The sequence below is a fragment of the Pseudooceanicola nitratireducens genome, assembly GCF_900109195.1.
In the GTDB taxonomy this organism is placed as follows: domain Bacteria; phylum Pseudomonadota; class Alphaproteobacteria; order Rhodobacterales; family Rhodobacteraceae; genus Pseudooceanicola; species Pseudooceanicola nitratireducens.
Window position 1 is genome coordinate 279999 of sequence record NZ_FNZG01000001.1, and the last position, 57671, is coordinate 337669.

Genomic DNA, 57671 nt, shown 5'->3' on the forward strand with positions numbered 1-57671 from the left:
CGCGGCCATGACGTGGTGATTGTGAACGGAGGCGTGTCCGGCGACACCACGCGGGGTGGGTTGGCGCGGGTCGACTGGTCCCTGACCGAGGACATCGACGCGATCATCGTCACCCTTGGCGGCAACGATGTGCTGCGCGGTCTGGACCCCGAGGAAACGCGCCGGAACCTGGATGGCATCCTGAAGGCCGGGCAGGCCAAGGGGGTCGAGATTCTGGTGATCGGCCTGCAGGCCTCGGGCAATTACGGGCCGGAGTACAAGGCGGCCTTTGACGCGGTGCACCCCGATCTGGCCAAGGCCTATGGTGCGCTATACGTGCCGAATTTCTTTGCTGGCCTGATGGGCGAGGGCGCGGACCCCTCGGAGGCGCTTGGCCTGATGCAGGCGGACGGGATCCATCCCTCGGGCGAAGGCGTGGCGCGGATCGTCGAGGAGCTGGGCCCGAAGGTCGAAGAGCTGATCGGCCGGGTCGAGGCGGGTGAGGGGAGTTGATTTCTTCCGCCGTGATTGGCGGTCAATGATATGTCCCTCCGGGCGGCCCGCCGGGCAGCGGCCCGTTGCCCGGCAGGCCAGTGCGTCTATTAGCTGAGAGGGTGGGCTCACTCAGGTTCTGTCGCCATAGCCCTACGCGATTTCCAATCCTGAGCCGGTTCTCTTTGCGGCTGACGAAGTGCCGCGGCGGATATGCGGTCCACCTGAGCCCCATCCTGACTGCCGACGGTTCAACAGATGTCCCGCCCGGCGGCACGCCGGGCAGCGGCCGTCCGCCCCCCTGGGCGGCCGCTTCGCAGCCACCCGCGGACGACCGCTGCCCGGGGTCTGTTTGCTTGATCAAACGAAACCGGTTTGGCGTTGGCACGAGAAAGTCGATGGACACGCCCCGGCGTCTCTCCGCAGGAATGATCCGCGGCCCAAACCCAACTCAGTCCCTACCGCCCCGTCACGCTCCGCATGACAAACCCCGGTACCTTCTTGAAGGTGGCCCAGGCCAGGGCGGGGTATTCGATCTCTCCGGCCATCAGGCGCAGGTACTGGTGGCGCACCGTGCCCGACCCCTTGAAGGCGCGATAGAAGGCCCCCCGGAAGGCGCGGCCAAAGATGATCTCGCGGATCCAGTTGGCGTGGAACATGGCGCTATGGATCGGCCGCAGCTTCTGCTTGTAAAGCGTCAGGGCGCGGGGCGGGTGGTTGGCGGCGATCGCCTCGGCCGCGGCGGCCCCGGCGAAGGCCCCCGATTGCATGGCATAGGCGATGCCCTCTCCGGTGATGGGATCGACCAGCCCGGCGGCATCCCCGGCCAGCAGCACCTCGCGCCGGCCCGGCCAGCGGCGCACATCGCCAAACGGCAAAAACGCGCCCTTGACCCTGTAGCCCTCGCCCAGGCCAAAGATCTCCTGATACGCCTGCATCTTGGCCTTCATGTCCGGGTTGCGCCCGTGCACGCCGCCGATGCCGATGGTCGCCGACCCGGCCTTTGGGAAGTTCCAGCCATAGCCCCAGTCGGCGGCACCGAAGTCGATCCGCACCGGCGCGTCGGGCGCGGGCACCGGGCCTTCGATCTCTAGCCCGAAACCGATGCGGTCGTGATCAAACGCCTGCCCGTACAGCGCCCGCGCCACGCCGGAATTCGCCCCGTCCGCGCCGATCAGCACGCGATAGCCGATCTGCACCCCGTCCTTCAGGGTGACGACCTGCGAGTCCAGATCCAGCGCCTCGCAGCCGGTGCCGGTCAGATCCTCGGCCCCCGAGGCCAGCGCATGCGCCACGCACGACGCATCCAGATCCCGGCGCATGGTCATGTGGATGGGGGGGATATCCTCGATCCGGGCCAGCTCCTGCCCCTCGGCATGGAATTCCACCGCGCGCTTGGTGATGATGATGTCACCCGCGATCGGCGCGCCGAAGATCTGTTCGTAATACTGGTAGCTGCGCCCGGTGAACCCGCCGCCACACAGCTTTTCACGCGGAAACTTGTGCTTGTCGACCAGCGCCACCCGCAGACCGGCCCGTGCGGCCACATGGGCGGCGGCCGCCCCGGCGGGGCCTCCGCCGACAACGATCACGTCAAAAATATCCATCTGCCGCCAGCCCTGCGTCTACAGCCCGAAAAAGTCCCTTACGTCATCGAAAAGATGCGGTTCTGTGACGAACAGCAGATGACCCTGGCCCTCATACAGGCGGAAGGCGTCAGCCTGCAACCGCCTGGCGTAGCGGCGGGTCAGACCGGGCGAGAAGACGGAATCCTCGGCCCCGTGGAAAAAGCCGATGCGCATGTCGGCCACGTCCTCGGGATGTTCGAACCGCCAGGTCAGAAGATCGGCGGTATGGGCCATGGTCATGCCCTTGGGCGGCGTGGTGATCTGCCCCCGCTGCAGCGCGGCCAGCTGGCGGCTTTGCTCGGCCAGTTCGTCCTGGTCAAAGTGGCGGCGGCCATAAAGCAGGGTGCGGTAATTCTCGACCCAGGTTTCATCCAGTCCCGGCTGTTTCGCCCGCAACGCCGCCTTCAGCACGTCCCAGGCCCCCCGGACCGAGGCGATCGAGGCCGCCGGGCTGTCGCTGGCCGAGGAGATCAGCGCGATCTGCACCTCCTTTGCCTTTAGCCGCCGCGCGGTTTCCAGCGCGATCGGCCCGCCTGTGGAATAGCCGATCAGATAAACCTCATCGACCTTGAGGCGGTTCAGGGCACGGGCGATCATCGCGCCGCTGTCGACGATATCCACCCGGTGATCCAGGTCCAGCCCGTCGATGCCCGGAAAGCGGTAGGCGATCACCGTGCTGTCGGGCACCTGCCAAGACATCACCGGCGCAAACAGCTGGACCGAAGCATGCGCCCCGGGGATCAGCACCACCGCGCGTTTCACCCCGACCTCTGCCTTGCCGTCATGCACGATCGGCTGCACGCCCGCACGCTGCGGCGGCGGCAGGTTGGAACAGGCCCCAAGCGCGGCAAGGGCCGTCAGGGCTAGGATCAGCAGGAAACGATGCGCCATGGGCAGGGGGGACCGGGGGAAGATGTCGATTGAGGCTCAACATAGCCTTGCGCCGGGGAATGGCCAGATGCCATGCGGGGCGGGGCCTTTTCCTTGCGGGAAGGCGCACATATATCGGTTTGCGAATGTGGATCCGGCCAGGGCCGGGACCCGAGATCTGGAAAGGGCCTGAAGATGAGCGGCAAGAAACTGACCTGCCTGGACTGCGGCCAGGTGAACCGCGTGCCGGCCGAAAGGCTGGCGCAATCCCCCAAGTGCGGCACCTGCGCCGCAAAGCTGATGTCGGCCAAGGCGGTCGAGGTTGATTTCGACACGCTGCAGAAGGCCGCGCGCACCGATGATGTGCCGCTGATCGTGGATTTCTGGGCCCCCTGGTGCGGCCCCTGCCGGATGATGGCGCCCGAGTTCTCGAAGGCGGCGCAGGTGCTGTCGGGGCAGGCGCGGCTGGTCAAGCTGAACACCGAGGCGCACCAGAAGGCCGGCACCGCCTATGGCATCCGTGGCATTCCCACCATGGTCGCCTTTGCTGGCGGTCGCGAACGCAAGCGGCAGTCCGGTGCCATGCCCGCCCAGGCCATCGTGGACTGGGCCAGGGGATAACGGGGCAAAGGGCTGAACGGGCCAAGCGTCCCGCCAAAAGAAAACCGCCCGGGGACTGATCGCCCCGGGCGGTTTTTATACATTTCAGGCGGTTACTGAAGAACCGTCACCTTGGTGCCCAGATCGACCCGGTTATACAGGTCGATCACATGGTCATTGATCATCCGGAAACAGCCCGAGGACGCCATCCGCCCGATCGACTTCGGCGCGACCGTGCCGTGGATGCGGATATAGGTGTCGCGGTTGCCCTCATACAGATACATCGCCCGCGCCCCCAGGGGGTTGCCGGGGCCACCGGCCATGCGGTCCTGGTTGCCCTCGAACTTGCCATAGGCGGCGGGGTCGCGCTTGATCATCTCGGCCGTGGGGCGCCAGGTCGGCCATTCGACCTTGCGCTTGATGGTCGCAGTGCCGGTATAGCCCAGCCCCGGCTTGGCCACGGCGATGCCATAGCGGATCGCCTCGTTCGGGGCGGTGACGTAATACAGATAGTAGGCCCGCGGCAGGATCACGATTTCGCCCGGCTGATAGCGGGCGGCGATCCGCACATTCGTCGGCTGCAGGTTCTTCGGCGGCGTATAGGCCAGCGCAGGCAGCGGCAGGGCCGAGGAGGCCGCGGCTGCTGCGGCGGCGGTCAGAAAGGTGCGACGTGCGATCATGGGGCAGCCTCTGTTGGAACGGGGAACGCCTGACAGTCTGCCATGGGGCGTTTGATTCGTAACGGCTGGAAAACCCGACTTGTTCCGGCCCCACCCCCGATCTGTGTCCCTTTGGTCACGCCTTGGCGGTCACAAAAGGGTGAAGCTTCAGGCATTTGCGCAAAGGAAAACGCCCGCAGGGGTCCCACGGGCGTTTAAAATCCATGTGCGGGGCCGGGCCATCGGCGCATGCCGGGCCCGAACCACCTGACCTGCGATCAGAGCAGGGCCAGATCCACGGCGCTTTCGCGGCCGTCACGGCCTGCCTGCAGCTCGTAGCTGACTTTTGCGTTGTCCTGCAGACCGGTCAGACCGGAACGCTCGACCGCAGAGATGTGGACGAAGATGTCCTTGCCGCCGTCTTCGGGTGCGATAAAGCCGTAGCCTTTGGTGGTGTTGAACCATTTCACGGTGCCAGTGGCCATGTCCGTGTACTCCTGTTTGATGCCGCCCGCGTTGGTGCGACGGCCCGGCCGTCCTTAGTCTAGCGAGGGACTGTTGCCGGGTATCAGCGAAACAGGAAGTCGGTAGAGGTCGTAAAGCAGCCCGAGTCTGACAGGATTCGCGTGTCCTGCATAGGAAATTCGCAAGTCCCCTTTTGCCGTGTCGCATTTTCGCCGATCCTTTGGACCGTCGGCACCCGCAGGGGGGCTGCATCGGCAGTGGCATCCGGGCCGGACGCCGGGGCAGGGGAAGGCCGGGGCAGGGTCACAAGAACACCCGTTTCCCCGGCAAAACCGGCCCGGCCACCCAAGGGGCGGCCGGGCGAGATCTTAGCGCGTGAACTTCTTGTGCTTCAGGCGCTTGGGTTCCAGCGCATCGGGGCCAAGGCGACGTTTCTTGTCTTCCTCGTATTCCTCGAAGTTGCCTTCAAACCACTCCACATGCGCATCGCCTTCAAAGGCCAGGATGTGGGTACAGATCCGGTCGAGGAAGAACCGGTCGTGCGAGATCACCACCGCGCAGCCGGCGAATTCGGTCAGCGCGTCTTCGAGGGCACGCAGGGTTTCCACGTCCAGGTCGTTGGTCGGTTCGTCAAGCAGCAGCACGTTGCCGCCGGACTTCAGCAGCCGCGCCATGTGGACCCGGTTGCGTTCACCGCCCGACAGAAGGTTGACCTTCTTCTGCTGGTCGCCGCCCTTGAAGTTGAAGGACGAACAATAGGCCCGGCTGTTCACCTGCGCATCGCCCAGCTCGATGATCTCGGCCCCGCCGGTGATTGCCTCCCAGACGGTGTCGCCATCGCTCAGATCGTCGCGCGACTGGTCGACATAGGACAGCTGCACGGTATCGCCCAGTTCGATCTTGCCCTCGTCGGGCTGTTCCTGGCCGGTCAGCATCTTGAACAGCGTCGATTTACCCGCGCCGTTCGGGCCGATCACGCCGACGATGCCGCCCGGCGGCAGCGAGAAGGACAGATCCTCGATCAGCAGCTTGTCACCCATGGCCTTCTTGAGGTTCTCGACCTCGATCACCTTGCCGCCCAGGCGCTGGCCGGCGGGGATGACGATCTGGGCGCGGGTGATCTTCTCGCGCTCGGACTGGTTGGCCAGGTCGTTATAGGCCTGGATCCGCGCCTTGGATTTCGCCTGACGCGCCTTGGCCCCCTGCCGCATCCAGTCAAGTTCGCGCTGCAGGGTCTTCTGCTTGGCCTTGTCTTCCTTGGCCTCATGCTCCAGCCGCTTGGCCTTCTGTTCCAGCCACGAGGAATAATTGCCCTCGTAGGGGATGCCGCGGCCACGATCGAGTTCCAGGATCCATCCGGTGATGTCATCCAGGAAGTAGCGGTCGTGGGTGACGATCAGGATCGTGCCCTTGTAGTCGATCAGGTGCTGTTGCAGCCAGGCGATGGTTTCCGCGTCCAGGTGGTTGGTCGGTTCGTCAAGCAGCAGCATGTCGGGCTGTTCCAGCAGCAGCTTGCACAGCGCAACGCGGCGTTTCTCACCGCCCGACAGGGTGGTCACATCGGCATCATCGGGCGGGCAGCGCAGCGCCTCCATCGAGATGTCGATCTGCGCGTCCAGATCCCACAGGTTCTGGCTGTCGATCTCGTCCTGAAGCTTGGCCATCTCTTCCGCGGTCTCGTCGGAATAGTTCATCGCCAGTTCATTGTACTTGTCCAGGATCGCCTTCTTCTCGGCGACACCCAGCATCACGTTGCCGCGCACGTCCAGGCTCGGGTCCAGTTCCGGCTCCTGCGGGAGGTAGCCGACCTTGGCGCCTTCGGCATGCCAGGCCTCGCCCGAGAACTCTTTGTCCCAGCCGGCCATGATCTTCAGCAGGGTCGACTTACCCGCGCCGTTGACGCCGACGACGCCGATCTTCACGCCGGGCAGGAAGTTCAGGTTGATGTTTTCAAAGCACTTCTTGCCGCCCGGATAGGTCTTGGAGACGCCGGACATGTGGTAAACGTACTGATAGGCGGCCATGGTCTGCTCCGTCTGTGGGGTGTCTGTGGGATGTGCACTTCAATTCGGTCCCGCCCCCAATACCCAAAGGGCCGGGGCGTAGCAATCACCCGTGGCAGTGATGCGGCCGCATGGACCGGGGCAGGGGGCGGTTACGTTTCAGGGGAAACCCGGCCCGACAGCCCCCGACAGCCCGCCCCTGGGTCACAATCCCGATGATCGGCCCCGATGACCGCCCCCCACGATCGACCCCTGTCATTTCGAAAACCGGGAACCGCCGCGCCGAGGACCGCGTTGACAGCGAAACGAAAGGGATCCCCGCCTTGGTCGACGCTCCGCCCGCGCCCCAGCCTTCCGCCAAAGGGGCAGCCCCAGATGCGCCACCTTCCGCACAGGACGACCACCTCGCCCTGCTGCGCCGCATCCAGTATCTTCTGGGCGGTCTTCTGGTGCTGTTTGTCCTGTGGTCGATTTCTCTGGCCAAGGTCGTCATCCTGCCGATTGTCCTGGGGGTCCTGATTGCCCTGACCCTGTCGCCGCTGGTCCGCTGGCTGGCCAAGCGCGGAGTGCCGCGCGGAATTGCGGCGGTGCTGCTGATCGCGCTGATCGGCTTTACCTCGGCTTTCGGGCTTTACATGCTGAGCGGGCCCGCCAGTCGCCTGGTCGAAACGCTGCCCCAGGTCCAGGCCGAGGCCGAGACCAAGCTGGCCAGCGTCAAGGACAAACTGCGCCAGGTCCGCGAGGCCGAGGAGCAGGTGCAGGAAATGACCGAACCCGATCCGTCCCCCGCCGACGGCCCCGAGGACGTGACCCGCGTGCTGGTCGACGAACCCGGCATGATCGAGACCGCGCTTGCCTCTCTTGCCGGGACGGGCACGGCGCTGGTCATCGCGCTGATCCTGTCGATGTTCCTGCTGGCCTCGGGCGACATGTTCCAGACCAAGCTGGTGCGCGCTTTCCCGAAGCTGCGGGACAAGAAGCGCGCGCTGAAGATCAGCCACGATATCGAACGCCAGATCTCGCGCTATCTGGGGGCGATCACGGTGATCAACGCGGGCCTTGGCCTGGCCGTCGGGCTGACGCTGCACGGGCTGGGCATGCCCTATGCCTATGTCTGGGGCGTTGCCGCCTTTCTGCTGAACTACCTGCCCTACCTGGGGGCGATGATCGGCGTGGTGGCCGTGGCCGCCGTGTCGGTCGTGACCTACGACACCCTTGGCGCGATGCTTGTGCCGCCGGCGCTTTACCTGGTCCTGACCTCGATCGAGGGGCAGATGATCACCCCCGTCCTGGTCGGCCGCCACCTGAGCCTGAACGCGGCGGCGGTCTTTGTCGCGGTGATCTTCTGGGCCTGGCTCTGGGGTGCGGCTGGGGCGCTGATGGCCGTGCCCTTCCTGGTCTTCGTCAAGGTGGTCTGCGACAACGTCCCCGGCCTGGGCTTCATCGGGTTGTTCCTGGGCGGCGATGATCGGGCAACGTCCAGACGGCGAAGCTAGGGTCGGTCATGACCACCTGCGGCCCCTATCGGTAACCGCTTCTTTTCGGGCGAAAAGTCGGATAAGTCCCGGTCATGCGCAATGGATTGACCTGCGACTTACCCCCGGCCGCGCCGGGCCAAGTGATCGGATTGCTGGGCGGGTCCTTCGACCCGGCCCACGATGGTCATGCGCATATCACCCGTGAAGCCCTGCGCCGTTTTGGCCTGACCCACGCCTGGTGGCTGGTCAGCCCCGGCAACCCGCTGAAGGCGCGCCAGCCTGCGCCCGTGGCCGACCGTATCGCGCGGGCGCAGCAGGTCATGGACCACCCCCGCGTCACCATCACCGATATCGAGGCCCGGATCGGCACCCGCTATACCGCCGAGACGCTGGCGAAGCTGACGGCGCTTTATCCCCGGACGCGGTTCGTCTGGCTGATGGGCGCGGATAACCTGGCGCAGTTCGACCAGTGGCAGGACTGGCAATGGATCATGGAAAACGTGCCCGTCGGCATCCTGGCCCGCCCCGGCGATCGGATTTCGGCCCGGACGTCCAAGGCCGCGCGGCTTTACGCGCGCTACCGGCTGTCGGCCCGCGCTTCGATCCTGCTGGGCCGGTCGGATGCCCCCTGCTGGTGCTTCGTCAACGTGCCCATGCGCTCGGTCTCGTCGACGCTGCTGCGCCGCTCGGGCGGGTGGGGGGCTTCGGGCGGCCAGCAAGGGGCGGACCCGGTGCCGCAGGGCTGACCCCCGTTCACCCGATTGCGACCCGCCACAGCCCCAAGACCCCTTGAGCCCCGCGCCGCGCCCTGATTAACCTGTCGCCATGAAACCGCATTTCAGCCGGCGCAATTTCCTGTCCACCCTGGCCGCTGCCAGCCTCGCCCCCTCGGGCGTTCTGGCGCTGGCCCCCTCGACCTCTCTGCGGCCCCAGGCGCGGCCCGGATCGGCCAAGCCGCTGGCCCAGACCGCCGACCGCATCATCGACGATGCCGGGCTGAGTGGCGAGGTCTCATTCGCCGTCTTCGACCTGAACACCGGCCGCCCGCTTGAGGCCCGCAACCCGACCAAACCCATGCCCCCCGCCAGCGTCGCCAAGGCGCTGACCGCGCTATACGCGCTGGACGTGCTGGGCCTCGATCACCGCTTTGAAACCCGCGTGCTGGCAGCCGGAGACATCCGTGGCGGCACGCTGCACGGCGATCTGATCCTGGCCGGGGGCGGCGATCCGACCCTGCAGACCGACGACCTGGCCGCGCTGGCGGCAAAGGTGAAGGACACCGGGCTTCAGTCCGTCACCGGGCGCTTCCTGATCTGGGGCGGGGCGCTGCCCTTTGCCCCGGTGATCGACGATCTTCAGCCCGCCCATGTGGGGTACAACCCCGCGATCTCGGGGCTGGCGCTGAATTTCAACCGGGTGCATTTCGAATGGAAGCGGGCGAACGGCAAATGGGGCGTGACCATGGACGCCCGGTCCGAACGCTACCGCCCCGCCGTGGCCATGGCCCGGATGCGCATCGTCGACCGGGCCGCGCCGGTCTATACCTACGATGACATCGGCAGTCGCGACGACTGGACCGTGGCGCTTTCGGCCCTGGGCAAGGGCGGATCGCGCTGGCTGCCCGTCCGCAAGCCCGAGCTTTACGCCGGTGAGGTCTTCCAGACCATGATGAGCGCCCATGGCGTCGCCCTGAAGACCCCCGAGGTCACCGAGATCCTGCCCGCCGGCGTGACCCTGTCGCGACTGGAAAGCGCGCCGCTGACGGTGATCCTGAAGGACATGCTGAAGTATTCCACCAACATCACGGCCGAGATGGTGGGCATGTCGGCCTCGTCCCGGCGGCTGGGCCGCCCCGAGACGCTGGTGAATTCCGCCGCCGCCATGTCCGACTGGGCGCGCGAGGTGCTGGACCTGCGCGACACGCAGATGGTCGACCATTCCGGGCTTGGCGATGCCTCGCGCACCACCACGGGGGACCTGACCCGCGCCATGGCCAGCCCTCTGGGCCGCACGGCGCTGCGCCCGCTGCTCAAGGACATTCCGATCCGGGATGAGAAATATCGCCAGCTGCGCGATCACCCGCTGGAGGTGGTGGCCAAGACCGGCACTCTGAACTTTGTCTCGACGCTGTCGGGGTTTGCCCAGCAATCCGATGGCAGCGACCTGGCCTTTGCCATCCTGACCTCGGACCTGCCGCGCCGCGACGCGCTAAGCGAGGCCGAGCGTGAACGCCCCCCCGGCGGGCGGGCCTGGAATCGTCGGTCGAAACTGTTGCAGCAGGCCCTGCTTCAACGCTGGAGCCTGATCCACGCAAGCTGAGGCGCGCGCTACTGGCCGCGCGGCGCCTGACCTGTCGCGTCTGACCTGTCGCCCTTAGTACTGGGTCACCATCGGACCCGCCGCCGGGGCCGACAGCCGCACGGTGCGGTCATGGCTGGGGGCGGCATCGTGAAGGGTGCCCAGAATGGGCATGGCGACAAGAAATAGGACGCCCAAAGCAGCAAGAGAATAACGGTTCATGGTACTGATCCAAATACATGTAGAATGCATGGATCGTCTCACGCGGGCCGGGTTCGGTCAATTCACACGGGCGTGACGCGGCGGAAACGGCGGCTTTGCGCCCGTTTTGCCGCCCGATCCCGGCTCAAAAGCCGGGCATCGGGAAACCGTTTGGCCCGACAGGCCAGATTGTTCAGCACCGCAAGAACGCCGATCCGCCCCGGCCAAATCGGTCTTTGCGGTCCGGGGCGGGGGTGGTCAGCTTCGGGATCGACCGTTCAGATCGTCATATGCCGCGCCCGGGCCCCGCGTTCGATCGCGCCCGCATGCAGCCGGTCGATGTCCAGCTCATCCCGGATTTCTTCCAGCAGACGCAGCTCTCCGACGCGGATGGTGCCGTCGGCGGCCGCCACGTCACAGCACAGGGCATAGGCGGTTTCGTTCAGCTTTTCCGGCATGTTGTCCCGCACCAGCCCGAACAGCGCGTCCAGCCCGTCCTCTTCCGCGAACAGGTCATAGACCGTGTTGGCCAGCTGCGGCAGCCGGTCGATGTCGAAGGTCCCGAAGATCGGCAGGGTGTTCACCTGGTTCTCGATCTTGATCAGTTCCGAGGTGCGCACCGTCTGGTCCGAGACGGAAACGGCGATCATCAGCATCACAAGACAGTCTTGCGGGGACAGGGCGTGTTCGATGGTTTCGTTCATCTCGGGCTCCGATAAGTCGTGTTGCAGTGCAGAATATTGACCCTTCACCGCCGTAGCAATAGAGAGAGCCGACCGCCGGACGGACCCGGCGACAGATTAGGAGAGCACTATGAGCGATCTGCGCGACGCTGGCATGAATTCCAAGGCCTGGCCCTTCGAAGAAGCGCGCCGTCTGCTCAAACGCTACGAAAAGGCCCCGCCCGAGAAGGGGTTCGTCCTGTTCGAGACCGGCTATGGCCCCTCGGGCCTGCCGCATATCGGCACCTTCGGTGAGGTCCTGCGCACCACGATGATCCGCCGCGCCTTCGAGGTGATTTCGGACATCCCGACCCGGCTGATCTGTTTCTCGGACGACATGGACGGCATGCGCAAGGTGCCCGGCAACGTGCCCAACCAGGACCGCCTGCGCGAAGACCTGCAGCGCCCGCTGACCGCCGTCTACGACCCCTTCGAGACGCACGAAAGCTTTGGCCACCACAACAACGCCATGCTGCGCCGGTTCCTGGACACCTTCGGCTTCGACTACGAATTCTACTCGGCCACGGAATTTTACAAGTCCGGTCAATTCGATGCGGTGCTGAAGCGCGCGGTCGAAAAATACGACGACATCATGAAGGTGATGCTGAAATCGCTGCGCGACGAACGGGCACAGACCTATTCGATCTTCCTGCCGATCCACCCCGAAACCGGCCGCGTCCTCTATGTGCCGATGAAATCGGTGAACAAGGACGACTATACGATCACCTTCGACGATCCCGATGGTCGCGAATGGACCCTGCCGGTCACCGGCGGCCAGGTGAAGCTGCAGTGGAAGCCCGACTTCGGCGCCCGCTGGGCCGCGCTGGACGTCGATTTCGAGATGTACGGCAAGGACCATTCCACCAACACGCCGATCTACGACCGCATCTGCGAGATCCTTGGCGGCAAGAAGCCCGAGCATTTCACCTATGAGCTGTTCCTGGATGACAAGGGGCAGAAGATCTCGAAATCCTCCGGCAACGGGATCTCGATCGACGAATGGCTGACCTATGCCAGCACCGAATCGCTGTCTTATTTCATGTTCCAGAAGCCCAAGACCGCGAAGCGTCTGTTCTTTGACGTGATCCCGCGGGCGATGGACGAATACCACCAGCAGCTGCGCGCCTATCCCGGCCAGACGCCGGAACAACAGGTGGCGAACCCGGTCTTCCACATCCACAACGGCGATGTGCCGGCCTCGGACATGGTTGTGCCCTTCTCGATGCTGCTGAACCTGGCCTCCGTTGCCGGTGCGGAAGAGAAAGAGCAGCTTTGGGGCTTTATCCGCCGCTATGCGCCGGACGCCACGCCAGAGGCCAACCCCCAGCTGGACGCCGCCGCCGGTTACGCGGTGCGCTATTACAACGACTTCGTGAAGCCCGAGAAAGTCTATCGCGCGCCCACGGACGTGGAGCGCGAGGCGCTGTTGGAGTTGAAGAACAAATTAACTATTTTTCAATCTCATGAACTTCCAGTTGATGGTGATGCGCTGCAACAGATCATCTTTGACGTCGGACGCGACCGGTTCGACCCGATGCGCGACTGGTTCAAGGCGCTGTACGAGGTGCTTCTGGGCGCGTCCCAGGGCCCGCGGTTCGGCGGCTTCATCGCGCTTTATGGCGTGGCTGAAACCGTTGATCTGATTGAAAAAGGCCTGGCCGGAGAGCTGGGTTAAGCCATTGACGGCCCCCACGGGGGCCGTTGCCTTCGGCAAGAGTATTTCCGGCAAGATGAAACCGGATGCCCGCGGGCACCGTATCTCTTGGGTAGCCAAACGGAGGTGCCCGAGATGTCTGTTTCAATGCCTTTTTCGTTGCGCGGCCTGGCGATCTGTCTGGTCCTTGCCTTTTCCGCGCTGCCGGTGGCCGCGCAGGACAGCGGGCCGGGCGATGTGATCACTCGCCAGTTCGAGGCCTTCCGACAAGGCGACATGGAGGCGGCCTTTTCCCACGCCAGCCCCACGCTGAAACGGATTTTCGGCAGTTCCCAGACCTTCGGCACCATGGTGCGCCAGGGCTATCCCATGGTGCTGAACCCCGATCAGATGCGCATTCTTGATCTGCGGGAAGAGGGCGCGCGCCTGGTCCAGCGGGTCGAGGTGATCGACCGCAAGGGCGTTGTGCATCTTCTGGATTACGACATGGTCGAGACCGAAATGGGCTGGAAGATCAACGGCGTCCGTTTCGTGCAGGCGCCGCCTGTTGCGGCCTGAGGGGGCGGCGCGCGCGGTTCTGGAAGGTTTGATTAACCCTGTCTGAGTACCCCTTTCCGAAACGCCCCAGGTGGGGCCGGGACAAGGGGAATTGCGATGAACAAGGCGGTCACGGACGGCATCACCTTCATGCCCACGGGGTTCGCGGCGGGGCTGGACGTCTGGTCCAGTGGTGACGGCACGGCCGGATCTGACAGCTACGACGGATCGCCGGATGCTGCCTTTGTGCCGGCGGATCAGGATTTCGCGGGATGCCTGGAAATTCTGAAAACACAGACGGTTCAGAAATTACGCTACATGGGGCGGACGCCGATCCTGCCTGGGTGCTATCTGCGGGTGACGATCCGGATCAAGGCTGTGGCCGGTGCCTTGCCCAATGTGCGGATCGCAGGCTGGGCCGGGACAGGCAATGACACCCATGTGCCGGGCCTGGTCGAGGTGGGGCCAGAGGTTACGCTGACGTCTTATGGCGAGGTTGTTGAACTGTCCGCCATCGTCGGATCCGGCAACCGGGGCGGCGTCGACATGGTCTGGGGGCAGGGGCCCGAGTATGGCTATTTCGGCCTGGACCTTACGGGTCCGAACGGCGGCACCGTGCGCATCGACGACGTGGTGATCGAAGATGCGACGAACGTCTTCCTGCGCGACATGATGGCATGGGTCGACGTGCGCGATTATGGGGCCGTAGGCGATGGCGTCACCGACGACCTGGCCGCCTTTGAGGCGGCCGATGACGCGGCCGCCGGGCGCATGGTCATGGTCCCCGCGGGTAGCTATTTTCTGGGCGACAGCCTGTCGATGGACAGCCGCGTGACCTTTGAAGGCACGCTGGTTATGGCGACGGACAAGGTGCTGTCGCTGCGAAAGAATTTCGATCTTCCCGGCTATATCGACGCCTTCGGAGACGAGGAGCTGGCCTTTCGCAAGGCGTTTCAGGCGCTGCTGAACAACACCGACCACGAAAGCCTGGATCTGGGCGGGCGGCGCATTGGCGTGACCGCCCCGATCGACATGCAGGCGGCGGTGCCGAACAAGGACAGCTATGCCACCCGGCGGCTGATCCGCAACGGCCAGTTCGAATGCGTCGCGGGACCGGCCTGGGATACGGTGACGGTGACGTCTCAGGCCAGCTATTCGGCCAGCGATCCGCTGAAGCTGACGGCGGTGCAGAACGCCGCGAACGTGCCCGTCGGAAGCCTTGTGACCGCCAACGGGGTGGGGCGCGAGGTCTATGTGAAAGAGGTCAATATCGGCGCGCAGGAGATCACGCTGTCCAAGCCGCTGTATGATGCCGAGGGCACGCAGACATACACGTTTCAGAGATTTCAGTATTTACTTGACTTTTCGGGATTCTCGAAACTCGACAAGTTCGAGATGTCGGATATCGAGTTTCAGTGCTGGGGCGATTGCTCGGCCATCCTGCTTGCGCCCTCGGGGTCCGTCTTCCGGCTGCGCGATTGTTTCATCACCCGTCCGAAGGATCGCGGCGTGACCTCGCACGGGGCGGGGTGCCAGGGCATGATGATCGACCGGTGTCAGTTCCTCTCGGACGAGAGCGCGAAGCTGGGCCAGGACCGCGTGTCGATCGGCTTCAACGCCAACGCCAACGACGTGAAGATCCGCGACAACCGCGCCATGCACCTGCGCCATTTCTGCGTGATCGGCGGGGCGAACACGATCTTCACCGGCAACCATTTCTTCCAGGGCGACAGCGCTGAAAACGCGATCCGGACGGCGGGCATCGTGGTGACCGAGATTTCGGCCCGGATGACCTTTGTCGGGAATTACGTCGACAATTGTCACATCGAATGGGCCAACGAACACGATCAGGCCCCGGATTTTGCGTCCGAGCTTAGCTTTTCGGCAATGAATATCAGCGACAATGTCTTCCTGGCCAGCTACGTCGCCCCCTGGTTCACCTTCCTGACGGTGCGCCCGCATGGGGCGGGGCATTTCATCAACGGGTTGTCGGTGACCGGCAACCTATTCCGTGCCGTGGGCGGGAATATCGACCGGGTCGAACAGATCGACACCAGTCTCGCCGGCATGGACATGAGCCGGATGAAGAACATCGCCTTCCGCGACAATGCCTTCAACCTGGTGAACACGGGGACAAGCAATCCGCTGGTGCTGGAGCATAACGAAAACACCCCCGCCCTGGTGTGGAGCGTCGATTGCGCGCCCAAGCTGCCCTTTGGCGGCTGGGCGCAGACGGTGGAATCGCTGATGCCGAAGAACGCGATCACCAATGGGTCGAACGTCCGGCAGTTCTATTTGCCCTATGTCACGACCGAACAGGGCGCGAACAAGGATCAGATCGACCTAAGGTGGGAATCCGAGGTCAAGGGAACCGTCGTCATGCGGGTCCGGATGGACAATCCGCTGTAACCGCGCTCCCCGTGATCACAAAGCTTCGGGCGGCTTCAGGTCCGCGGGAGTCAGGTGAAAGGCGCGGCCGAAACCGCCGTTCAGGAAGGCGCGTGTGACGTGAAAACGGACCAGGTAGAAATCGCCAAAGTCGATGAAAAGCTTCGATTTCGGCTTTTTCAGAAGATAGTGGTCGCGCAGGGCCGGGAACTCTGGGGCGTCGCGATGGATTTCCTCTGCCCGGGCCTGAAGCGTCAGGCGCGGGTGCGTCAGGGCATCGCCCTTTGCCCCGGGGACTCCGACCAGAAGCGACACCATCGAAGACGCCGCCATCGCCTTGGAATGTGCCGAAAGCGATGAGACAAGCGTTAACGGCCGGCCCTCAGGGTCGCAGGTTAGCGCGATCCGCGTCACCATTGGTGCGCCGCTTTCGGGTTCCAACACGCCAAGTGTGCAATGGTCTGCATCGTCGAGGAGGGCGCGCGCCAGGGAACGCGCTTCGTCATCGGTTGGTCGGATCGGATCGGTCATGCGCGCCTTTTATCCCGTCCGGACCGTGGCTTCCATCCCGACAGCAAATCGCCCGCCGGGAGAGAGCCAGCGGGCGATCGCGGAGGGCGAGCCTGATCACAAGGGTCAGGCCGCGTTTGGCAAAACCTCGCTCGGTCGGGCCGACAGTCGATACCCTTGGGAAAAGGACGTGCTGATCAGATCTTCGGTCGCACCAGCTGCGGCCAGCTTGGCGCGGATCCGGCAAATATAGACATCAATGATCTTGGCATCGGGTTCGTCCTGCCAAGCATAAAGCTGCAGCATGATTTCGTCGCGCGTGATCAGCGCCCCGCGGCGCAGAGCCATGGTTTCGATCAACTCGTATTCCAGACGTGTCAGCCGGATCGGCATGTCGCCCAAGTGCACGGACTGAGCCGCAAGATCGATCTGCAGATCGCCGATGCGCAGCACAGGGGACCCGAAGCCCGCTGCCCGCCGAACGAAGGACTGAAGCCGGGCCGACATTTCCGGCATTGTGATATCGGCATCAAAGACATCGTCCGCCCCGGCCGCCAGCATCGCGATGCGATCGACATCGCGGCGGGTATGCACGCAGATCGGAGTCCTTCCCTTCAGGCTGCGCAATTGCCGCAGGATGACCCTTGCGTCGGCCTGCGGCAGATCCGGGTCGATCAGGATCCCGTCCTGTTCGCCAGTCTGCGCGAATTCCAACAACTCGGACACGTCGCCGGCCTCGGTCACGAAGAAACCGGCGTCCCGCAGGGATTTGGCGACGATCGCCATGTGCCAGGTCATGTCGGTCAGAAGAATTCGCATCGGTCAGGCCTTTCATCTGGGACGAAGGGGCCTGTTGCCGCGACAGAGCGGGAGCAAGCGGCCCACACCGTCGGTTGTGCTGAGAAGTTTTCTGGCGACTGTTCTGCCGCCGATGCCATCTGTATATCGGTCCTTGGCTGGGGTGTGACCTATCCGAAAGTCGATATGGCCGGTGTTTCAGTATCTATAGTTAATGCCTCGCCTTCCCGTGGGTGTGTCGCGCCTTTTTGCATCCAGGCATGAAAGAGGTTTCGAAATGATGAACTTAGGTCAGATTTTTTTCTGCCCGCGTTCACGGTTTGGAAAGAATCCGGGGGCTAATCTGCACGCACAAAGGCCGCCAGAAGGACCCCGAACCAGACCGAAAAATCACTCGCAAGCGATACCATCGCCGTCGCGCTCCAGTTTGTAGATGTCGCGCCCCACGACACGAACCGGCCCGCGCACATAGGCTGGCCCATTCCCCGAGCCTCCGGCGCAGTCCACGTCAGACGCGATCGGGACACAAGCCCCGGCATAGTTCGGGTCACACGCCTGCGCCGTCTGAACGTTTCAGCCCGCCGATTGGGCAAGGCCTGCCGTCGGCAAGGAAGTGAGAGCAATGGCAAATGGCACCGCTGCCGTGGCAAATACGCCGCAAGAAAGGAGTTTCAAAAGTGATCCAATATCAAATGTTAACCAAGGCTGACATCAGATTGGATCAGGCCGGGATCAACCGAAGAAAGCGCGAGTAGCGGAAACAACGGGTTTCCGCCCAATATGTTAACGCCGCTTGCGCCGCTGCACGTTGCCCCCGCGCTGTCCGGGCCGCCCGGCTGTTGATCGGCCGCGAGATTTCACCGCCTCGTCCGAGGCGCGTTCGACCGCCTGTTGCCGCGCCATGGGATCATCCGCCACGGCCAGATCGACCGCCTCCAGCCGCTTGACCTCGTCCCGCAGTCTCGCGGCCTCTTCGAACTCGAGGTTTTCGGCAGCCTTGCGCATGTCTTCCCGGAGACCATCCAGGTGCGCTTGCAGGTTTGCCCCCGCCATGGGCTTGTCGACCTGAGCAGTCACGCGGTTCATGTCGACGTCGCCCTTGTACAGCCCGGCGAGGATGTCATCGACGTTCTTCTTCACGGTGGCCGGCGTAATGCCGTGTTCTTCGTTATAGGCGATCTGCTTCTCACGCCGGCGCTCTGTCTCGGCCAGCGCGCGCTCCATCGACCCAGTGATGGAATCCGCATACATGATGACCCGGCCGTCGGCATTCCGCGCTGCCCGGCCGATGGTCTGGATCAGTGAAGTCTCGGACCGCAGGAACCCTTCCTTGTCCGCATCCAGGATCGCCACCAACCCGCATTCGGGAATATCCAGCCCCTCGCGCAGCAGGTTGATCCCGATCAGCACGTCGAAGGCTCCAAGCCGCAGATCCCGAAGGATTTCAATGCGTTCGATCGTATCGATGTCCGAATGCATGTAACGGACCTTGATCCCCTGCTCATGCAGATATTCCGTCAGATCCTCGGCCATCCGCTTGGTCAGCGTGGTGACCAGCGTCCGGTATCCATCCGCCGTAACGCGCCGGATCTCATCCAGCAGATCGTCGACCTGCATCTTCACCGGCCGGATCTCGACCTGCGGATCCAGAAGGCCGGTCGGGCGGATGACCTGTTCGGTAAAGACGCCGCCGGTCTGCTCCATCTCCCAATTGCCGGGGGTGGCCGAGACATAGATCGACTGCGGACGCATCGCGTCCCATTCCTCGAACTTCAGCGGGCGGTTGTCCATGCAGGACGGCAGGCGGAACCCATGTTCGGCCAGGGTGAACTTGCGCCGATAGTCGCCCCGGTACATGCCGCCGATCTGGGGAATGGACACATGGGATTCATCAGCAAAAACAATGGCATTGTCGGGGATGAACTCGAACAGCGTCGGCGGAGGCTCCCCCGGTGCGCGCCCGGTCAGATAGCGCGAATAATTCTCGATCCCGTTGCAGACGCCAGTGGCCTCCAGCATCTCGATGTCGAAATTCGTCCGCTGCTCCAGTCGCTGCGCCTCCAGCAGCTTGCCCTCGTTCACCAGCTGGGCCAGCCGTTCCTTCAGCTCTTTCTTGATGGACACAACCGCCTGCTGCATCGTCGGCTTTGGCGTCACGTAATGCGAATTCGCATAGACCCGGATCTGGTCGAAACTGTCCGTTTTTGACCCCGTCAGCGGATCGAATTCCTGAATGCCTTCCAGCTCTTCGCCAAAGAAGGACAGCCGCCAGGCCCGATCCTCAAGGTGCGCCGGCCAGATCTCAAGACTGTCGCCCCGCACCCGGAAAGACCCACGCTGGAACCCCGCATCGTTGCGCCGGTACTGCTGCGCCACCAGATCGGCAATCACCTGCCGCTGGTCATACATCCCCCCGGCCTTCAGATCCTGGGTCATCGCGCCATAGGTCTCGACCGAGCCGATACCGTAGATGCAGGACACCGACGCGACGATCACCACATCGTCCCGTTCCAACAGCGCCCGGGTGGCCGAGTGGCGCATCCGGTCGATCTGTTCGTTGATCTGGCTTTCCTTCTCGATATAGGTGTCCGACCGCGGCACATAGGCCTCGGGCTGATAGTAATCGTAGTAGCTTACGAAATACTCAACCGCGTTCTCGGGGAAGAACCCCTTGAATTCGCCATACAATTGCGCGGCCAGCGTCTTGTTCGGGGCCAGGATGATCGCCGGGCGCTGAGTCTCTTCGATGATCTTGGCCATGGTGAATGTCTTGCCAGTCCCGGTCGCGCCCAGCAGCACCTGGTCCCGCTCTCCTTCGCGCACGCCGCCCGACAGTTCGGCGATGGCGGTCGGCTGGTCGCCCGCAGGCTCGAACCCGGTGTGCATGACAAGCCGCTTGCCCCCTTCAAGCTTGGGGCGCGCGCGCACCTCTTCAAGCGTCTCTGGCATGGCGGTCGTGGTGGTCATGGGCGATTCTCCGGCTGTGCGTCAGATTTGTCCCCAAATCCCCGCCTTTCAACCCCGCATCCCCCGGGCGTCCTGACAGGATCTGTCAGCAGGATGCATAAAATGCACATTATTCAGCGCCACAACCCCGCCTTTTCGCAAATCGCGAAGAAGGCGCATCTCCAATGTATCAAAGGAAAACCCCGCAAACGCCTGATCCATCACCACTTTCGCAGGCTTGCCCCGCGCACCGACCCATGGGACGCTTTCCCCGACGCCATGGATCCCCGGCCAGGGTGCAGCCGCATCCTACCCTTACCCTTCGCTCCTGCGGTTTCGCTGGTCCGGCCTGCCATGGCGTCAGCCTGCCGCACCGGCTTTGCTCTTGCCCGGATGGGCCCCATATTCCATAAGCAAAGCGAACCATCCCGGAGTAGGCCATGTCCGCACGTATCTACCGCCCCGCCCGCAACGCCATGCAGTCCGGCACGGCCAAGACGCGTGACTGGGTGTTGGAACATGTCTCGGACACGGCGCGTGACATCGATCCGCTGATGGGCTGGACCTCGAATGAGGACACCCAGGCCCAGGTCCGCCTGCGCTTCCCCACGAAAGAAGCCGCGCTCGCCTACGCCAAGGATAAAGGCATCGACGCCGTCGTGGTCGAACCGCACAGCCGCAAGGCCAACGTCCGCCCCGGCGGCTACGGCGACAACTTCGCGACCAACCGCCGCCAGGTCTGGACCCACTGACCCCATCCTCTTGCCGGAAATATCCCGGGGGTGCGGGGGCTGGCCCCCGCTGGTCCGGCGCTTGCCAAAGCGGCGGAAATACCCGAAAAGCGCTGCAGCGGTCCCTTAGCTCAACTGGATAGAGCAGCTGACTTCTAATCAGCAGGTTGAGGGTTCGAGTCCTTCAGGGATCGCCATTTTCAAGCCCATGAAATGTGCGGGAAATCCGCCCGACCCCCCCCTGTGGAACCTCGCCCGCGGCGACCGCCCGTGCGATACTCCTCCCCTCACCGGAGGAGCCCTTATATGACCGAAACACACCACCTCGACCCGATCGCCCAGCTTGTCGCCAGGGAAGCGATCCGCGATTGCCTCTATCGCTATGCCCGGGGCATCGACCGCGCGGATGAAGCGGCGCTGATGTCGTCCTACTGGCCCGAGGCCCATGACAGCCACGGCGCGACCTCTGGCCCGATTGTCGACTTCTACGACCGTGTCCGCGCCGCCTGGGCCAGGGGCGCGCGCAATGTGCACCAGATCAGCAACATCCTGATCGATTTCCGCTCGGGGACCGAGGCCGCCGCGGAAAGCTATTTCCACGCGCTCCAACGTGGGGCCGGGCCGGACGGGGTGGTGCGCCAGGTGCAGATGGCGGGACGCTACTGTGACCTGTTCGAATGCCGGGGCGGGGAATGGCGGGTGATCGACCGCACAGTTGTCTACGACTGGGTGGACCATCAGCCCGTGCCACAGGACAGCGAAGCAGACCGCTTTGGCCCCCGCACCCCGATTGGAGGATCCTTCCCCGACGATCCCGTCTATCGCATCGGCCGCCACGGGGGGTAACGGCCCTTCGTGCCGGGGCAGGGGCAGACCGGCCATGGGGGGCGAAAGTCGTCCCAGCACAGGGCGATATGTGTCGGGCGAGGGCAAATTTGGCGTACCGAACCCATAACGCGCTGTTGCCAGCCCAGGCGCGCACCCCAACAATGCGCACAAAAAAGCGGGGACAACCCGGCAACCGGATCATCCCCGCTCAGGGAGGAAGTCTTTCAATCAGGCGGCCCGAATGAATGGCGGGCCGGAAGTCTGGCGCACCAAACTGCGGGCGGCCCAGGGATCAGGCGGCCCAGGAATTCAGGCGGCCCAGGTGCCCTGGCGCAGCGCCCCGTTGTAGTTCAGTAGCGCGCCGTCATCATTGCCGGTGCTTGCGGCCACAACGCGCCCGACCAGCACCGTGTGGCTTCCCGAAACATGCTGGCTTTCCATGGCGCAGACGATGGAATGATGCGCGGTGGTCAGAACCGGCGCGCCGGCCCCGTCCTGCTGCCACAGATCGTCAAACCGGTCGGCCCCGTGGATCCCGCGCTGCCCGGCAAAAAGCATGGCGGTCTCTTCCTGCTGCGCGCCCAGGATGTTGACGCTGAAGCGGTCGGCCCCGGTCAGGCAGCTGTGCGCAAAGGCGGACCGGTTCAGGCAGACCAGCACCAGCGGCGGTTCCGCCGAGACCGAGGTGAAGGCCGACACGGTCATGCCGCAGCGCCCGTCGCCTTCGCCCGCCGCCACGATGCAGACGCCGGATGCAAAGCGGCGCATGGCGTCGCGGAAGACACCGGCCTCGACCGGCTCCAGCGCTTCGAGTACCTCGATATGGGCGCGGATGCGGCCCTTGTCGTCGGTCCAGCCGTGCTGGGCCGCATAGCCCACCATGGCGTCGAACCCCTTGGCCCAGTCCGGATCTCCGGCCAGCGGACAGATCGCACGGATCGCATCGGGACGGACCCAGACGTGATCGGCATCGGCCATCTCGCCGATGGCGGCCACTGCGGGGGCAGGATCCCCCCGCAGCAGCGGGTCAATGACAAGGCTGAAGCGCTTGAAGTCGGCCGCCCCCTCAAGCCGGGGCAGGGCGCCGGATGTGAGAACGATCCGCATCGCCTTACTCCGCCGCGACGAGCTTGGTGCCCGCGCCCACTTCTTTCTGGATCGCCGGGATGATCTTGTCGCCCCAAAGCTCCATCTGCTTCAGCATGGTCTTCTGGTTGAAGTCGCCCAGCTGGGTCTGCAGCGCGATGTGGTCGGGCTTCAGCACCTCGATCTCGGCCAGCAGCTTGTCGATGACCTGGTTCACGCTGCCCACGGGCAGGTTGTTGCGCAGCTCTTCGATGCTCGGGTCGGTGTCGGTCGGGACTTCCTTCATCAGATAGCCGTCGTCGGTCTGCTGGGTCCGGTTCTTCAGGCTGAAGGACAGGCGGCGCTGGAACAGCGCGTTTTCCAGGTAGTGATCGATCTCGGCGTCATTGTCGCTGGCATAGGCGCAGCGCAGGAAACCGATCCGCGATTTCGACCCGTCGGTGCCGGAATTGTCGATGGCCTCGTCGATCTGGCCACGGACGCGCTGCACCTGGTCCATGCCGCCCAGAAGCGCGGTGACGAACAGGTTCCAGCCTTCCTTGAAGGCGCGTTCGCGCAGGCGCGGGTTGCCGGTGGTCACCCAGATCGGCGGCAGCGGTTCCTGGACCGGGCGCGTCGCGATCGAGCTGGGCGGGATGTCCAGGTATTCGCTGTGGTGTTCAAAGATCTTCTGGCCAAGCGCCTTGGGCAGAACGTCCAGATATTCCTCGAAAATCTTCGAGCTGTCTTCCAGGTTGGTGCCGAAGCGCTGGAATTCGAAGTCCTGATAGCCCGAGCCGATGCCCAGCTCCAGCCGGCCACCCGAAAGGCTGTCGACCAGCCCGACCTCGGCCAGGAAACGCGGCGCGTGATACAGCGGCAGGATGCAGACGGCGGACCCCAGACGGATCGTCGTGGTCTTGGCGGCGGTATGCGCCACCATCATCAGCGGCGAGGGCGACAGCGAATAGTTGTTGAAGTGGTGCTCGGCATACCAGGCGTTCGAGAATCCGCATTGTTCGGCCATGACCGTCTGTTCGACGGAATTGGCGATCACCTCGTGCGAGGTCTGATGATAGCCGCGTTGCTGCGCAAGAATGAATGCACCGAAGTCCATTTTCGTCTCCTCCTAAGTTTGTTGCAGCCAACATACATTATTGCGTTTTTCGCGATAACGGGGTGAATATGGATTTGAGTTTTTTGGAATATGAAAAGGTGCCCCGTGGACAAACTGCGCGCGATGGAGCTTTTCGTGGCCACCGCCGAGACGGGCAGCTTTTCCGGGGCGGGGCGGCTGTACGGGCTGTCGCCCGCCAGCGTGTCGCGCCATGTCAACGATCTTGAGGCCGCCCTGGGGGTCGCGCTGCTGCATCGGTCGACCCGCGCCCTTGGCCTGACCGAGGGCGGAGAGACCTACCTGCGCGATGCCCGCGACATCCTGGCCAGCGTCAAGGCCGCCGACACCGCCGCCAGCGCCCGGCTGGATCACGTGGGCGGCGTGCTGCGAGTCCATTCGCGCACCATGTTCGGCGTCTCGGTCCTGGCGAAACTGCAACCGGCGTTCCAAAGGCTGTACCCCGATCTGGTCGTCGACCTGCACCTGTCGGAACGCCAGGTCCGCCTGCGCGAAGACGGCTTCGACCTGGATTTCCGCATCGCCCCGCCGCAGGAAAGCGGGCTGATCCGCCGCCGCCTGTTCGAAAGCCGCCGCATCCTTGTGGCCGCGCCCGCTTATCTGGACAGCGCCCCGCCGCTGGTGACCCCGTCGGACATCGCGCAGCACGCCTGTCTGACCTACTGGCTGAGCCACGAACAGGTCTACTGGCGGTTCCGCGACGGCCAGCAAGAGGAAGAGATCCACATCCCCACGGCCTTCAGTTCCAACAACGGGCTGGTGCTGCTGGAAATGGTGCGCAACGGGCGCGGGCTTGCGCTGCTGGACGAATACACGGTGGCCGAGGACATCGCGAAGGGCGACCTGGTCGAGCTTCTGCCGCATCTGCGCATCACCAATGCCACCTTCGAGGAGGGCATCTTTGCCACCTACCTGCAGACCCCCTTCGTGCCGGCAAAGCTGCGGCACTACCTGGATTTCGTCTCGGCCAACTGGGCGCGGGTGCGCGGTGGCGGGCGGGTCCAGGGCGGGTGACCCTGTGCCACTGGGCAGGGCGGGGGCGACACAAGGTTCCGCGGCTGGCCGGCGGCCATACCGGGAATGCAAAAACCCTGAAAAAACACCGCTGCGAAAGCCTTGACCGACTGGTCAGTCACAGGCATCTTGGGTCGACGAATTTCCCAGGTGACCAAGCCCAATGACCGAGCAAACAAGCGCCACTGATCTAAGCATCCCGCCCTATGGCGAGGACACGGTGAGCGAGCGGATGCAATCCATCCTCGACACCGGCACGGCGCTGTTTGCCGAAAAGGGCTATGACGCGACCTCGATGCGCGACATCGCCTCGGCCGCCGGGGTGTCCAAGGCGCTGCTTTACCATCACTTCACCAGCAAGGAAGACATCTACGCCCGCATCGCCTTTTCGGCCACGCAGAACCTGAACCAATACGTCTGGGACCGGATCCCGGCGGATGGCACGGCGGCGGAAAAGCTGCGCGCCTTCATGGTCGCGGCGGCGCAGTTCTTCACCCATCACCGCTCGGCCTGGGTGGCGGCCAGCAATGCCTTCTGGTCCGACCCCGACCGCCACCGGATGGAGCAACGCCTGGCCCGCCGCCGCGCCTTCGAGATGATGCTGCGCGACATCGTCCGCGCCGGCGTCGAAAGCGGAGAGTTCGGCGACGTCGACCCCGCCATGACCGGCCGCCTTGTCCTGTCCGGGATCAACTGGATGCACCGCTGGCACGACCCCGAAAAGACCCTGACGCCGGAAGAAATCGTCAACCAATACGCCGATATCCTGCTGGGCGGGTTGATGGCCAAGGCGGGGTAGGGGGCAGCAGTCCCCCGTCGACGTCAGTCCCATACATGTGAAAACCCTTCGCAACCGCGGCGGTTTTTTCCTTTGTCGGGCAGCCACCACCCCAAAGAAAAACCCCCAGTGCCAGGCACCGGGGGTTCGCATGGTCAGGACCTGAAACAGATCATTCCAGAGTGATGTTGTTTTCCTTGATCACGCCGCCCCAGAACTCCTGGTCCCAGTCCAGCTGGGCCTGCATCGCGTCGGGGCCGCCGACGTGGGGGGTCATGCCGACATTGGTCATCTTGGTCTGAAGCTCTTCGTTCTTCATCGCGTTCTGCAGCGCGGCCGAGACGCGGGCGATCTGGTCTTCGGGGGTGCCGGCCGGGGCCAGGACGCCGAACCAGAAGGACGACACCAGGTCGGGATAGCCCAGTTCAACCGTGGTCGGCAGATCGGGGAAACGTTCATGACGTTCCTCGGTCGAGATGGCGAGCATCTTCAGGTCGCCCGCTTCCTCGTGTTTGACCAGCGAAATCGGGGTCGAGAAGTTCAGGTCGTTCTGGCCGCCGATCAGGTCGACGATGGCCGAGGGGTTGTTGCGATAGGCAACGTCCACCATGGGCACGCCCAGTTTATCCTGCAGCACCATGCCGAACAGATGCGTGACCGAGCCCGGCCCAAGCGTCGCATAGCGCAGCGGCTGGCCGGATTCGACGGCCTTGGCCTTCAGCTCGTCCAGGGTGCTCACGCCCATGGAGGCGGGCACGGTCACGGTCAGCGGGCCGCTCATCATGGTGCCGACGGGGACAAAGCTGTCCAGGTCATAGGTCAGGTTGCTGCGCAGAAGGACGTTCAGCGACAGTGGGCCGGTGGCACCGATGAAATAGGTCAGGCCATCGGGCTTGGCCGCGGCGGCATAGGTCGCGCCGATGATTCCGTTCGAACCGGGCTTGTTTTCGACCACGACGGGCTGGTCCAGTTCGGACGACATCATGTCGCCGATCTGACGCACGAGGCCGTCGATCAGACCGCCGCCGCCATAGGGCACGATCAGGTGAATCGGGTCGCCGGACTGCGCCGAAGCGGCGAAGGGCGTGGTGGCTGCGGCGATGGCAAAGCCAGCGGCGGCCAGGATATTTCTGCGGTTGAACTCAGTCATTTCAATGCTCCTCCCATAGGCTGACCGAACGGTTGGTTTGTCCGGGTCAAGCTGGACGCTAGGGGGTGACCGGTCGGTCAGTCAAGCCTATTTTTTGGTAAAAATTTTGTTGCGTCCGCAAATTCTCCTCGCTAATCCTGAGTCGTGACTGACCGACCGGTCAGCGCGGGAGGGGCCTGTGACGGGCCTGAGAGGGGCCTGTGTTCAAGGCCGAAATTCAAGGGAGGAGCCTGCCATGATGGGCAAGGAACACGTGCGAGTCGAGATGGACGGAATGGTGGCGCTGGTCACCCTGGCACGCCCTCCGGTCAACGCGCTGAACCGCAAGATGCGCCACGAGATCGTCGAGATCTTTGACGAGATTTCGCAGCGCGACGACATCCGCGCCGCCGTGCTGACCGCCGAGGGCAAGGTCTTCTGCGCCGGGGCCGATCTGAAGGACCGCCCCGATCCGGCAAACCCCGGCGACTTTCTGGAACACAACCGCATCACCCGCGAGACCGGCAATTCGATCCGCGAATGCGCCAAGCCCGTCGTCGCCGCGATCAATGGCACCGCCCTGGGCGCGGGCCTGGGCCTGATGGCGTCCTGCGACATCTACTATGCCTCGGAAAACGCGGTCTTCGGCATGCCTGAAATCAACGTCGGGCTCGCCGGCGGCGCTGCGATGCTGAATTCGCTGTTCGGCCGCTCGACCATGCGGCGGATGTTCTTCACCGGCTGCCGCCTGACCGCGCAGGAACTGTACGAGCGCAACATCATCGAGGCCGTCACCAAGCCTGAAGACCTGGTCGCCACCGCCATGAAGACCGCGCAGGACATCGCCGCCAAGGCGCCGCTGGCGATGAAATACGCCAAGGAATCCGCCAACATGGTCGAAAACATGCCGCAGCGCGACGCCTACCGGCTGGAACAGAACTACACCATGGCCCTGTCCAAGACCGAGGACGCCAAGGAGGCGCGCATGGCCTTCCTTGAAAAGCGCGACCCGGTGTTCAAGGGGCGCTGAGATATGACCCTGCAGGACAAGACCATCGCCCAGTCGCGCGGGCTCGACCCGATTTTCGCGCCGCAATCCATTGCCGTGATCGGGGCGTCCTCGGATCCGACCAAGACCGGCGGCCGCCCGATCCACATGCTCAAGATGCATGGCTACAAGGGCCGCATCTACCCGGTGAACCCCAAGTCCGAGGTGGTGCAGGATCTTCCGGCCTTTGCCTCGCTTGATGCGCTGCCCGAGGTGCCGGACCTGATCATGGTTCTGGTCCCCGGCGCGGCCGCCGTGGCCGTGCTGGAACGCGCGGTCGAACTGGGCGTGGGCGCGGCGATTGTCCTGTCCGCGGGCTTTGCCGAAAACGGCCCCGAGGGGCAGGCGCTTCAGGCCCGTGTCACCGAACTGGCCGCCACCAGCGGCATGCGCATCGTCGGCCCCAACTGCCTGGGCGCGGTCAGCGTGCGGGATGCGGTGATCGCCACCTTCTCGGTCGCGCTGGAAAAGGACATGCCCAAGCCCGGCGGGATTTCCATCGTGTCGCAAAGCGGCAATGTCGGCAGCGCCGCCCTGGCCAACCTGCACGAGGCCGGCGCCGGTCTGGCGCGCTTCATCGCCACCGGAAACGAGGCCGACGTTCAGGCTGCCGACGCGCTGGAATGGGTCGCCCAGGATGACGAGACGAACGTGATCCTCTGCGTGCTGGAAACCTGCCGCGATGGCGCCCGCCTGACCCGCGCGCTGGACAAGGCCCGCGCCAGCGGCAAGCCGGTCGTGGTGATGAAGATCGGCACCTCGGAAGCCGGACAGAAGGCCGCCCTGTCGCATACCGGCGGGCTGGCCGGAAGCGACCGCGTCTTTGACGCCGTCTTCGACCGTCACGGCGCGATCCGCGTGCATTCGCTGGAGGAAATGGTCAACACCGGCATCGCGCTGGACGCCATGGGCGACCGCCGCATCGGCACGGATCCTTCCGTGGCGATCGTCGCGGCCTCGGGCGGGTTCGGCGTGATGATGGCCGATGCCGCCGCCGCCAATGGCGTTGCGGTCAATCCCCTGTCCGAGGCGACGCAGGCGCGGATCAAGGCGGTGCTGCCGCTGGCCTCGGCGGTGAACCCGATCGACGCCACCGCGCAGATGTCGGCCAACCCCGATTTCCTTGAGGAACTGGTGGATTCGGCCCTGTCCGATCCCGCCAATTCCACCGCCTGCCTGATGCTGTCCATGGGCATGGGCATTCCGCGTCTGCGCAAGGTTTATACCGATGCGCTGGCCCGCGTGACCGCAAAGCACCCGGAAAAGACCGTGGTCGCCTGCATCGCCCAGCCGCAGGACGCGGTCGAGGAACTGCGCGGCCTGGGCATCGCCTGTTTCCCCACCATCGACGCCTGCATGGCCGGGATTGCCGCCCTTTCGGCACGCGACCGGATCCAGACCCGCGGCGCGGTCGAGGTCGAGCAGATCGCCGTCGAAGCGCTCTCTCCCGAGGCCTGGCGAAACGAGGCCTCGGCCAAGGTCGCCCTGCGCGCCGCCGGTCTGCCCTTCCCGGAAGAGATCATCGCCCGCAGCCCGGATGAGGCCGCAAAGGCGGCCGAGAAGATCGGCGGGCCCGTGGCCATGAAGATCTTGTCGCCCGACATCCAGCACAAAAGCGATATCGGCGGCGTGCAGTTGGGCATCAGCGGGGCCGAGAATGTCGCCGCCGCCTACAAGCGGATCATGCTTGCGGTGGAACTGCATGCCTCGGACGCGCGTGTCGACGGTGTGCTGGTCGCGCCGATGGCGACGGGCGGCACCGAACTGATCCTGGGCGCGACCCGTGATGCCACCTTCGGGTCCGTCGTCATGATCGGCCTGGGCGGCATCTTTGCCGAGATCTTCGAAGACACCGCCCTGGCGCTGGCCCCGGTCAGCAAGACCCAGGCCGAAACCATGGTCCGGTCGCTGAAAGCCTTCCCGCTGCTGGACGGCGCGCGGGGCCGGGCCCCGGCGGATCTGGACGCCCTGACCGACGCCATCGTCAACCTGTCGCGCTTTGTCGCGCGTTTTGCCGACGACGTGGCCGAAATCGACATCAACCCGCTGCTTGTCCGCGACAAGGGGCAGGGGGCCATGGCGCTGGACGCGCTGATCATCCCCAATGACCACCATCAGGCGGAGGCCGCAGAATGACCCATGTGGACCCCAAGACCGAAGGCGCAACGCCTGCGGCCGGCAGCTATGCCGCAAAGACCCGCGCCTGGATCCAGGCCAACCTGACAGACGAACTGCGCACCGACCGCTGTCTTGACCCCGGCGCGACGCTGCAACAGAAGATCGACTTCGAAGCGGCCCAGCACATCGGCGGTCTGACCGGCATCATGTGGCCCAAGGACTATGGCGGCCACGGTCTGACCGTGCGCGAACACCTTGAGGCGAACCGCGAAATCGGCCTGTCGCCGATGCCCAATGCGGTGAACTCCATCGGCAAGGAACTGGCCGGGCCGATCATCATGGCCGTGGGCCGCGAGGACCAGAAACGCGACCTGCTGCCCAAGATCCTCAAGATGGAACACATCTGGTGCCAGGGCTTTTCCGAACCCGGTGCCGGATCGGACCTGGCCGGTCTGCGCACCCGCGCCGAGAAAACCGCCGACGGCTGGAAGGTCAACGGTCAGAAGATCTGGACCTCGGGCGCGTCGAAATCGCAGCGCTGCCTGCTGCTGGCACGCTCGGGCAAACCCGAGGACCGCCACAAGGGCCTGATGCTATTTGCCGTGCCGATGGACAGCCCCGGCATCGACGTGCGCGAGATCACCTCGATCGACGGGGCGCGGTCGTTTTGCGAGGTCTTCTTCAACGACGTGATCGTCGATGATGCCAATATGCTGGGATCGCCCGACGAAGGCTGGGCTGCGGCAACGCGGGTTCTGTCCATCGAACGGGCGACCAACCGCATGTACCGGTCCTGGCGCTTCCAAAGCGAAATCGACCACCTGGTGATGGGCTGCCAAAGCGACAACCGCACCTATAAGATCCTGCGCGGCTATCGCCGAGAACTGGCCCAGTGCCGCATCGACGTTGAGCTGCTGAAGGGCCATGTCGAGGCGCTGGTGGACGATCTGCTGGACGGCAAGGAAATCGGCCCGCGCGGCAGTTTCCCGAAACTCTTCTGGTCCGAGGCGCACCAGCGCTTTGCCCAGATGGCCTATGAAATCGTGTCGCGCTTCCCGGCCGACAGCAATCAGGCGCTGCGCGACCTGAAGGCCCGGATGGAGCATATCTACCTGACCGGCCGCGCCGAGACGATCTATGCCGGCACGACCGAGATCCAGCTGGACATCATTGCCAAACGTATCCTCAAGCTGAAAAAGGCGGCCTGACCCATGTTCGACGATCTCGATCCGAAAGAGTTTGAAGAAACCGCCGCCGCCGTGGTCGACGCCTGTGCGTCCGCCGACGATGCCAAGGCCCGTGGTGCCCTGCTGGGCGAGGCCGGGCTGATCGGTGTCACCGCGCCCGAGGATGCGGGCGGGCTGGGCCTGCCGCTGGACTTTGCCGTGCCGGTTCTGTCTGCCGCAGGGGCCGGGCTGCTGGGCTTCCCGCTGATCGAAGCGGTCCTGCTGGCCAAGGCGCTGGCCCCCGTGGACGCCGATCTGGCCGGGCGCATCGCCTCGGGGGAAACCCTGGCCACCGTCGCCTGGCAGGGCCGGGCCGAGGATGGCCTGGTCGCCGCCGCCCCCCTGGGGCAAGAGGCCGACCATGTGCTGATCCTGAGGGCCGATGGCAGCGCCGTGCTGGCCCAGACCGGCAATGCCGTGACCGCCCGCGCGGTGCCCGCGCTGGACGTGGACGCGCCGGAATCGGCCTTTGACATCAGCGGCGATCTGACCGGCCCCGTGCTGGACGCCGCCAGCGTCGCCACCCTTCAGCGCGAGGCCCAGGTGCTGCGCACCGCCTTCGTCGCCGGGTCGTCAGACAGATGCCTGACCCTGGCCGCGGATTATGCCCAGGACCGGTCGCAGTTCGGCAAGATCCTGGCCGCGAACCAGGTGATCCGCCACCGCCTGTCGCGCGACAAGCTGGCCGTCTCGACCATGCGCAACGGGCTGAAACGCGCCCTGAAGGCCGATGTGGAAGACGCCGATCTGGCGATCGAGGCCACCTGGCTGGGCACCGCCCGCGCCGGCATCAGTGTCGCCGAAAGCGCCATCCAGGTCTTTGGCGGCATGGGCTTCACCTGGGAAGTCCCGCTACACCGCCACCTGCGCCAGATGCGCGCGCAATCGGCCTATGGCGCAGTTGCGCAGGCCACCGAAGGGCTGGGCGATCGCCTGATCGCCGCCCGCACGAACGAATGGTACGGAGAAATCGAACATGTCGTCTGAAGCCAAATCCCTGCTGATCACCGGGGCCGGTCACGGCATCGGCCGCGCCACCGCCAAACTGATGGCCGAACGCGGCTGGATCGTCGGCGTCAACGACCTGAAAGAGGAATTCGCCAACGAAGCGGTCGCGGAAATCACCGCCGCCGGGGGGCAGGCCTTTCCCGTGGTGCAGAACGTCGCCACCATCGAGGGCATCGAGACCGCCGTCGCCATGGTGGTCGAAAAGACCGGCCGTTTTGACGGTCTGGTGAACAACGCCGCCTGGGTCCGCTATCAGGCGATCCCCGACATCATGCCCGAAACGCTGGACCGGATGCTTCAGGTCGGCTTTTCCTCGATCATCTGGGGCACGAAATTCGCCGCCGCCGCCATGGATCCCGAACGCGGGGGCACGATCGTCAATGTCGCCTCGGCTGCCGGGTTCCGGTCGGCAAAGAATTCCATGGTCTACAGCGGCATCAAGTCCGGCGTCATGGGTCTGACCCGCGCCGCGGCCGTGGAACTGGGATCGCAGCAGATCCGGGTGAACGCGGTTGCGCCGTCCGCCGTGCCGACCGAAGGCACCGCCAAGCACCGCTCGGCCGAGAGGGACGCGAAACGCATCGCCAACACGCCCCTGGGCCGTCTGGGCACGGTCGAGGATATCGCCCGCGCCATCGGCTATCTGCTGGGTGAGGAGAGCGATTTCATCACCGGTCAGGTGCTGTCCACCGACGGCGGGATCGGCATCGCGATCACCTGAGGACGGGTCACAGGATCGGGGGGCAAAGGATCAGGGGCCGGGAGGACGGCCAGACGTGCAGGGAGGGCACCAGATGAGCAACACGACGGAACAGGGCCGGGGCCAAACTGCCCTAGTCACTGGCGGCGCCAATGGCATCGGCTGGGCGATCTGTCAGGCGCTGGCCGCGCGGGGCTACCGCGTGGCGATCGCCGATCTGGACCTTGCCGCCGCGCAGGAACGGGCGCAGACCCTCGGCCCCGATCACCTGGCCCTAGGCGTGGATCTGACCGACGCCAATGCCGCCTCTGCCCTGCCCGGGCAGGCGGCGCAGGCGCTTGGGAGGCTGGATCTGGTCGTCAACAACGCCGGCATGACCGACACCACCGGCAAAAGCATCGCGACCCTGCCCGAGGATCGGTTCGACCGGCTGGTGGCGCTGAACCTGACCGCCGTGCAGCGGATCTGTGGCGCCGCCGCCCCGCTGCTGCCCCGGGGCGGGGCGATCATCAACCTGGCGTCTGGTGCCGCCTGGCGTCCGCTGGCGCTGCGGGGCCCCTATAGCGCCACGAAATCCGCCGTTGTCGCCCTGACCGAAGGTCTGGCGCTGGACCTGGCCCCGCAGGGCATCGCGGTGTCGGCTGTCGCCCCCGGCTATACCCGCACGCCGCTGCTGCAATCGCTGCATGACGAAGGCCGGGTCGATCTGGTCGCCATCGCGCGCGGCATCCCCCTGGGCCGGCTGGTCGAGCCTGAAGATATCGCCGGCGCGGTCGCCTTCCTGGCATCGCCCGCCGGGCACCGGCTAAGCGGCGAGACGCTGAGCGTCGATGCCGGAAGTCAGGTCGCCCAGGGCCCGCTGCCCGATCCCGCCATCGCCCCCGCCGCCGGCACCACGCCCGGTGATGCCGTGGTGGTTCTGTCGGATACAGGCGACACCGCCCTGCGCGATGCGCTGAATGCCGGGGCGGACCCCGAGGGTACGACCGGCCTCGCCCATGTCATCGACACCCGGCTAGGCACCGCCGACCCCGCCCAGGCCCTGCGCCTGGCCCGGGACACCGCCCGCCGCTGCGCTGCCCTTCAGGCGCGCAGCCCCGGCTTTGCTTTGACCTTCGTGCTGACGCGCGGCACGGGACAGCCAGCCGGAACCGCCAGCCGCGCCGCGCAGGCCGCGGTTGCCATGCTGGGCCGCACGCTGGCGCTGGAATGGGCCGCCGCCGGGATGCGGGTCAACACCGTCCTGAGCCAAGCGACCCCCGATGCCGCGACGGATGCCGCCGATCTGGCCGCGCTTTGCCGCTATGTCGGATCCGACGCGGCCGCGGCGCTGACCGGCCAGCTGATCCGCGCGATCGGCACCTGAACACCAGCCGGGTCAGCCCCATCCAGGGACAGCCCGGCCCCTATGACAGTCGCATCAGATCCAAGGGAGGAGACAATGCGCTTTGTAACCGAGAGACTGGAAGACGTCCTTGCCGCCATCGTCACGCTGGCCGTGGGCATCTTTGTCGTCACCGAAGGCAGCAGCTACAAGATCGGCACGCTCAGCCAGATGGGGCCGGGGTATTTCCCGGTTATCCTGGGCTGGACGATGATCGTGCTGGCCGTGCTGATCCTGGTCGCGTCCCGCCCGGCCGAGATCCCGATGACCCTGTCGCACCGCCAGCTGCGCGGGATGCTGTTTGTCGCGGCTTCTTTCGCGGCCTTCGCCCTGACGATCGAACGCTTCGGCATGGTGCCGTCGATCACCCTGACCGTCTTTCTTGCCAGCCTGGCCAATGACCGGAACACCCTGGTCAAGGCAGGTCTTCTGGGCCTGGGCAGCGCCCTGGCCTGTGCGCTGATCTTCCGCGTCGGCCTTGGCCTTCAGATCGAGGCATTCTGAAATGGATCAACTTCTGCAAAACATCGCCCTGGGTCTCAGCGTGGCCTTCTCGCTGGAAGGGCTTCTGTACTGTTTCATCGGCGTCTTCCTGGGCACGCTGGTCGGCGTGCTGCCGGGGATCGGCATCATGGCGACGCTGGCCATGCTGATGCCGATCACCTTCCACCTGGATCCGAACTATGCGCTGATCATGCTGGGGGGGATCTACTACGGGGCCTCTTACGGCGGCTCGACCGCATCGATCCTGATGAACCTGCCGGGCACGGCCACCAGCGCCGTCACCGGGCTGGACGGCTATCCGATGGCAAAACAGGGCCGCGCCGGACAGGCGCTGTTCATGACCGCTATCGCCTCCTTTGTCGGGTCCATCGTCGGGGTGATCCTGCTGGCGGGTTTCTCGGTGCCGCTGGCCCGGGTGGCGCTGCGCTTTGGCCCGCATGAATACGTGGCGCTGATGCTGCTGGGGCTGATCGCGGCCTCGGTCATCGGGTCGGGCCGGTCGATCCGGTCGCTGATCGCGGTGTCGCTTGGCCTGGCGCTTGGGCTGGTCGGGCTCGACCTGAACTCGGGCGTGGCGCGGTTCACCTTTGGCCAGACGGTGCTGTTCGACGGTCTGCCGCTGGTCGCCGTGGCCATCGGCCTGTTCGGCCTGCCGGAAATCATCGCCAGCGCCGGACGCGCCCAGACCCCCAAGGTGCAATCCGACAAGATCCGCCTGCGCGACATGCTGCCCACGCGCGAAGACTGGCGCCGCTCGGCCATGCCGATGGCACGCGGGTCGGGCATCGGGGCCTTCTTCGGCGCGCTTCCGGGCACCGGCGGTCTGGTCGCCACCTTCGTGTCATATGCGGTCGAACGGAAGATGTCGAAACACCCCGAGCAGTTCGGCAAGGGCGCGATCGAGGGCATCGCCGCCCCGGAATCCGCCAACAACGCCGCCGTGCAATCGGCCTTCATCCCGACCCTCAGCCTGGGCATCCCCGGCGACCCGGTGATGGCGATCATGCTGGGTGTGATGATGGTGCATGGCATCCTGCCCGGACCGACCGTGATCCAGGACAGCCCGGACCTGTTCTGGGGCCTGATCGTCAGCTTCGTGGTGGGCAACATCATGCTGCTGGTGCTGAACCTGCCGCTGGTCGGCATGTGGGTCAAACTGCTGGCGATCCCCTACAACTACCTGTTCCCGGTGATCGTCGCCTTTACCTGCATCGGCATCTATTCGGTGAACTACCAGATCGTGGATGTCTTCGTGCTGCTGGCCTTCGGCTTCCTTGGCCTGGGAATGCGGGCGCTGAACTTCGAGGTCGCGCCCCTGCTGCTGGGCTTTGTCCTGGGCCCGATGATCGAGGAATACTTCCGCCGGTCGCTGATCGTGTCGCGGGGCGATCTGGGGTCCTTCTTCGACCGCCCGATCGCGGGCACCATCCTGGTCATCACCGCCGCCATCGTGGTCTGGGCCATCGCGGTCAAGACCCGCGCGGCGCTGGCGGGCCGGGGCAAGCCGGTGTCGGACAATGGCTGAGGCCCGCAAGACCGACCCAAGGGGTCAGGGCCGCTGCGAGGACCTGACCCAGACCACCGGCCTGACCTTCCGCCGGATCGAGGACCGGCCCGACGCCCTGGGGGAAAGTCCGGTCTGGGATGCCGAGGCCGGCTGCCTGTGGTGGATCGACGGCGTGGCGGGCGTGCTGCACCGCCGCGACGCCGAGGGCCGGGTCTTCGACTACCGGATGAATGGCCACATCGGGGCCATCGCCCTGGCCGAGGATGGAAACCTGGTCATCGTGCTGGACCACCGCGTGGTGCTGTACGACCCCGAGGTCCGCGCCGAAAAGCACCTGCTTGTGCTGGAAGGTGCCGATCCGGCCATGCGCCTGAACGACGCAAAGCTGGACCGCCAGGGCCGGTTCCTCTGTGCCGGTATGGGCCGGGGCGGGGAACCCCTGGGACAGCTGCACCAGGTCGACGGCGCGTGCCGCCACCGGGTGCTGGCCGAAGGGCTGCATATCGGCAACGGTATCTGCTTCAGCCCCGAGGGCGACGTACTGTATTTTGCCGATACGCCCGCGCGCAAGGTCTTTGCCTGCGACTACGACCCCGCCACGGGGGCCGCCGGTCCGGCGCGCCTGCACATCGACACCGCACCGCTTGAGGCCGGGATCGACGGGGCCACGGTGGACCGCGCCGGGAACCTCTGGGGCGCGCTGATCCGCACCGGGGAAATCGGCTGTTTCAGCCCGCAGGGCACGCTGATCACCCGCATTCCCGCGCCGGTCGACCTGCCGTCTTCGCTGGCCTTTGGCGGCGCGGACATGACCACGCTTTTCGTCACCTCGATCCGCGATTCCGGCACCGGGCGCGCGGTGTCGACCCATCCCGACGGCGGCAAGCTGTTCGCCATCGACGGGCTCTGGGCCAAGGGCATCGCCGAGGCGCGGTTCCGCCTGACCCCGCCTTCCTGACCGCACTCGACCAGCCCGCAACCTGACCAACAAGGGAAAGACCCATGACCGACACCGCCCCCTTCGGACCCCTGGCCGGGCTGAAAGTCCTTGATATCGCCACCATTATTGCCGCGCCTTTCGCGGCCTCTCTGCTTGCCGATTTCGGGGCCGAGGTGACCAAGTTCGAAATGCCGGGGCAGGGCGACGGGCTGCGCAACTTCCCGCCCTTCCGCGATGACAAGCCGCTGTGGTGGAAGGTCACCAACCGCGGCAAACGCTATGGCACGCTGGATCTGCGCCGCCCCGAGGGGCTGGAGATCATGAAGAAGATGATCGCCGAACACGACGTGCTGGTGGAAAACTTCCGCCCCGGCACCCTGGCCAAATGGGGGCTGGACCGCGACACCCTGTGGGCGATCAACCCCAAGCTGGTGATCCTGCGCGTCTCGGCCTTTGGTCAGACCGGGCCCAAGGCCTCGCAGGGCGGGTTCGCGCGGATTTTCGAGGCCATGGGCGGGCTGACCTATATCACCGGCATGCCCGACAGCGCGCCGGTGCACCCCGGCTATCCGATCGCCGATGCCTTCGGCGGCGTCTTCGGGGCGTTTTCGATCCTGGCGGCGCTCTTTGGCATCCTCAAGAACGGCACCGAGGGCGAGGAAATCGACCTGGCCCTGACCGAGGCGACCTTCCGCCTGCTGGAAAACCTGGCCATCGAATACGACCAGCTGGGCCAGATCCGCGAACGCGACGGCAACAACAACCAATATACCGCGCCCGCCAATGTCTTCCGCACCAGCGACGGCCGCTATGTCACCGTCACCGGATCGACCGACAATATGTACCGCGCCAATATGCGCGCCATCGGGCGCGACGACCTGATCGACGACCCGCGCTTTGCCGGCAACCGCAACCGTCTGGCACACCGCGACGAACTGGACGCGATCTTTGCCGATTACATGTCCACGCATACGCTGGACGAAACTCTGGCCGATTTTCAGCGCGAAGGCGGGGCCATCGGTCCGATCTATTCGGCGGAACAGATCTTCAACGATCCCCAGGTGCAGGCGCGCGACGTGGTGACGGCCGTGAAGGATGACGATTTCGGCACCGTGCGGATGCAGAACGTCGTGCCCCGCCTGACCCGCAACCCCGGCCAGATCCGCTGGTCCGCCAAGGATCTGGGCGCGGATACCGACGCGATCCTGGGCGATCTGGGCTTTGACGCCACGCAGATTGCCACCCTGCGCGAAAACGGCATCATCTGACGGCCGCCAGGCCCCTGACCCCTTCCGAAAGGCACGCCCCATGACCCCGATGACCAGCACCACCGAAATCCGCACCGACCTGAAGGACGGCATTCTTGTCGTCACGATGGACGGCCCCAAGACGCGCAATTCCATCGGCGCGCCGCAGTATCTGGCCCTGCGCGCGATCCTGATGGACGCGGGCAATGATCCGGGCGTCGGGGCGGTGGTGCTGACCGGCGCGAACGGGTTCTTTTCCTCGGGCGGGAACGTCAACGCCCTGAAGGAAAGCCGCACGCTGCCCCTGTCCGAGGTGTCGAAGAACACTGATGCGCTTTCCGCCATGATCCTGGCGCTGCGCGGCTGCCCCAAGCCCGTGATCGCCGCGGTCGAGGGCGGTGCCGCCGGGCTGGGCCTGGCGCTGGCGCTGGCCTGCGACATGGTCGCCGCGACCGAGACGGCCAAGTTCACCGCCGCCTATGTCAAGATCGGCCTGACCCCGGATGGCGGCACGACCTTCTTCCTGCGCGAGGCCCTGCCGCGCCAGCTGGTGTCGGAACTGTGCATGCTGGGCCGTCCCGTCGGCGCAGATCGCCTGCATGCCGCCGGTGCGGTCAATGCCCTGACCCCCGAGGGCGGCGCGCTGGACGCCGCAATGGACCTGGCCCGCGCCTGTGCCGCCGGGGCCCGCGACGCCATCGGCACCATCAAGGCGGAAATCGCCGGGGCCGCGCACAATGGCCTGGCCGATCACATCGACCTGGAAGGCCGCAACATCAACGCCGCGCGCTATGGCGACGAGGCGGGCGAAGGTCTGGCGGCCTTTGTCGAGAAACGCAAACCCGTCTTCGGCCAATAGACGGGCCAATAGACCGGCACTTCGGAAGACGGCAGGGAAAGGGGAACAGATGATCCGCGATCAGGCAAAACTCGACGCACTTCTGGGCGAGGTCCACGATTGGGTCCGCACGGTCGCGCACCCGAACGAAGACCGCGTGGCCGAGCTGGACGAGGTGCCGCAGGACATCGTCGACGACATGGCCAGGCGCGGCTATTTCGGCTGGTCCATCCCTGAAGAATACGGCGGGCTTGGCCTGACCACCGAAGAGCTTGTCCTGGGCGCGATGGAGCTGTCGCAATGCGCCGTCGCCTATCGCGCCCGGGTCGGTACCAACACCGGCATCGGCTCCGAGGCGCTGGTGGCCGACGGCACCGAAGCGCAGAAACAGAAGTACCTGCCCCTGATGGCGCGGGGCGAGGCCACGGGCTGTCTGGCGCTGACCGAACCCAATGCGGGGTCCGAGGCCAGCAATATCGAAACCACCGCCCGGCGCGAAGGCGACCATTACGTTCTGAACGGCATGAAGCGCTATATCACCAATGCGCCGATTGCCGATCTGTTCACCGTCTTCGCCCGGACCGAGGATGGCACCAAGGGGGCGAAGGGCGTCACCGCCTTTATTGTCGAGCGCGGGTTCGAGGGGCTGAGCACTTCGGCGGGCTATCAGATGATGGGCCAGCGAGGATCCCCCGTGGGCGAGGTGCATTTCGACAATTGCATCGTCCCGGCCGAGAATGTCATCGGCGGGGTCGAGGGCGTGGGCTTCAAGACCGCGATGAAGGTGCTGAACAAACAGCGCATCCACCTGGCCGCCCTGTGCACCGGGCCGGCGATCCGCATGCTGGACATGGCCTTTGACCATGCCTCAAATCGCGAACAATTTGGCCAGAAGGTCGTGGATTTCCAACTGGTCGCAGCCCTCCTGGCCGATTGCCGGGCCGAGATCGAGGCCGCGAAACAGCTGGTCCTGGCCACCGCCCGGTCGCGGGACGACGGCCGCGACATCGCGCTAGAGGCCTCGATCTGCAAATACTTCGCCTCCGAGATGTGCGGCCGCGTGGCGGACCGCTGCGTGCAGGTCTTCGGCGGCGCGGGCTATGTGGCGAACCATGCCAGCATTGAACGCTATTACCGCGACGTGCGGCTGTTCCGCCTCTACGAGGGCACCAGCCAGATCCATCAGCTGAACATCGTCAAGCAGATGCAACGCCGCCAGGCTTCAGGACAGGTGGCAGGCTAAGACATATGCGTGATCATGACGTCATCATCGTCGGCGGCGGGTCCGCCGGGGCCACGCTTGCGGGTGAACTCAGCGCTGATCCGCAGGTCTCGGTCCTGCTGATCGAGGCCGGGCAGCGCGACACCAGCCCCTGGATCCACATCCCCGCTACCTTCTTCAAGATCATGCACCGCGGCCGGGATGCCACGCTGATCGAGGGTGAGCCCGAGGATCAGCTGGCCGGGCGTCCCTTTGTCATCCCGCAGGGGCGGGTGCTGGGGGGCGGATCCTCGGTCAATGCGATGCTTTACGTGCGCGGACAGCCGCAGGATTACGACAGCTGGGATGCTGCCGGGGCCTCGGGCTGGGGCTGGGACAGGGTGCTGCCGGTCTTCCGGCGGCTGGAAGGCAACGACACCTTTGATGACGCCTATCACGGCACCGACGGGCCGCTTGGCGTGTCGGCCCCGCGCTTTCGCCATCCGCTAAGCGAGGCTTTCGTGGCCGCCGGAGCGCAGGCCCATATCCGCCCCAATGCGGATTTCAACGGCGCGCGTCAGGATGGCATCGGCTTTTTCCAGACCACGACCCGCGATGGCCGCCGCTGTTCGGCCGCGCGCGCCTTTCTGGCCCCGGCCCGCAAGCGCCGCAACCTGACCATCCTGACCCGCGCCGCCGTTGACCGGCTGCTGATCAAGGATGGGCAAGCCCGGGGAGTCCGTCTGGCCGATGGCCGCGAAATCCACGCTCGCCGCGAGGTCGTGCTTAGCGCCGGGGCCTTTGCCACGCCGCTGATCCTGATGCGCTCGGGCCTTGGGCCGCGCGCCCAGCTAAAGGCGCATGGAATCCCCGTGCTGCGCGACCTGCCGGGCGTGGGCGAGAATTTCCAGGACCACGCCATTGTGCCGGTCGAGGCGAAGACCCAGGGCCCCGTGTCCGTCGTGGGCGAAGACCGCATGCCGCGCGGGGCCTTCCACATGCTGCGCTATCTGTGGGACCGGCGCGGGCTTTTGTCGTCGAACATGGTCGAGGCTGGCGGCTTCGTCGATGTCAGCGGCGCGGGCCGTCCCGATGTGCAGCTGCATTTCATGCCGGGCTACAATGCCGCCAAGGGCGTGGTGCAACTGGAAGGGCATGGCGTGATGTATTCGGTCTGCGTGCTGCGGCCCAAGTCGCGCGGCACCGTGCGGCTGCGCAGCAGCAACGCCAGCGCCCGGCCGGAATTCCGCAGCGGGGTCCTAAGCCACCCTGAGGATCTGGAGCTGTCCCTGCGCGGGCTGCGCATGGGCCTGTCGCTGCTGGATCAGCCCGCCCTGCGCGCCGTTCTTGGCGACCGCAAGCGCCCCGCGCCGGGCGTCATGTCAGATGACGAATTGCGCACCTATATCCGCAGCCACGCCAAGACGGTCTATCACCCGGCGGGCACGGCAAAGATGGGCGATGCGGATGATCCGATGGCCGTGGTCGATCCGAAACTGCGGGTGCATGGGGTTGCGGGGCTGCGGGTGGCGGATGCCTCGGTCATGCCGACGCTGCCCTCGGGCAATACCAATGCGCCCAGCATCATGATCGGGGCCCGCGCGGCCGAGTTCATCCGCGAAGCGGGCTGAACAGGGCTGATTGGCGCAGATGGGGCTAATCAGGGCTAATCGGGGCAGGGCGGCGATCCGCCCGCCCACCTAGCCCAGCAGCCAGATCACGACAGGCAGGGTCAGCACCGCCACGGCGGTCTGCCCGGTGACGATCCCGGCCATGAAGGTGCCGTCGCCCTTCAGTTGCTGCGTCAGCACATAGGACGCCGTGGCCGTCGGGATGCCGCAGAAGATCACCAGCACCAGCGTCTCGACCTGGCCCAGCCCGAACAGATGCGCCACGACCCAGGCCAAAAGCGGCATGGCCAGAAGCCGCGCCGCCGTCACCGCACCAAGCGCGCCCAGATCCCGCCGCAGCGCCTTGGGTTGCAGCGCGGCACCCACGCACAACAGCCCAAGCGGCAGGCTGCCCTGACCCAGCATCGCAAACAGCGCATCGCTGCCATAGGGCAGACCGATCCCGGTCAGCGACAGCGCGATCCCGGCAAGACAGGCCAGGATCAGCGGGTTGCGCAGGATCGAATTGATCAGCAGGCCGGGACGGCGCAGGGGATTGCCCTCGGTCAGGGCGATGATCGAGATGACGTTGACCACCGGCACGGCGATGGCCAGGTAGACCGCCGCACGCTCCAGTCCTGGGTCGCCGGCTAGGGCGGCGGTGATCGCCAGCCCGAGGTAGGTGTTGAACCGGATCACGCCCTGCACCGCCGGGCCGAACCGCGCCGCCCCCAGGGGCCGCGCCCGCCGCGCCAGGGCCATCGCCGCCACGGCTAGCAGGATCGACACCACCGCCGCGCCGCCCAGTTTCAGGATCTCGGGGTCGCGCACCGGCGCGTTCGACAGGCTGCGCACCAGCAGCGCGGGAAACAGGATGAAATAGGTCAGCTTCTCGGCGGCGTCCCAGAAGTCGGGCCGGGGAAAGCCCCGTTTCGCCAGCAGGTAGCCCAGGCAGATCAGCGCAAAAAGCGGCCAGATTGTCAGCAGCACCATTCGCGATATTCCCCGGAAATTGCCAGATTTCCCCGGGCCGATGCGCCGGGGCCATGTTGCTGCCCTTGCCCTAGCACCGCGCCGGGGGAAGGACCAGAACCACAAACCCGTGATTGCCAAGCTGAGGGGGCTGTGATCCTTTGGCCGGGATCCTTCGATCAGGACGAAAGGGCCCGCCATGCCACACGATCATTCGCACGATGACTTGCACGGTCATCCTCATGACGACCACAGCCATCTGGACGATGAAACCGCCCGGGTCATGGCGCTGGAGAAGCTTCTGGCCGACAAGGGGCTGATCGATCCGGGCGCGCTGGATGTCATCCTGGACACCTATGAAACCCGCGTCGGTCCCCGCAACGGGGCCCGCGTTGTCGCCCGTGCCTGGACCGATCCCGATTTCGCCCAGGCGCTGAGGGACGACGCCACCGCCGCGATCCATGGCATGGGCTTTGCCGGGCGGCAGGGCGAACATCTGACGGCTGTCTTCAACACGCCGCAGGACCACAACATGGTCGTCTGCACACTGTGCTCCTGCTATCCGTGGTCGGTGCTGGGCCTGCCTCCGACCTGGTACAAATCCGCCCCCTACCGCGCCCGCGCCGTCAGCGATCCGCGCGGCGTCCTGGCGGAATTCGGCGTGACCCTGCCCGAAGGCACCGCGATCCGCGTCTGGGACAGCACCGCCGAGATGCGATACCTTGTCATTCCGATGCGCCCCGAGGGCACCGAAGGCTTCAGCGAAGACCAGCTGGCCGATCTGGTGAGCCGTGACAGCATGATCGGCACCGCCCTTGCGACCACCCCCGCCACCGGGGAAGCCGCATGAACGGCCCGCAGGATCTGGGTGGCCGCGACGGCTTTGGCCCCATTGCGCCCGACCCGCAGGACCCGCTGTTTCACGCCGAATGGGAACGCCGCGCCATGGCCATGGTGGTGGCCGCCGGCGGGGCCGGGGCCTGGACCATCGATGAAAGCCGCTTTGCCCGCGAAAACCGCGATCCCGGCGAATACTACGGCCTCAGCTACTATCAGCTGTGGATCCGCGGGCTGGAGGATCTTTTGAAGACCAAGGGCCTGGTGACCGACGACGAACTGTCCACCGGTCAGGCCGATGGCCCCGCCGATGTCACCGCGCTTGCCGCCGACAAGGTCGGGCCTGCGCTGATGCGCGGGTCGCCCTATGACCGCGATCCCAAGGGCAGCCGCCCGGCGTTCGAGGTCGGGCAGACCGTGCAGACCCGCAATCTTCAGCCGCGCGGCCATATCCGCATGCCCGCCTATTGCCGCAACCGGCGCGGCGTGGTCGCCGCCGTGCATGGCTATCACGTCTTCCCCGATACTTCGGCCAAAGGCGACCGCACGACGGCGCATTGGCTGTACAACATCAGCTTCGCGGCGCGGGATCTGTTCGGCGATCGGGCGGGCGAAAATGACCGTGTGAACGTCGACCTGTGGGAACCGTATCTGAATGTCTGACGCGCGCCTTCCAATTCCCGGACCCGACGCCGGGGACCTGCATTTCTTTGCGCCCTGGCAGGCCAAGGCCTTTGCCCTGACCGTGCATCTACATGAAAAGGGGGCGTTTTCCTGGACCGAATGGGCCGAGGCGCTTTCGGAACGCATCGGCTCCGACCGCCCCGCGCCCGACGCCCAAAGCCCGCAAGCCCATGCCGAGGCCTATTGGCGCGACTGGCTGGATGCGCTTCTGGGGCTGGTGCAGGTCAAGGGCCTGGCCGAGGCCGCGCTGATCGAAGAGGCCGCCCGCACCTGGCAGCGTGCGGCCGAGGCGACCCCCCACGGCACCCCGATCGCCTATGAGGCCGGGTTGGAGCATTAGGCCAGCCGCCACCCGTTGTCGCCACCCGTCGCCGCACCCAGTTGCCGGGCCATGTTCCATCGCCGCCCAAGCTGATCTATGATCCCGGCAAGAGCGGCCCGCGACAAGGCCGCCGAACCCCGGGCACATCAGACAGACCGGACAGATTGGGCGCGAGCAACCGCAGATGAGCAGATCCACATTCCCCCGCCAGGTGTCTCTGGCCATCCGAGACCTGGCCGCCCGCGCGCTTTCGGCCCTGGCCGTCGCGCTGCTGGTGATGACCCTTGCGCTGCCCTCGGCCGCACGCGCCCAGGGGCTGACCGGCCTGGCGCGGATCGACACCGACGCCAGCGCGATCAGCGATCAGGGGCGGGGCGTTTCGGTGACCCTGGGCCTGTCGCAGGGTGTCCCCTGGCGGATCTTCACCCTTGCCGCCCCGACCCGCGTGGTCATCGACTTCCGCGAGGTCGACTGGACCGGCCTGTCCGCCGAAGCGCTGTTGCAGACCGACCGCGTGACCGGGCTGCGCTTTGGCAGCTATCGTCCCGGCTGGTCGCGGCTGGTTCTGACGCTGGCCGACCCGATGCAGATCGACACCGCCACCATGCGGATCGACACCGAAACCGGGCAGGCGGCGCTGTCCGTGGGGCTGTCCTATACCGATGCAAAAAGCTTTGCCGACCGGGCCGGGGCCCCGCGCGATCCGCAATGGGATCTGCCGGTGCCGGCGCTGACCGCCCCGCCACAGGGGGATGACGGCATCCTGACCGTGGTGATCGACCCGGGCCATGGCGGCATCGACCCCGGGGCCGTGCGTGGCAACCTGATGGAAAAGACCCTTATGCTGGATCTGGCCCGCGCCGTGCAGGAGACTCTGATCCGGCGCGGTGACACCCGCGTGATCCTGACCCGCGACGACGACAGTTTCGTGCCGCTGGAACGGCGGGTGTCGATTGCCCATGACGTGCGTGCGGATGTCTTCATCTCGCTCCATGCCGATGTGCTGCCCAATGGCCGAGCGCGGGGGGCGACGCTCTATACGCTGGCCGATACGGCCACGGACGAGGCCTCGGCCAAGCTGGCGGAACGGCACGACCGCGACGACCTGCTGTCGGGCGTGGACCTGACCGGCAAGGATGACGTGGTCGCGGGGGTGCTGATGGACCTGGCGCGGCAGGAAACCGCCCCGCGCGCCATTGCCCTGTCGGAAACGCTGCAACTGGCCATCGCCGCCGCCGACGTGCCGCTGAATTCCCGCCCGCACCGGGCGGCCGCCTTTTCAGTGCTGAAGGCCCCCGACATCCCGTCTGTCCTGATCGAGGTCGGCTACCTGTCGTCGGAACGCGACCGCAAGAACCTGGGCGACCCCGAGTTCCTGTCGCGCATCGCCCGTGCCCTGGCCGATGGCATCGCCGCCTGGGAAACCGCAGACGCGGCCAAGCGTCCGCTGGTCCGGCAGTAGGCCCCGATCCCTGGACCCGGATCAGTTCATCAGACTGCAGACCTTGTCGCCGTCACCTGTGCCATAGGTCTTTTCCCATTTTCGGCAGTTCTGCATCGCGGCCTGCTGCGCCTTGGCCGGATCGCTGTTCCAGGCATAGCCGCACCCCCGGATGCCGGTGATCGTGCTGTCCTTGCGACCCGCAAAGGCCAGGTGCCAGCCCTCTTTCGCGGCTGCGGATTTCTGCCGGCGGATCTGCTTGCGCGCCGCGGTGCAGCCCATGGCGTTGCGGTCCATCATATAGGTCATGCAGGTGCCGAAATCATGCCCGGCCCCGCGGCAGGCGTCGTAGTCGGTATTGGCCTGGGCCAGGGCAGGGGCCGCGGGAAGCGCCAGCAACAGGGCAAGGGCCGAAAGGGTCGGGAACCGGGTGGGACAACGCATGGGGATGCCTTCTTTGGAAATGGACACTGGAAAAGACGAATTCTGTTGGTGACGCCATTTGGCGACATCCGGCCCGGCCTGTCAAATCCAATGACCGGCACCTTGTCGGGACCCATCTCCGGGCGACAGAAGGCCGATTGCAGGCGCATTGCATGATCGTGTTTTGACCCCGGCATCCCCCCGGCTTATATGATCGGCACACACGCATGGGGCCTGCATGATCAGATTCGTCTTATCCTTCTTCGGAGGCATCTTCAGCTTTCTGACACTCGGCGTGATGGTCATCGCGCTGAGCATCGGTGCGATCTTCTGGGTCTATGGCCGCGATCTGCCCAGCCATGAAAGCCTGGCGTCCTACCAGCCCAAGACGATCAGCCGGATCTATTCCTCCGAAGGGCGGATCATCGACGAATTCGCCCAGGAACGCCGTCTGTTCGCGCCGGCCGATGAAATCCCCGAGCTGGTGAAACACGCCTTCATTTCGGCCGAGGACAAGAATTTCTACACCCATGCGGGCTATGACACCCGTGGCATCGCCGCCGCCATTGTCGAGGCGGTGCAATCGCGTGGCCAGAACGTGCGCGGGGCCTCGACCATCACCCAGCAGGTGATGAAGAACTTCCTGCTGTCCGGCGATCGCCAGATCGAACGCAAGATCAAGGAAATCATCCTGGCCACCCGGCTGGAAGAAACCCTGCCCAAGGAAAAGATCCTTGAACTGTACCTGAACGAGATCTTCCTGGGCCAGAACTCTTACGGGGTGGCCGCCGCCGCCCAGACCTATTTCAACAAGGCCCTGTCGGACCTGGCCCCGCACGAGGCCGCCTTCCTGGCCTCGCTGCCCAAGGCCCCGTCGGATTTCCACCCCGTCCGCCGCAAGGAACGCGTGACCGAGCGCCGCAATTTCGTCCTGCGCGAGATGATGGAGAACGGATATATCTCCCGCGCGGTCTATGAACACGAGGTCGCCCTGCCGCTGAAATCCGTGCAGAACGGCGACTACGAAAGCTATCGCACCGAACGCCCCCCGCGCGATTACTTCACCGACGAGATCCGCCGCCAGCTGTCGCGCGACTTCGGCGAAGGCGAATTCTTCACCGGCGGCTTCACCGTCCGCGCCACGATCGATCCCGAAATGCAGGTGCTGGCGGCGCAGTCGCTGCAGCGTCAGCTGGAGCAATACGACCGTGGGCTGGGCGTCTGGACCGGCACCGGCAAGACCATCGACCCCGCCCAGCTGGGGGACGAGGCCAGCTGGCGTGCGGCGCTGGCCAACGTGCGCGTCGCCCGCGACGTGACGCTGGATGGTCCCTGGCATCCGGCCGTCGTGCTGGGGGTCGAGGATCAGCAGATGCGCCTGGGCATCGAAGGCGTCGAGGAAACCGAGGCCGAGCCCTTCGTGGTCCCGCGCAAGGACATTTCCTGGATCCGGGGCAGTTTCCGCGACAACTTCAAGCCCGGCGACGTGGTGCATGTGCGCCGCATGACCGAAGACGGCAGCGGCAATTTCATCCGCTGGACCCTGCGCCAGGTGCCCAAGGTCCAGGGCGGTTTCATGGCCATGGACGTCAACACCGGCCGCGTGATCGCCATGCAGGGCGGCTTCAGCTACCAGAACTCGGTCTTCAACCGCGCCACCCAGGCGCGCCGCCAGCCCGGGTCCAGCTTCAAACCCTTCGTCTATGCCGCAGCGCTGGACAGCGGCTATACCCCCGCGACGATCATCATCGACGCCCCGATTGAAATCGACACGCCCCAGGGCCTGTGGCGGCCGCAGAACGCCAGCCACCAGTTCTATGGCCCGACGCCGCTGCGCACCGGGATCGAACGGTCGCGGAACCTGATGACCATCCGTCTGGCCCAGGAGGTTGGCATGGATGTCGTCGCCTCTTATGCGGAAAAGTTCGGCGTCTACGACAACATGGGTCAGTACCTGGCCAATGCGCTCGGCTCCGAGGAGACGACGCTTTACAAGATGGTCTCGGCCTATGCGATGTTTGCCAATGGCGGTGAAAGGGTCGAACCCACGCTGGTCGACCGGGTGCAGGACCGCTATGGCCGCACGATCTATCGCCACGACCAGCGCCAGTGCGTCGACTGCGCCGATCCCAGGATCCCGCGCAGCCGTGGCCCCGAAATCGTTTCGGACCGGGCGCGGGTGATGAACGCGATCACCGCCTATCAGCTGACCTCGATGATGCGGGGCGTGGTGGAACGCGGCACGGCCTCGTCTGCGGTGAACCTGCCGGTGCCCACGGCGGGCAAGACCGGCACCACCAACGACGCCAAGGACGTCTGGTTCATCGGCTTCACCTCGAACGTCGTGGCGGGCTGCTACATCGGCTATGACGATCCCAAGCCGCTTGGGCGCGGGGCCTCGGGCGGGGGCTTCTGCGGTCCGGTCTTCCAGCGCTTCATGAGTGAGGCGGTGAAGGAATACGGCGGCGGCCGCTTCAAGGTGCCGCCGGGTGGGCATTTCATCAATATCGACCGCTACACCGGTGCTCGTCTGCCTGACGGGGCCAGCGGCGAAAACGTGGTGGCCGAATACTTCCGCGACGGGGAAGAGCCGATCTTTGGCATCACCTTCGACGGCGGCTTTGCCATGGGCGCGGATCTTCCGCTGTTCGACGAGGCCCAGGCGGGGCCGCGGCAGGTCACCACCTCGACCGGGAAGAAGGCGACCGTGGGGCCAAAGGCCAGCTTTGGCACCCTGTCCTCGGGCGGGCTTTACTGACATTTCATCATGGGGGCCGGGCACCACCCGGCCCCCGCTGCCCGAACGGGGCGGCACATCTTGCCCACAAGGCGGTGGCACGGTATCACCCGGCCCTGACAGGAAAGAACGGATCAGACATGCGCGCCGAGACCCAGAACATCGTCTCTGACATCGAAAAATCGCTGGAGCTGTTGCGCCAGCGGATGAACTGGGAGACGGCGCAGCACCGGCTTGAGGAATTCAACGCCCGTGTCGAGGATCCGAACCTCTGGGACGATCCCGAAAAGGCGCAGGCGCTGATGAAGGACCGGCAGGCGCTTGTCGACAGCCTGGCCGTGCACGACGGCATCAAGCAGGAACTGTCCGACAACGTCGAGCTGATCGAGCTGGGCGAGATGGAGGACGACGACGAAGTCGTCGCCGAGGCCGAAGCCGCGCTGAAGGTGCTGAAGGCGCGCGCCGCCGAGAAAGAGCTTGAGGCGCTGCTGAACGGTGAAGCCGACAGCAACGACACCTTCCTTGAGATCAACGCAGGTGCCGGCGGGACCGAGGCCTGCGATTGGGCGTCGATGCTGCAGCGGATGTATGTCCGCTGGGCCGAGAAGAAGGGCTACAAGGTCGAACTGCAGTCCGAGGAAGCCGGCAGCGAAGCGGGCATCAAGTCGGTCGCCTACAAGATTTCCGGCCACAACGCCTATGGCTGGCTGAAGTCCGAATCCGGCGTGCACCGTCTGGTCCGCATCTCGCCCTTCGGCAAGGGCACGCGCGAGACGTCGTTCGCGTCGGTCTGGGTCTATCCGGTGGTCGACGACAATATCGAGATCGAGGTGAACCCCGCCGACATCCGCATCGACACCTACCGGTCTTCGGGCGCGGGCGGTCAGCACGTGAACACCACCGACTCGGCCGTGCGGATCACCCACGCGCCGACCGGGATTGTCGTGACCTCGTCCGAGAAGTCGCAGCACCAGAACCGCGACATCGCCATGAAGGCGCTGAAATCGCGGCTTTATCAGCTGGAGCTGGACCGCCGGAACGCGGCCATCAACGAGGCGCATGAAAACAAGGGCTCGGCCGGCTGGGGCAACCAGATTCGATCCTACGTCCTCCAGCCTTACCAGATGGTGAAGGACCTGCGGACCGAGCACGAGACCTCCGACACGCAGGGCGTCCTGGACGGTGCGCTGGACGGGTTCATGGCGGCGACGCTGGCGATGAACGTCTCGGGCAAGTCCCGCGCCGAGGCCGCAGGCGAGGATTGAACTGCGCGCCTTCGGGCGGCGGTTTGGATTTGGGGAAGGGGCCGGGGTCGGCCCCTTTTTCTTTGGGCGATGCCATGTGGCGACATTCGGTCACCCGATCAGTTGTTTGTACCGCCCGGCGTTTACGCCGGGCAGCGCCGTCCCGCCCCCCTGGGGCGGCGCTATTGCGCCCCCCCGCGGGCCGGACGCTGCCCTTTGTGAAGACAGCACACGTTGCGATCCGGTTTTATCTGGTGATCGAAGTCAACGCAGTCGCCGATGTTGTCGCCAATTTCTCAGAGTTGAGGATTCTTCTGGCAGGCACCTCCCGCCCTTCCACCCAAGATCCCGCTTCCCAAAAAGCCCGCATTTCCGCCGAGCGGATCCCCGCCTGTTTTCCCTGCGCCCGCAACATGGCATTTTGCCAAAAAAGACCATGCAAAGGGCAGCGACATGGATGGACAGGGCATGCACGGACCGGACCCGGTGACCCGGATCGAAAGCGATGGCATCGTGGTGACCGTCTCGGACCACGGGGCCGAGATGCAAAGCCTGATGACCCCGGACGGGCGTGAACTTCTGTGGCATGGCGATCCGCAGGTCTGGTCGGGGCGCTCTCCGATCCTGTTCCCGATCGTGGGCCGTGCACCCGACGACCGGGTCGCCATTGACGGGCAGGGCGGCGAGATGGCCCAGCACGGCTTTGCCCGCCGCATGACGTTCGACCGGATCAAGGCCGAACCGACCCGTGTGGTGCACAGCCTGACCGACAACATGGCCACCCACGATGCCTACCCGCGCCCCTTCGCGCTGACCGTGACCCATGCGGTCAGCGGTGCGACCCTTGCCGTAACCGCCGTGGTCGCCAACACCGGGCGGGCGATGATGCCCTTCTGCCTGGGCTTTCACCCCGCCTTCCTCTGGCCGCTGCCCGGGGCCGAGGGGCAGGCGCATCGCATCACGCTGGACAATGGGGCCGAGCCTGCGCTGGCGCGGCTGACCAACGGGTTGCTGGACGACACCCGCCATCCCTCGCCATTCACGGGCGGAGAACTACGGCCCGACCCGGCGATGTTCGACGCCGACGCCATGATCTTTCCCGAGGGTGCGGGGCAGGGGCTGCGCTTTGATGCGCCGGACGCCTCTGACGCGCCGAGCCTGCGTTTCACCTTTGAAAATCTGCCCAATCTTGCCCTGTGGCAGAAGCCCGGCGCGCCCTTCCTGTGCATCGAACCCTGGCACGGCATGGCCGCGCGCAAGGGTGCGGGCCCCGAGATCGCGGACCGCCCCGGCGCGATCACCCTGGCCCCGGGCGAAAGCGCGCGCTTCCGCTGGTCGGTGACGATCGGCTGATCCTCTCCGGGCACGTCGGCCCCACAGCCCCCCGGAACCCGACCCTGAAGCGCCGCACCGGGACCGTGCCGCACAGCCGAACCGCCATGCGAGGGCAGGCTTGCGCGGCTGCACTCTGGCATTCCCGCGCCGCATCGCTAACCTCCCGCCAAAAGGGGAGAGGTGAGATGACAGAGCTGACAACGCTGAGCGCGCGGGACCTGCTGGGGAAACTGAAGACGAAAGAGGTCTCCTCGGAAGAGGTGATGCGCGCCTGCCTGGCCCGGATCGAAGCCGAGAACCCCCGCGTCAACGCCATCGTCGCCCTGCGCGATGCCGACCAGCTGATCCAGGAGGCCCGGGCCCAGGACCAGGCACGGGAAACCGGCGACACGCCCGCCGGGGCGCTTCAGGGGCTGCCGTTGGCGATCAAGGACACCGCCAATGCGGCGGGGCTTCCCGGCACGCTGGGCTCTCCCATCCTGAAGGACTTCATCCCCAAGGCGGATGATCTGCACGTGGCGCGGATGCGGGCGGCGGGGATCATCGTCATCGGCAAGACCAACGTGCCGGAATTCGGGCTGGGATCGCATTCGGTGAACCCGGTCTACGGGGCCTCTTGCAACCCTTACGACACGGGGCGGTCGATCGGCGGATCCTCGGGCGGGGCGGCGGCGGCGCTGGCCACGGGGATGCAATGGCTGCTGGACGGATCGGACATGATGGGCAGCCTGCGCAACCCGGCAGGCTGGGGCAATGTCTACGGTTTCCGCCCCAGCTATGGCCTGGTGCCGAACGACCCGGGGAAAGAGCTGTTCCTGTCCCCCATGGCCACCGCCGGCCCGATGGCGCGCTGCCCCGACGACCTGGCGCTTTTGCTGGACGTGCAGGCGGGCCGCGATCCGGGCGTGCCCTTTTCCCACGGCGACGGCCCGTTTTCGGGCGCGCTGAACGCCGACCTTACAGGGCGCCGCATCGGCTGGCTGGGCGACTGGGGCGGGGCCTGGCCGATGGAGGACGGGGTGTTGGCGACATGCGAGGCCGCCCTGAAGACCTTCGAAGACCTGGGCTGCACGGTTGAACCGCTGGCGGCCCCGTTTCCGGCCGAGGACCTGTGGCAATCCTGGATCGACCTGCGGTCGCTGGCGGTTGCGGGCAGTGTCGGGCCGCTGTTCGACAACCCGAAGTACCGCCCGCTGATCCGCGAAGACGCGGTCTGGGAGATCGAGCGCGGCCGCGCCCTGAGCGCGAGCGAGATCCTGCGCGCCTCTTCCATCCGCTCGGCCTGGTATCGCGCGGCGGCGGCGCTCTTCGCGCGCTATGACGCGCTCATCGCTCCGACGGCGCAGGTCTGGCCCTTCCCGGTGGACTGGGCGCATCCGAAGGTGATCGCGGGCCAGGCGATGGACACCTATCACCGCTGGATGGAATGCGTGATCCCGGCGTCGCTGATCGGCTTGCCGGGGCTGGCGGTGCCTGCGGGCTTCGGGGCCGGGGGGCTGCCCATGGGTCTACAGCTGATCGGCCCCTACCGGGGCGATCTGGGCGTGCTGCAACTGGCGCAGGGCTATCACTTGGCAACCGACTGGCCATCGCGCCGCCCGCCGCCTCGCGCCGGGGGCTGAGGCCCCGGCAGTGGCTGACCACGGGACCCCCGGGCTAAAGCTGTATTTGGGATGTTCTTGATCGCGCGGGATTTTCCGGCTTCCCTTTGGCAAGGGTCCCGGCACATCCGCCCGGACAGCACGGAGGATCCATGCCAGACACACCGCAACTGGGGGTGCCCCCGCTGGTCCCCGTCCGTTTCGACCACTTGCGCCAGGCTCTGGCGCGGGGGGCGGCGGACATGCGGCGCGCGCCGATCTGGGGGATGTTCTTTGCCTTTGCCTACGTGGGCATCGGCTGGATCCTGGCCTGGATCACCTTTGCCACCGGGCAAAGCTATTGGCTGATCTTCGCGGCGGTGTCCTTTCCGCTGGTCGGACCCTTCGCGGCCGTGGGGCTATACGACGTGTCCCGAAGGCTGGAACAGGGCCGCCCCCTGGACCGGGGCGCGATCCTGACCGTGATCCTGCGTCAGTCGAAACGACAGCTGCCGTCGATCTGCGCGATCATCATCTTCATGCTGCTGTTCTGGTTCTTCCTGGCGCATATGATCTTTGCCCTGTTCCTCGGGCTTTCGACCATGACCAACATCTCGTCCAGCGCAGAGGTCTTCCTGACCCCGAACGGTCTGGCCATGCTGGCGGTCGGCACGCTGGTCGGCGCGGGCTTTGCGCTGCTGCTCTACATGATCACAGTGATCGCCCTGCCGCTGCTGCTGGACCGCGAGGTGGATTTCGTCACCGCGATGATCACCTCGTTCCAGGTGGTGCGGGGCAGCCCGGGGCCGATGCTGGCCTGGGCGGCCTTCATTGCCGTGGTGACCTTCGTGGCGCTGATCCCGGGGTTCCTGGGGCTGTTCTGGGTGCTGCCTTTGCTGGGCCATGCGACCTGGCACCTGTATGACCAGCTGGCCTATGGGCCGGACGCGGGCCGCCGGAGCTGAACGCGAAACGGCCCCGCCGGGGCGGGGCCGTTTGTAGGGCCGTTTACTGTACCGCAATCAGGATCCTGACGAACCGCGCCGATCAGTAATCCCGTTCAAAGAAGATACCCAGGGAACTGTCGCCATCCGATCCAAGCTGCCCCTTGGCGGTCAGGTTGTCCGTGACATCCAGGTTGATCGACAGGCTGGTCTTGCCGCCGCTTGTCGCCTCGACCTCGGTATAGATGTTGTCGCTGATGTACTTGCCGGCGCTCAGCGCGGTTTCCCCGTCGGCGGTCTGGCTGACGTCCAGGTCGTCCAGACCGGCCCCGTCGCGGATCTTGCCCACGACGCCGCCGCCCCCCTTGCCCGTCAGCTCGGCGATGGCCACGGCCAGCCGGGCCGCCTGCAGCGGCGAAAGCGAGGCAATGTCGCGTTCGAAGAACAGCTGCGACAGGACCTCGTCCTCGGGCAGTTCCGGGCGCGAGGTAAAGACCACCTGGGGCGCGGCGGCAGGGCCGTCCATGACGATCTGCACCACGTATTCGCCGGAACTGCTTTCCGCCACCAGCCGGATGATCGGATCGAAGCCACCCGCCAGACGCACCCGGCCCTCGGTCAGGTCCAGCCGCTTGGTCAGGATGTCGATCCGGCCGCGCACCAGGTCGAACTGGCCCACGGGGCGGACGTCATTGGTCGTGCCTTCAAGCGTCAGCCCGCCGCGCAGCTCTGCGTCGATGCCGCGCCCGCGCAGGAACATCGAATTCTCGGCCTCGACCCGCAGGTTCAGGCGCAGGGCGTTGCCGCCGCCAGACCCGCCCGAGGAGGCACCATCGCTGTCGGTCAGCCCGGCCCGTGTCCGGGTCGCCCGGCTGGCCGCACCTTCGTTGACGTGGCGCATCTCGGGGATCGCCTCGACCCCGCCGAACCCGCCCGAGGGGATGCGCAATTCGGTGTCCGACAGACCGATCCGCCCGGCGACGGTGCCGCCCCCGGTCAGCCCGCCGCTGACGGTGATCCGGCCATTGGCGCGGGTCGACAGAAGGCCGGGTTTCTCGATCGGGACATTGGTCAGCGTCGCCACCAGATCGGCGGGGTAGGACCCCGACAGGCTGACCGGACCGGACAGGGCGATGGCCCCGCCGTTCACCGTGGCGCGCAGGTCGGTCTGGGCGCGGCCCCCTGCCAGCGACACGGTGCCGCCGATCGCCTCGACCGCCAGTCCCGCCGAAGGCACCGACGCCCGCCCGCCCGAGACCGAGACCTGACCGGACAGCGCCGAAAGCCCCGGCTGGCCCGAAAGCGCCAGGTCGAACCGGGCGGTGCCGGTGATGCTTTGCGGGGCGATATAGGGGTTGGCCAGCGCCAAGGGACCATTGCCCGAGATGTCCAGGTCGACCGCGCCGCCCGGCAGCCCGACCCGCCCCGAAACCCGCGCCACCGTGCCGCCCGGCCCGTCCGCGTCGATGGTCAGCGCCAGGGCCCCGCCCTCCAGCTGCCGCACCGATCCGCTGGCCGTAACCGGCCCCGAAGGGGCCTGCGCCACGACCTGCGACAGCGAGGCCAGCCGCGCGCGGAAATCAAGATCCGTCGCCCCGTCTGCGATCAGCCCGCTGGCGCTTGCCGTCACGCTGGCGCCGTCGACCGTCGCACTGTTCAGCCGCAGCTGGCCCTGATCGAACCGCCCTTCGGCGGCAAAGGTGGTGGTGCCGCGCAGGACCTCATCCGCCAGCGCCTGACCGGTGCCGATGTTCTGCCCTTCGCCGTCCAGGTCCAGCACATAGGCCGTGCCGTCCTGTACCGCGCGCAGGTTCACCGTGACCGGCCCGCCCGAGGCCCCAAGCGGCGCGCCGGAATTGTCCAGCGTCACGCTGGCGCGCAGGTCCCGTGCGCCGTCGGTCAGGTTCCCTTCGGCCTGAACCGACAGGGCGGGATTGGTGATCGTAGCATCGCGCAGCAGCATCCGTTCGCCCAGCAAAAGCGAAACATCCAGCCGGGTGTCCCCGGTCAGAAGCGCATCGGCCTGGGCGATGCCCGTGGCCAGGTCGCGTCCGGTGCCGGTGATCGTGACGCCGGTATCCGCGCCTTCTTGCTGCGCGCGGATGGTCAGATCCAGCGGGCCGCCTTTACTGCCGGTGACCACGCCGCTGTCATACAGCTGGCCGGTGACGGTGACGTCGCGGGCGCCTGTCGTCAGCTCTCCGCCCGCCTCGATCGACAGGGCAGGGGTCGAGATCCGGGCGTCTTCCAGCAGGATGCGGTCGGTCAGCGTCAGGCGCAGGGCCAGGTCGGTTTCCCCGGCCAGAAGCGCATCGGCCTGGGCGATGCCCGTGGCCAGATCCTGTCCGCCGCCAAAACCCGTGACCTCGAACCCGTCGGGCAAGCGCTGCACGGCGCCGGCGATGGCCAGCGGCCCGCCCTCGGCCCCGGTGAAGGCCCCGGAGTTGGCCAGTTGCGCATCGTATTCGATCCGGCCCGCGTCATCGGCCAGAAGGCCGCTGGCGGACAGGCGGATCTGGTCGTTGGTCAGGCTGAAGGTTTCAACCTCAAGCCCCGCCTGGCTGCGGTTCACGGCCAGGTCCAGCACCGCGTCGCCGCCGATCACCGGGTCCAGCTGTTCGATCCCAAGCGCAAGGTCGGTGGTCGACCCCTGTGCCGTCACCGCAAAACTGCCGCCCAGCAGATCGGCCGACAGGGTGAACCCCAGATCGGCACGGCCCGTCAGATCGGCCCCGGCCAGCGGGGTCAGCCGCGACAGATCGGTGATGCCCGCGCGCCCTTCGGCGGTGACTACGGATGTGCCGCCGCCCGGGGTCAGGGTGGCATCCACCTGGGCGGAATAATCACTGCCCTGCAGGTCCAGGCGGTCCAGCACCACGTCCTCGCCCTCGGTCCAGGCGATGCGGGTCGTGG

50 protein-coding genes and 1 tRNA gene (2 of these 51 cut by a window edge) are annotated in these 57671 nt (G+C 65.8%); 35 read left to right on the plus strand and 16 right to left on the minus strand.

All coding sequences use genetic code 11. The features are described from left to right. Positions 1–492: the 3' portion of an arylesterase gene (locus BMX99_RS01350; RefSeq protein WP_093446193.1), read on the plus strand. 273 nt of this gene lie to the left of the window's left edge; only the last 492 of its 765 coding nucleotides appear in the window; its start codon lies off the left edge, out of view; the stop codon is at positions 490–492. Positions 493–929: 437 nt separating this feature from the next. Here the strand turns inward: BMX99_RS01350 and BMX99_RS01355 are convergent, their stop codons facing one another. After that, positions 930–2078: a geranylgeranyl reductase family protein gene (locus tag BMX99_RS01355; protein WP_093446195.1), complete on the minus strand. Its 1149-nt coding sequence runs from the start codon at positions 2076–2078 to the stop codon at positions 930–932. An 18-nt stretch (positions 2079–2096) separates the two neighbouring features. After that, on the minus strand, positions 2097–2990 hold the full coding sequence (locus BMX99_RS01360) for an alpha/beta fold hydrolase (RefSeq protein ID WP_244525618.1): 894 nt from the start codon (positions 2988–2990) through the stop codon (positions 2097–2099). A 174-nt stretch (positions 2991–3164) separates the two neighbouring features. Between BMX99_RS01360 and trxC the strand changes: the two genes are divergently transcribed. Beyond that, a complete protein-coding gene (trxC, locus tag BMX99_RS01365) occupies positions 3165–3590 on the plus strand; it encodes a thioredoxin TrxC (RefSeq protein WP_093446197.1) in 426 nt (141 codons plus the stop codon). A 92-nt stretch (positions 3591–3682) separates the two neighbouring features. On the opposite strand, the gene BMX99_RS01370 is transcribed toward trxC, so the two are convergent. The 3 genes from BMX99_RS01370 to ettA all read right to left on the minus strand — a co-directional run bounded on the left by BMX99_RS01370 (position 3683) and on the right by ettA (position 6717). Further along, the gene (locus tag BMX99_RS01370; RefSeq protein ID WP_093446199.1) at positions 3683–4249 is read right to left on the minus strand and encodes a L,D-transpeptidase; all 567 of its coding nucleotides are present in this window, start codon (positions 4247–4249) and stop codon (positions 3683–3685) included. A gap of 257 nt (positions 4250–4506) precedes the next feature. Further along, positions 4507–4713, minus strand: a complete 207-nt coding sequence (locus BMX99_RS01375; protein WP_093446201.1) for a cold-shock protein — start codon at positions 4711–4713, stop codon at positions 4507–4509. Between the two features lie 348 nt (positions 4714–5061). Beyond that, positions 5062–6717: an energy-dependent translational throttle protein EttA gene (ettA, locus tag BMX99_RS01380; RefSeq protein ID WP_093446203.1), complete on the minus strand. Its 1656-nt coding sequence runs from the start codon at positions 6715–6717 to the stop codon at positions 5062–5064. 302 nt (positions 6718–7019) lie between these two features. On the opposite strand from ettA, the gene BMX99_RS01385 reads away from it, so the two are divergent. The 3 genes from BMX99_RS01385 (at position 7020) to dacB (ending at position 10493) form a co-directional block, all read left to right on the plus strand. Continuing rightward, positions 7020–8192, plus strand: a complete 1173-nt coding sequence (locus BMX99_RS01385) for an AI-2E family transporter (protein WP_244525617.1) — start codon at positions 7020–7022, stop codon at positions 8190–8192. 74 nt (positions 8193–8266) lie between these two features. After that, the gene (locus tag BMX99_RS01390) at positions 8267–8920 is read left to right on the plus strand and encodes a nicotinate-nucleotide adenylyltransferase (RefSeq protein WP_170848804.1); all 654 of its coding nucleotides are present in this window, start codon (positions 8267–8269) and stop codon (positions 8918–8920) included. 79 nt (positions 8921–8999) lie between these two features. After that, positions 9000–10493, plus strand: coding sequence for a D-alanyl-D-alanine carboxypeptidase/D-alanyl-D-alanine endopeptidase (gene dacB, locus BMX99_RS01395; RefSeq protein ID WP_093446209.1), 1494 nt, complete (start codon positions 9000–9002; stop codon positions 10491–10493). Positions 10494–10547: 54 nt separating this feature from the next. Here the strand turns inward: dacB and BMX99_RS19605 are convergent, their stop codons facing one another. Together BMX99_RS19605 and BMX99_RS01400 are read right to left on the minus strand one after the other, a co-directional pair. After that, the gene (locus tag BMX99_RS19605) at positions 10548–10694 is read right to left on the minus strand and encodes a hypothetical protein (RefSeq protein WP_170848803.1); all 147 of its coding nucleotides are present in this window, start codon (positions 10692–10694) and stop codon (positions 10548–10550) included. Positions 10695–10951: 257 nt separating this feature from the next. Beyond that, complete coding sequence (locus BMX99_RS01400; protein WP_093446212.1) at positions 10952–11377, minus strand: tellurite resistance TerB family protein; 426 nt, start codon at positions 11375–11377, stop codon at positions 10952–10954. A gap of 109 nt (positions 11378–11486) precedes the next feature. On the opposite strand from BMX99_RS01400, the gene BMX99_RS01405 reads away from it, so the two are divergent. The 3 genes from BMX99_RS01405 to BMX99_RS01415 all read left to right on the plus strand — a co-directional run bounded on the left by BMX99_RS01405 (position 11487) and on the right by BMX99_RS01415 (position 15995). Continuing rightward, on the plus strand, positions 11487–13070 hold the full coding sequence (locus BMX99_RS01405; RefSeq protein WP_093446215.1) for a lysine--tRNA ligase: 1584 nt from the start codon (positions 11487–11489) through the stop codon (positions 13068–13070). Between the two features lie 126 nt (positions 13071–13196). After that, positions 13197–13607, plus strand: coding sequence for a DUF4864 domain-containing protein (locus BMX99_RS01410; RefSeq protein ID WP_093446218.1), 411 nt, complete (start codon positions 13197–13199; stop codon positions 13605–13607). 96 nt (positions 13608–13703) lie between these two features. Beyond that, complete coding sequence (locus tag BMX99_RS01415) at positions 13704–15995, plus strand: glycosyl hydrolase family 28-related protein (RefSeq protein WP_093446220.1); 2292 nt, start codon at positions 13704–13706, stop codon at positions 15993–15995. Positions 15996–16010: 15 nt separating this feature from the next. On the opposite strand, the gene BMX99_RS01420 is transcribed toward BMX99_RS01415, so the two are convergent. The 3 genes from BMX99_RS01420 to uvrB form a co-directional block, all read right to left on the minus strand. Then, positions 16011–16505, minus strand: coding sequence for a HugZ family pyridoxamine 5'-phosphate oxidase (locus BMX99_RS01420; RefSeq protein WP_093446223.1), 495 nt, complete (start codon positions 16503–16505; stop codon positions 16011–16013). Between the two features lie 105 nt (positions 16506–16610). Next, positions 16611–17303 (minus strand): response regulator transcription factor, encoded by a 693-nt coding sequence (locus BMX99_RS01425; protein ID WP_093446226.1) that lies wholly within the window; start codon positions 17301–17303, stop codon positions 16611–16613. A gap of 762 nt (positions 17304–18065) precedes the next feature. Continuing rightward, positions 18066–20249 (minus strand): excinuclease ABC subunit UvrB, encoded by a 2184-nt coding sequence (gene uvrB, locus BMX99_RS01435; RefSeq protein WP_093446228.1) that lies wholly within the window; start codon positions 20247–20249, stop codon positions 18066–18068. 419 nt (positions 20250–20668) lie between these two features. Between uvrB and BMX99_RS01440 the strand changes: the two genes are divergently transcribed. From BMX99_RS01440 to BMX99_RS01450, 3 genes are all read left to right on the plus strand, one after another. Then, on the plus strand, positions 20669–20980 hold the full coding sequence (locus BMX99_RS01440; RefSeq protein ID WP_093446230.1) for an ETC complex I subunit: 312 nt from the start codon (positions 20669–20671) through the stop codon (positions 20978–20980). A gap of 99 nt (positions 20981–21079) precedes the next feature. After that, positions 21080–21156 (plus strand) — tRNA-Arg (locus tag BMX99_RS01445). 109 nt (positions 21157–21265) lie between these two features. Continuing rightward, positions 21266–21805 carry a nuclear transport factor 2 family protein gene (locus BMX99_RS01450; RefSeq protein WP_093446232.1) on the plus strand — a complete coding sequence of 180 codons (540 nt, stop codon included), beginning with the start codon at positions 21266–21268 and terminating at the stop codon, positions 21803–21805. A gap of 291 nt (positions 21806–22096) precedes the next feature. Here BMX99_RS01450 and BMX99_RS01455 read toward each other — a convergent pair whose 3' ends face one another. Further along, a complete protein-coding gene (locus BMX99_RS01455; RefSeq protein ID WP_093446234.1) occupies positions 22097–22894 on the minus strand; it encodes a flavin reductase family protein in 798 nt (265 codons plus the stop codon). A gap of 4 nt (positions 22895–22898) precedes the next feature. After that, positions 22899–23969, minus strand: a complete 1071-nt coding sequence (locus tag BMX99_RS01460) for an LLM class flavin-dependent oxidoreductase (RefSeq protein ID WP_093446236.1) — start codon at positions 23967–23969, stop codon at positions 22899–22901. A 105-nt stretch (positions 23970–24074) separates the two neighbouring features. On the opposite strand from BMX99_RS01460, the gene BMX99_RS01465 reads away from it, so the two are divergent. Both BMX99_RS01465 and BMX99_RS01470 read left to right on the plus strand, forming a co-directional pair. Further along, positions 24075–25001, plus strand: coding sequence for a LysR family transcriptional regulator (locus BMX99_RS01465; protein ID WP_212632881.1), 927 nt, complete (start codon positions 24075–24077; stop codon positions 24999–25001). 163 nt (positions 25002–25164) lie between these two features. Continuing rightward, complete coding sequence (locus BMX99_RS01470; RefSeq protein ID WP_093446238.1) at positions 25165–25800, plus strand: TetR/AcrR family transcriptional regulator; 636 nt, start codon at positions 25165–25167, stop codon at positions 25798–25800. 151 nt (positions 25801–25951) lie between these two features. Here the strand turns inward: BMX99_RS01470 and BMX99_RS01475 are convergent, their stop codons facing one another. Beyond that, positions 25952–26929 carry a Bug family tripartite tricarboxylate transporter substrate binding protein gene (locus BMX99_RS01475; RefSeq protein WP_093446240.1) on the minus strand — a complete coding sequence of 326 codons (978 nt, stop codon included), beginning with the start codon at positions 26927–26929 and terminating at the stop codon, positions 25952–25954. Positions 26930–27164: 235 nt separating this feature from the next. On the opposite strand from BMX99_RS01475, the gene BMX99_RS01480 reads away from it, so the two are divergent. The 13 genes from BMX99_RS01480 (at position 27165) to BMX99_RS01540 (ending at position 42260) form a co-directional block, all read left to right on the plus strand. Continuing rightward, complete coding sequence (locus BMX99_RS01480) at positions 27165–27938, plus strand: enoyl-CoA hydratase/isomerase family protein (RefSeq protein ID WP_212632880.1); 774 nt, start codon at positions 27165–27167, stop codon at positions 27936–27938. A 3-nt stretch (positions 27939–27941) separates the two neighbouring features. Beyond that, positions 27942–30092 carry an acetate--CoA ligase family protein gene (locus BMX99_RS01485; RefSeq protein ID WP_093446242.1) on the plus strand — a complete coding sequence of 717 codons (2151 nt, stop codon included), beginning with the start codon at positions 27942–27944 and terminating at the stop codon, positions 30090–30092. After that, positions 30089–31282, plus strand: coding sequence for an acyl-CoA dehydrogenase family protein (locus BMX99_RS01490; protein WP_093446244.1), 1194 nt, complete (start codon positions 30089–30091; stop codon positions 31280–31282). The genes BMX99_RS01485 and BMX99_RS01490 overlap by 4 nt, the downstream gene beginning before the upstream one ends. 3 nt (positions 31283–31285) lie before the next feature. Further along, positions 31286–32287 (plus strand): acyl-CoA dehydrogenase family protein, encoded by a 1002-nt coding sequence (locus BMX99_RS01495; protein WP_093446246.1) that lies wholly within the window; start codon positions 31286–31288, stop codon positions 32285–32287. Then, positions 32277–33029, plus strand: a complete 753-nt coding sequence (locus tag BMX99_RS01500; protein ID WP_093446248.1) for an SDR family NAD(P)-dependent oxidoreductase — start codon at positions 32277–32279, stop codon at positions 33027–33029. Before BMX99_RS01495 ends, BMX99_RS01500 begins: the two co-directional genes overlap by 11 nt. 73 nt (positions 33030–33102) lie before the next feature. After that, the gene (locus tag BMX99_RS01505; RefSeq protein ID WP_093446251.1) at positions 33103–34374 is read left to right on the plus strand and encodes an SDR family NAD(P)-dependent oxidoreductase; all 1272 of its coding nucleotides are present in this window, start codon (positions 33103–33105) and stop codon (positions 34372–34374) included. A gap of 75 nt (positions 34375–34449) precedes the next feature. Further along, positions 34450–34896, plus strand: a complete 447-nt coding sequence (locus BMX99_RS01510) for a tripartite tricarboxylate transporter TctB family protein (protein ID WP_093446254.1) — start codon at positions 34450–34452, stop codon at positions 34894–34896. 1 nt (position 34897) lies between these two features. After that, on the plus strand, positions 34898–36421 hold the full coding sequence (locus BMX99_RS01515; protein ID WP_093446257.1) for a tripartite tricarboxylate transporter permease: 1524 nt from the start codon (positions 34898–34900) through the stop codon (positions 36419–36421). Beyond that, positions 36414–37361, plus strand: a complete 948-nt coding sequence (locus BMX99_RS01520; protein ID WP_093446259.1) for an SMP-30/gluconolactonase/LRE family protein — start codon at positions 36414–36416, stop codon at positions 37359–37361. Before BMX99_RS01515 ends, BMX99_RS01520 begins: the two co-directional genes overlap by 8 nt. Positions 37362–37405: 44 nt before the next feature. Beyond that, positions 37406–38611 carry a CaiB/BaiF CoA transferase family protein gene (locus tag BMX99_RS01525; RefSeq protein WP_093446262.1) on the plus strand — a complete coding sequence of 402 codons (1206 nt, stop codon included), beginning with the start codon at positions 37406–37408 and terminating at the stop codon, positions 38609–38611. A gap of 40 nt (positions 38612–38651) precedes the next feature. Further along, the gene (locus BMX99_RS01530) at positions 38652–39449 is read left to right on the plus strand and encodes an oxepin-CoA hydrolase, alternative type (RefSeq protein WP_254771990.1); all 798 of its coding nucleotides are present in this window, start codon (positions 38652–38654) and stop codon (positions 39447–39449) included. Between the two features lie 49 nt (positions 39450–39498). After that, positions 39499–40671 (plus strand): acyl-CoA dehydrogenase family protein, encoded by a 1173-nt coding sequence (locus BMX99_RS01535; RefSeq protein ID WP_093446264.1) that lies wholly within the window; start codon positions 39499–39501, stop codon positions 40669–40671. Between the two features lie 5 nt (positions 40672–40676). After that, positions 40677–42260: a GMC family oxidoreductase gene (locus BMX99_RS01540; protein ID WP_093446267.1), complete on the plus strand. Its 1584-nt coding sequence runs from the start codon at positions 40677–40679 to the stop codon at positions 42258–42260. A 69-nt stretch (positions 42261–42329) separates the two neighbouring features. Here the strand turns inward: BMX99_RS01540 and BMX99_RS01545 are convergent, their stop codons facing one another. Continuing rightward, positions 42330–43232 carry an AEC family transporter gene (locus BMX99_RS01545; protein ID WP_093446270.1) on the minus strand — a complete coding sequence of 301 codons (903 nt, stop codon included), beginning with the start codon at positions 43230–43232 and terminating at the stop codon, positions 42330–42332. A gap of 178 nt (positions 43233–43410) precedes the next feature. Here BMX99_RS01545 and nthA point away from each other — a divergent pair, with 178 nt between their 5' ends. The 4 genes from nthA (at position 43411) to BMX99_RS01565 (ending at position 46516) form a co-directional block, all read left to right on the plus strand. Beyond that, complete coding sequence (nthA, locus tag BMX99_RS01550; RefSeq protein WP_093446273.1) at positions 43411–44061, plus strand: nitrile hydratase subunit alpha; 651 nt, start codon at positions 43411–43413, stop codon at positions 44059–44061. Beyond that, positions 44058–44711, plus strand: coding sequence for a nitrile hydratase subunit beta (gene nthB / locus BMX99_RS01555; protein ID WP_093446276.1), 654 nt, complete (start codon positions 44058–44060; stop codon positions 44709–44711). Before nthA ends, nthB begins: the two co-directional genes overlap by 4 nt. Beyond that, the gene (locus BMX99_RS01560) at positions 44704–45072 is read left to right on the plus strand and encodes a nitrile hydratase accessory protein (protein WP_093446279.1); all 369 of its coding nucleotides are present in this window, start codon (positions 44704–44706) and stop codon (positions 45070–45072) included. The genes nthB and BMX99_RS01560 overlap by 8 nt, the downstream gene beginning before the upstream one ends. 166 nt (positions 45073–45238) lie before the next feature. After that, complete coding sequence (locus tag BMX99_RS01565; RefSeq protein WP_322788129.1) at positions 45239–46516, plus strand: N-acetylmuramoyl-L-alanine amidase; 1278 nt, start codon at positions 45239–45241, stop codon at positions 46514–46516. A 21-nt stretch (positions 46517–46537) separates the two neighbouring features. On the opposite strand, the gene BMX99_RS01570 is transcribed toward BMX99_RS01565, so the two are convergent. Next, positions 46538–46939, minus strand: a complete 402-nt coding sequence (locus BMX99_RS01570) for a hypothetical protein (RefSeq protein WP_093446282.1) — start codon at positions 46937–46939, stop codon at positions 46538–46540. Positions 46940–47156: 217 nt separating this feature from the next. On the opposite strand from BMX99_RS01570, the gene BMX99_RS01575 reads away from it, so the two are divergent. From BMX99_RS01575 to BMX99_RS01595, 5 genes are all read left to right on the plus strand, one after another. Then, positions 47157–49676, plus strand: a complete 2520-nt coding sequence (locus tag BMX99_RS01575; protein ID WP_093446285.1) for a penicillin-binding protein 1A — start codon at positions 47157–47159, stop codon at positions 49674–49676. A 119-nt stretch (positions 49677–49795) separates the two neighbouring features. Continuing rightward, positions 49796–50920, plus strand: a complete 1125-nt coding sequence (prfB, locus tag BMX99_RS01580; RefSeq protein ID WP_093446288.1) for a peptide chain release factor 2 — start codon at positions 49796–49798, stop codon at positions 50918–50920. A 432-nt stretch (positions 50921–51352) separates the two neighbouring features. Further along, entirely contained in the window at positions 51353–52252 is a 900-nt protein-coding gene (locus tag BMX99_RS01585; protein ID WP_244525615.1) for an aldose 1-epimerase family protein, read from the plus strand. 167 nt (positions 52253–52419) lie between these two features. After that, positions 52420–53856, plus strand: a complete 1437-nt coding sequence (locus tag BMX99_RS01590; protein WP_093446290.1) for an amidase — start codon at positions 52420–52422, stop codon at positions 53854–53856. Between the two features lie 131 nt (positions 53857–53987). Next, a complete protein-coding gene (locus BMX99_RS01595) occupies positions 53988–54779 on the plus strand; it encodes a DUF2189 domain-containing protein (RefSeq protein ID WP_093446293.1) in 792 nt (263 codons plus the stop codon). Between the two features lie 82 nt (positions 54780–54861). Here the strand turns inward: BMX99_RS01595 and BMX99_RS01600 are convergent, their stop codons facing one another. Next, positions 54862–57671 carry the 3' portion of a translocation/assembly module TamB domain-containing protein gene (locus tag BMX99_RS01600; protein WP_093446296.1) on the minus strand. Its footprint extends 1300 nt past the window's final position, so the window shows 2810 of its 4110 coding nt (coding positions 1301–4110); the start codon falls outside the window, past its right edge — the gene reads right to left on this strand; its stop codon occupies positions 54862–54864.

Coding starts and splice junctions, on each gene's coding strand:
- BMX99_RS01355 (WP_093446195.1), bottom strand. CDS start 2,078: ATGGATATTTTTGACGTGATCGTTGTCGGCGGAGGCCCCGCCGGGGCG.
- BMX99_RS01360 (WP_244525618.1), bottom strand. CDS start 2,990: ATGGCGCATCGTTTCCTGCTGATCCTAGCCCTGACGGCCCTTGCCGCG.
- trxC (WP_093446197.1), top strand. CDS start 3,165: ATGAGCGGCAAGAAACTGACCTGCCTGGACTGCGGCCAGGTGAACCGC.
- BMX99_RS01370 (WP_093446199.1), bottom strand. CDS start 4,249: ATGATCGCACGTCGCACCTTTCTGACCGCCGCCGCAGCAGCCGCGGCC.
- BMX99_RS01375 (WP_093446201.1), bottom strand. CDS start 4,713: ATGGCCACTGGCACCGTGAAATGGTTCAACACCACCAAAGGCTACGGC.
- ettA (WP_093446203.1), bottom strand. CDS start 6,717: ATGGCCGCCTATCAGTACGTTTACCACATGTCCGGCGTCTCCAAGACC.
- BMX99_RS01390 (WP_170848804.1), top strand. CDS start 8,267: ATGCGCAATGGATTGACCTGCGACTTACCCCCGGCCGCGCCGGGCCAA.
- dacB (WP_093446209.1), top strand. CDS start 9,000: ATGAAACCGCATTTCAGCCGGCGCAATTTCCTGTCCACCCTGGCCGCT.
- BMX99_RS19605 (WP_170848803.1), bottom strand. CDS start 10,694: ATGAACCGTTATTCTCTTGCTGCTTTGGGCGTCCTATTTCTTGTCGCC.
- BMX99_RS01400 (WP_093446212.1), bottom strand. CDS start 11,377: ATGAACGAAACCATCGAACACGCCCTGTCCCCGCAAGACTGTCTTGTG.
- BMX99_RS01405 (WP_093446215.1), top strand. CDS start 11,487: ATGAGCGATCTGCGCGACGCTGGCATGAATTCCAAGGCCTGGCCCTTC.
- BMX99_RS01410 (WP_093446218.1), top strand. CDS start 13,197: ATGCCTTTTTCGTTGCGCGGCCTGGCGATCTGTCTGGTCCTTGCCTTT.
- BMX99_RS01415 (WP_093446220.1), top strand. CDS start 13,704: ATGAACAAGGCGGTCACGGACGGCATCACCTTCATGCCCACGGGGTTC.
- BMX99_RS01420 (WP_093446223.1), bottom strand. CDS start 16,505: ATGACCGATCCGATCCGACCAACCGATGACGAAGCGCGTTCCCTGGCG.
- BMX99_RS01425 (WP_093446226.1), bottom strand. CDS start 17,303: ATGCGAATTCTTCTGACCGACATGACCTGGCACATGGCGATCGTCGCC.
- uvrB (WP_093446228.1), bottom strand. CDS start 20,249: ATGACCACCACGACCGCCATGCCAGAGACGCTTGAAGAGGTGCGCGCG.
- BMX99_RS01440 (WP_093446230.1), top strand. CDS start 20,669: ATGTCCGCACGTATCTACCGCCCCGCCCGCAACGCCATGCAGTCCGGC.
- BMX99_RS01450 (WP_093446232.1), top strand. CDS start 21,266: ATGACCGAAACACACCACCTCGACCCGATCGCCCAGCTTGTCGCCAGG.
- BMX99_RS01455 (WP_093446234.1), bottom strand. CDS start 22,894: ATGCGGATCGTTCTCACATCCGGCGCCCTGCCCCGGCTTGAGGGGGCG.
- BMX99_RS01460 (WP_093446236.1), bottom strand. CDS start 23,969: ATGGACTTCGGTGCATTCATTCTTGCGCAGCAACGCGGCTATCATCAG.
- BMX99_RS01470 (WP_093446238.1), top strand. CDS start 25,165: ATGACCGAGCAAACAAGCGCCACTGATCTAAGCATCCCGCCCTATGGC.
- BMX99_RS01475 (WP_093446240.1), bottom strand. CDS start 26,929: ATGACTGAGTTCAACCGCAGAAATATCCTGGCCGCCGCTGGCTTTGCC.
- BMX99_RS01480 (WP_212632880.1), top strand. CDS start 27,165: ATGATGGGCAAGGAACACGTGCGAGTCGAGATGGACGGAATGGTGGCG.
- BMX99_RS01485 (WP_093446242.1), top strand. CDS start 27,942: ATGACCCTGCAGGACAAGACCATCGCCCAGTCGCGCGGGCTCGACCCG.
- BMX99_RS01490 (WP_093446244.1), top strand. CDS start 30,089: ATGACCCATGTGGACCCCAAGACCGAAGGCGCAACGCCTGCGGCCGGC.
- BMX99_RS01495 (WP_093446246.1), top strand. CDS start 31,286: ATGTTCGACGATCTCGATCCGAAAGAGTTTGAAGAAACCGCCGCCGCC.
- BMX99_RS01500 (WP_093446248.1), top strand. CDS start 32,277: ATGTCGTCTGAAGCCAAATCCCTGCTGATCACCGGGGCCGGTCACGGC.
- BMX99_RS01505 (WP_093446251.1), top strand. CDS start 33,103: ATGAGCAACACGACGGAACAGGGCCGGGGCCAAACTGCCCTAGTCACT.
- BMX99_RS01510 (WP_093446254.1), top strand. CDS start 34,450: ATGCGCTTTGTAACCGAGAGACTGGAAGACGTCCTTGCCGCCATCGTC.
- BMX99_RS01515 (WP_093446257.1), top strand. CDS start 34,898: ATGGATCAACTTCTGCAAAACATCGCCCTGGGTCTCAGCGTGGCCTTC.
- BMX99_RS01520 (WP_093446259.1), top strand. CDS start 36,414: ATGGCTGAGGCCCGCAAGACCGACCCAAGGGGTCAGGGCCGCTGCGAG.
- BMX99_RS01525 (WP_093446262.1), top strand. CDS start 37,406: ATGACCGACACCGCCCCCTTCGGACCCCTGGCCGGGCTGAAAGTCCTT.
- BMX99_RS01530 (WP_254771990.1), top strand. CDS start 38,652: ATGACCCCGATGACCAGCACCACCGAAATCCGCACCGACCTGAAGGAC.
- BMX99_RS01535 (WP_093446264.1), top strand. CDS start 39,499: ATGATCCGCGATCAGGCAAAACTCGACGCACTTCTGGGCGAGGTCCAC.
- BMX99_RS01540 (WP_093446267.1), top strand. CDS start 40,677: ATGCGTGATCATGACGTCATCATCGTCGGCGGCGGGTCCGCCGGGGCC.
- BMX99_RS01545 (WP_093446270.1), bottom strand. CDS start 43,232: ATGGTGCTGCTGACAATCTGGCCGCTTTTTGCGCTGATCTGCCTGGGC.
- nthA (WP_093446273.1), top strand. CDS start 43,411: ATGCCACACGATCATTCGCACGATGACTTGCACGGTCATCCTCATGAC.
- nthB (WP_093446276.1), top strand. CDS start 44,058: ATGAACGGCCCGCAGGATCTGGGTGGCCGCGACGGCTTTGGCCCCATT.
- BMX99_RS01560 (WP_093446279.1), top strand. CDS start 44,704: ATGTCTGACGCGCGCCTTCCAATTCCCGGACCCGACGCCGGGGACCTG.
- BMX99_RS01565 (WP_322788129.1), top strand. CDS start 45,239: ATGAGCAGATCCACATTCCCCCGCCAGGTGTCTCTGGCCATCCGAGAC.
- BMX99_RS01570 (WP_093446282.1), bottom strand. CDS start 46,939: ATGCGTTGTCCCACCCGGTTCCCGACCCTTTCGGCCCTTGCCCTGTTG.
- BMX99_RS01575 (WP_093446285.1), top strand. CDS start 47,157: ATGATCAGATTCGTCTTATCCTTCTTCGGAGGCATCTTCAGCTTTCTG.
- prfB (WP_093446288.1), top strand. CDS start 49,796: ATGCGCGCCGAGACCCAGAACATCGTCTCTGACATCGAAAAATCGCTG.
- BMX99_RS01585 (WP_244525615.1), top strand. CDS start 51,353: ATGGATGGACAGGGCATGCACGGACCGGACCCGGTGACCCGGATCGAA.
- BMX99_RS01590 (WP_093446290.1), top strand. CDS start 52,420: ATGACAGAGCTGACAACGCTGAGCGCGCGGGACCTGCTGGGGAAACTG.
- BMX99_RS01595 (WP_093446293.1), top strand. CDS start 53,988: ATGCCAGACACACCGCAACTGGGGGTGCCCCCGCTGGTCCCCGTCCGT.